The sequence below is a fragment of the Aphanothece hegewaldii CCALA 016 genome (assembly GCF_003007785.1).
Lineage (GTDB): Bacteria > Cyanobacteriota > Cyanobacteriia > Cyanobacteriales > Microcystaceae > Chroococcus > Chroococcus hegewaldii.
This window is the reverse complement of sequence record NZ_PXOH01000036.1, coordinates 1-44,139: the sequence shown is the minus strand read 5'-3', so window position 1 is coordinate 44,139 and position 44,139 is coordinate 1. Positions and strand designations below refer to the sequence as shown.

The following is a 44,139-nucleotide window of genomic DNA, read 5'->3' as shown; positions in this document are numbered from 1 at the left end:
AACTTTAGTGGAAGCTGTGGAAAACATTCTCAAATATTTTGGAGAAAAATATACAATTAATTTTACATAGCTACTTATCCAGCAAGGTGTCGCAGTAGCTATCATGATTAAATTACCCAAGGATGAAACAAAATGAAACAAATTCACCAGTTTACTGCAATCATTGAGCGCGAAGATAATAGTTATGTAGCTTTGTGTCCAGAACTAGATATTGCGAGTCAGGGAAATTCTGTTGAGGAAGCAAAAAATAATCTTATTGAAGCTTTACAATTATTTTTTGTAGTTGCCGAACCTTCAGAAATACAAAGCCGTTTACATGAGGTTACTTAATGGCTAAAATTTATCATGCTCATCTGTGGGGTTCACGAGAAGATAAATATCAATATCTTTTAGAGAATGATATTACTACTGTTGAGTGGACAGAGTTAAATCCCCAATCTCCATTTTATTTATTTATTCCTCAAAATACGGATTATAAAGCAGAGTATGAACAAGGCTGGAAAATCACGGATATTATGCCAGTTAATTCAACGGGAGTAAAAACCCATAGAGATCATTTTGTCTTTGATTTTGATTTATCAGAACTTCGTCAACGTATAGCAAAGTTTAGAGATATAAATATTACAGATCAAGAAATCAGTGAAATATATAATATTCAAGATACAAGAGATTGGAAGTTAGCTCAAAGACGACGTTCTCTTAAAACAAATTTAGATTGGAAAAAATATTTTACACAGTGTCTTTATCGTCCATTTGACTGTAGATTTTACTATCATCATGAAGATGTAGTCGAACTTCCAAGACATGAAATCATGAGACAAATGATGATGGGAAATAACCTTGCTATTGGTGTAGGAAGACAAGGTAATGCTGTAGAAGATATTCTGTGGAGTTTAATTTCTGTTTCACATTTCCCTGTAGATACTAATTTATTTAGACGTGGAGGAATTAATATATTTCCTCTCTATCTTTATCCCGATACCAAAAATAAACAGGGGAGTTTATTTGTTGAAAAAACTCCTAATATTTCATCAGATTTTATAAGTACAATTAAAGAAAAACTTGGCTATATTCCTACACCTGAAGCAATTTTTTACTACATTTACGCTATTTTCCATAGTCCCACCTATCGACAACGCTACGCCGAATTTCTTAAAATCGATTTTCCTCGTGTTCCTCTTACCAATAATGAGCAACTATTTAAAAGTTTAAGTGAAAAAGGTAAGGAATTAGTAGAATTGCACTTGATGAAATCAAAAAAACTTAATAAACTAATTACAAAAGTTGTAAGTAATGGCGATAATACTGTTACAGAAGTTACTTATAAGCCAACTGAACAGCGTGTTTATATTAATAAAAACTGTTATTTTGAAGGAATTGAGCCTAATGTCTGGGAATTTAAAATAGGTGGCTATCAAGTTTTAGATAAATGGCTTAAAGACCGCAAAAAAGCCAAAAGAACCTTATCATTTGATGATGTTTTACACTATCAGAAAATTGTAGTAGCCCTCAAAGAAACTAGACAACTGATGAGCGAAATTGATCGATTGATTCCCAGTTTTCCAATAGAGTAAAATATTTTAAGGAGAAGATGAGATGAAAATAAATATTAAATCTCAATTATAAACTTTTACACAAACTTTTGAAGTTACTAAAACATATGAATACAATAAATGTGAAAAATATTAAATTGTCGATGGAACAAATTCAAACATTTTGCGATCGCTGGAACATTACAGAATTTGCGTTGTTTGGTTCCGTGTTACGCGATGACTTTCATGCTGATAGTGACATTGATGTATTAGTTACATTTACCCCAGAGTCTGATCATACTTTGTTTGATTTGGTACATATGGAAAATGAGCTTAAAAATCTCTTTGGGAGAGATGTAGATTTAATTAGTCGTCGAGGAATTGAAAGAAGCTTAAATTACTTACGTCGCAATGAAATTTTATCTTCTGCTCAGGTGATTTATGCAGCGTGATGTACAGTTAAGGTATTCTTTAAAAATAAGATAAAAAGATTAAGCAATCATAATTTTCAAAAGTTGAAGTTGTCTAGGATACCGCAAATTCTGTAATTTTACGACGTTGAATTGATTTAAAACCTAAAACAATTCGATTTTTAGGTATTCCCATTGCTACAAGTTCATCAGCAACACCTTCTTCAGTCCCATCTTGTTGTATCCACACTTTACCGTCTATAATATCAATATGAATTAAAGTTCCATAAATACGATTGTTATTTTGCCAACCTATTTCAACTAAAAGATAATGATCACCTTTTCGATCAAAGATTAATTCAATCTGTATTTGCTCTTCTTGTCCTAAATAGTTTGCGTATTCCTGCAACAGCTTTTCAATAATGTTACGATCGTTATTCAAGGTATCCATCTAATAATTGCCTCCTCTAATGGATCAAAAGTTACAAGACGAATAATTCCATCTTCAATTAAAATTTGTCCTGCTTCTTCTTCAAATACTAACCTACTTACTTCCTCAGTGACTGCAAGGTATAAAGTTCGCTCAGGCTCATATCGAGTTAAAATACGGTGATAAAGAACAAATTGTCCTAATGCTTCTTCTAAATCTTTTATATCGGATGCTCGTCTAAAGCTTTTAATTTCTACTGCTATTTTCTCTATTCCACGTTCGGCTGCAATTAACCGTTCTGCACCAAGGTCGATAAATAAGTTTTTCCCTCTAATTAAGCGAATATGAAAAGGATCATGTGTAATTGTCCATCCACTATTTATCATTGCTTTTTTTACTACTTCATGATAAAAATCTTTTGCAGGCATGAGCTTATATTTTATAATTTTTCCTTAATGGATTGTAATTTTTCATCGATGCGTTGTTCGGCAGCTAATCGTTCCAAGGCATAATCATTCATGTCTACAAAACTCATCTTTGCTGTTAATGTGGGATGAACGGCTTTAATTTGTTGATACATTTCTTGGGCAATGATTCGATAAGATGGATGTCCTTGTCGTGAACTTCTTAACTCGGCAAGATGATAGACTTCCCTTAAATTTAGTTTAATGCGCCAACGAATTTTATAAGCAAAGGGAACAAGATATTGTGCAGCATCAAAAAAATCTTTACTAATTAATTCGGTTGTCTCTGCGGCATAATCTAAGGCATCACGATACTGTTGAGCTAATTTTGCTTCTTCTAATTCTATCGGAACATCATAACCATGAATAACGGTATAGCGTTGACGTTCTTGTGTCATCACTCGATGGCGATGTAAATCACGATAAGCACCTAAATCAGCCAATATATCAAAAGTATAATAGGTTTCTTCAAAAGCACGCCCAGGTCGATGAAATCTTGTTGCTCTTTCACCTATATAAGTATTAATAATTTCGATTCGTTCTGAGGTTGATAAATGGGTGGCGTATTCTAAAACTTGTTTAAAAGTAAGGTTTGTATGTGGATATAAAATAGCGGCAATAACTTTAGTTTCTGCGTCCTTATCATATTCTACTAACTGTACATTTGGTGGTGATTTAGGTTCAGTATTTTCTAAGTGCTTTTGTGTGAGTTGTTGAGTTTGTGCTAAATTATTAGACAAGTAACGTATATACTGCGCCCCTCTGTCACTTTTTGCGCGTTTGACGAAAGAAGGAATAATTTTATCGAGTTCTTGTTGCATTAATGAGCCTAATGCTTTAACTTCATGATGAGGAAAAGCGGCAAGTTTAACCAATAAATACTCAAATGCTCTACCATTGCCGAATAATCCAACATTAGTCAGAGTTGCCATCGGTAGCAACCCTCGTAATAAATCTAATGCTTTGGCTCTTGTCGCATTATTATACGCTCGTTCTGTGATATCTGCATCCTTCGGTGTACAAGATTTCAGCCACGTTAGAAGCGGTTCGATTAAAGTTGTATAAGTATCGAATAAATAATCCAGTGTTTTTTCATAATTGTCCGCGTATTTAGAAGATAGGATAGACGGTTCGCGGTAATAGCGATAATATCCGTTGATTTTGCGGTTAAATGGAACATAGCGCGTCGATTTTTCCAGTGGAGATATCCCCAAGCGACTATCTTCTAATGCTTTAGCGGCGATATTACTAATACCTTCACAAGCTAAATGCGCCCCACCCAACTCCGCAACTGAGTCATCACCATAACCGATTAAAACGCGATCGTAAAATGCTTCTGCACTTCTTATCGCTACAATTTGATTAGCATTATCCTGACTCCCGACCAGATCGCTAAAATTGGCTTCAGGTGCTTTAATAAATTCATCGAGTAAAATACGGCGTAAACTTTTATCACTGCGACTATAACGAGAAAATAAAGCCCCTTTAACAACTTCTGGTAAATTCCGCAAACCGAATACAGATTGATCTAAGTTTGTCACAAAAGGCTGTAATAATGTGCCTTCCGTTTCGCTAAAAGGTTCCTCCAAAAAATTAACCATCTCCTTTCACCTCTACATAACTAACCCCAGTTGAACCAAAACCCCCGCTACCTCGAATTGATGGGGAAAGTTCATCAACTTCTTGAAATTGTCCTAAAATAACGGGTGCAATCACTAATTGCGCTATTTTTTGCCCTTGAACGATGTGGAACGGTTCGGAACCCAAATTAATTAAAATCACCTTGATCTCGCCTCTATAGCCCGCGTCGATGGTTCCAGGTGTATTTAAAACAGTGATACCATGCTTGAGAGCTAATCCACTTCTGGGACGCACCTGTAATTCATATCCCATCGGTATTTCTGCCGATAATCCTGTAGCGATCGCAAAACGTTCCAAAGGTTGTAAGGTATAGTCAATAATCGAAACTAAATCCGCCCCAGAGTCGCCAGGATGTTCATATCGGGGGATTTTTGCGTTATCGTTCAGTCGCTTGATTTTGACTACGACTTGGCTATTCAAAGTCATTTATAATTTGTTTAACGAATGAAAATATTCCAAAGCCTCTTATCATATCATCATACAAGCGATGGTTCAAATCTTTTAAAGGTGTAGCTATGACAACTATTAATCAACCTTTTGCTGAAAACCGAGTCATTTTAACTAAAATTAGTTGGGAGACTTTCAATAAAATCCTAATAGACACAGGTGAAGATCGAGCAAGTCGGTTAGCTTATTATGAGGGAACTGTCGAATTTATGTCGCCTTTAGCAGAACATGAACATAATAATCGTTTTCTTGATGTACTAATTGGTGCTATTGCTGAAGAACTAAACTTAAATATTAAAAGGTTAGGTTCAATGACGCTCAAAAATTCTCGTATGAGACAAGGGGCTGAACCAGATTCCTGTTACTATATAGAAAATGAACCAAGGGTCAGAAATAAAAAAAAGATAGATCTAGATATTGACCCTGCTCCCGATTTAGTTTTAGAAATTGATATTACCAGTGGTTCAATGGATAAATTGCCGATTTATGCAGCCTTAGAAGTTACTGAAGTCTGGCGATATAATGGCACAAAATTAGAAGTCTATATCTTAGATGGGCCGATTTTACACTACAATCTATCCGAGAATAGTAAAATTTTTCCTTGGTTAGATATTTCCAAAATTCCCGACTTTGTTCAACAGAGTTTAATCGATGGAGAAACAGCAACTCTAAAAGCGTTTCGGAGTTGGGTACGTCAACAAAATATAAGCTAAACAATAATTAATGAGTAACTTAGAGTCATTAATAATGCTATATAAGCACTTTTAAAAAATTTAATAAACTATAAATAAAATATTTTTGACATGAATTTTGACTATATTCAACAAAGTCGAGAAATTTATGAGCAAGCTACATCAGACTATGAACGTTATTATTTTGACGAAAATACAGGAGGATTTATCTTAATTCATCAAGAACATAATAAATCCACATCTAATGTACAGATTGCTACAGTGTTAGCTAGACTGGGTAATCGAGTTAAATTATTAAGTGAACAAGCTACAACAAGTGTCAAGACTCCTGATGCTGAGATTAATCACGAGATTTATGAGTTTAAGGAACTAACAGAAGAATCACGCAGTTTGAGTAATAGAGTGCAGGAGGGAATCGGACAAGCTAAAAAACAAGGAGCAACAGCAGTAATATATTATATTAATCGTAGTACCTACGACATTTGGCAAATTAACCGAGGCATTAGACAAGCTTTTTTTTGGGATAAAAATCAACAAATCCAAAAAATCTCGTTGTTGTTACCGACAGGTGAACTGAAAACAATTTTTAGGGAGGATTGGGAAAATGGAGAATATTTTTGAGACTTTTAAGGAAAGGATTGAAAAAGGACAATCTAACAATATGCCTAGAGATGCTAAATTAATTCTTTTAGGACAAATTCTCTATGCAGTAACTCGAAATGAATTAACTAATCAAGAAGCCTGGAAGTTAGAAACAATGCTAGGCAACCCAGAAGAATGGGAAGAAGGTTTATCTTATGCAATTTTTGGAGAATCAATTAAGGTTAATTAGAATTGTAATTGAACACATTAAAGTTAATGAATAATTTAGAAGAACAACGACCCTCTTGGGATGAATATTTTTTAATGATAGCCAAATTAGCCGCTACACGATCGACTTGTTTAGCGTTTCCAGTGGGTGCAGTTATTGTTAAAGATAAACAAGTATTAGCAACGGGTTATAATGGGACACCATCAGGATCAATTCATTGTACAACCCAAGGTTTTTGTTATTCAGATTTGGTGAGTTGTGATGCTTCTAGTAGTTTACCATCACGTGCGATTCATGCCGAAGCAAATGCGATCGCACAAGCGGCTAAACATGGTATATCTACACATGGAGCGTGTATTTATGTTACCCTAGAACCGTGTTTATCGTGTCTAAAACTGATTATTTCTGCGGGAATTAAAGAAGTTTATTACGAAACGGTTTTTAATAGTGGGAATAAACAGTTAGTTAGAGATGCTTTTGTTGCTGATGGGTTAGTGACTCTTAAACAAATTCAGCTAAGAGAGGAAATAGCCAAACAAGCTAGTTCATTTTTACTCAATCCTACTTCAATTGCACGAACTGTTTTAGAATCATCTTCTACCTAAAAAATTGACGATTAAAGGGCTAATTTCTTTGTTCCAATGTTCTTGGGGATAGTGTTTCGCTTCTTCTAGGGTGACTAACTCAAGATTTTTGTTTTCTTTAAGTTTATTAACATCAGTGGAACTTAACCAAGGGTCAGCCATTCCCCAAATAACGAGAGTGGGTTTTTCCCAAGTGACTAAACCTTTTTCGATTTCGCTCATCGATTCTGCTAATTTTAAATTACGGATGGTAGAGACTAATGCTCGTCCAACTGCGGAACTTTTGAGATAAGGTTGACGATACATTGCTAAATCATTATCAGAAATAATAAAACCGCTACCCTTTTCTAAGGTACGATCGACTAATATGGGATCTTGTGTCAGCATTTCCCCCGCTAAAGGTAAACCCCATTGTTGCATCATCCAAGGTAGCTTTACTGTATTGGAAAGAGGGGTATTGAGAATTACTAGGCGATCAATTGTATTAGGAAAACGTAAGGCATATTGTAAACCGACTGAACCTAAATATCCTTGTACTACTAAAGATATTTTTTCTAATTCTAAGGTTTGAAGTAAGTCAGAGAACGCTTTTAGATAAGCTTCTGGTGTATAAGCAAACTCGCGCTGACTAGGTTTGTCGGATGAACCAGAACCGAGCCAATCAGGGGCGATCGCTTTTAGATTATAATCATCTAAAATCAGTAATAATTGTCGCCAAGTATAGCTATGAGACGGTAAACCGTGTAAAAGTAAGACTGGTGATACATCGCTGGTTTGTTGGGGTGTTACTTCACGGTAAAACCATTTTAGAGAATTAACATCGATCGTTTTTTCAGAGATAGACACTTTTTTTATACAGGGTTAATAATTAATTAACCATTTTCTCATCATCAAGTCGTATTGGATTAATTATTTGTAGGGGTTTGGAAACCAAACCCAAATTTCTAAACCCAAATTTTCAAACCTAAGCAAAATATCTTATTAATTTGTGATATTTTATAATATTATTAAAAAAATCGTTGGTTAAGGGTTTGGCAACAAAACTCCTACAGTTTATCTTTAAAGTTAACTTAACTGACTTTTGACCAGTTCTTGTATTTTTTTCCCGTCTGCTTTACCTTTAAGTTGTTTCATCGCAACACCCATTACTTTACCTAAATCTTTGGCTGAAGTTGCACCAACGGATACAATGATGTCATCGATAATTTCTGTTAATTCTTCATCTGTTAATTGTTTGGGTAAATAGGTTTCAATAATAGCAAGTTCTTGAGCTTCTTTTTCTGCCAGATCCTCGCGTCCTGCTTTGGTATACTGTTCGATAGAATCTCTGCGTTGTTTTGCTTGTTGAGTTAAAACCTCTATTTCTTGTTCAGGTGTTAAGCTATCTTGTCCACTGGGACGTAAAGAAACTTCTTTTTCAATAATGAATTTTTTAATGCCTCTAACTGTCTCTAAACGGATTTTATCTTGAGCTTTCATAGCATTTTTAATATCTTCTCCTATACGATCTTTTAAACTTATAGAAGATGGGGTTGTGGTTTCTACTGCTTTAATAGGTTCATCTTCTTTTTGTTTATTTTCTTCAACTTCAGCAACAGGAGAGATAATAATTTTTTCCTCTTCTTCCTCATCCTTGTCTATTATTTCTGCGACTTCTACTGTGATGGTATGAGTCGGGTTAATTTCGTCCTCTTCTTCTACTTCATCAGATAAAGATAAATCTTCTTTTAAAATAATATGTTGAATGATGCCGTGATCTAAAGCAATTTTGCCTCGTTCGTTAGAAAGTTTTACAATAAGTTGTCCGATTTTTTCGCCTTGTGCTTGAACTTGTTCAAAACTACTAAAGTGTGATTTAGCTATTTCTTTCAGTAAATAATTTAGTTCTTTATTGCCTTTTTTGGTATTAGGCTCAATTCCGTTTTCTAAAATAATTTTTTTGATGCTCTTTTTGAGTATTTTTAATAAACTCTTTTTATTCAATTCTTTTTGTTCAAGTAAAGACATGGTTTTAACTCCTTATATATTTAGAAAAATCTGATAAAATAGTAATCAACTTTCTTTAAGTATAATAGAAATGTCAAAAAAAGATAAATTAATTTGGCTTTAATTATATTGTTAATATTGTCAATTAAATTATTTATGTAATATATAAAACACAATCTCGTCCGTTTTGTTTTGCTTGATACAAAGCCTCGTCAGCAAGTCGAAAAAGTTGCTCATAAGTCGTTCCGTGATAAGGAAAACTAGCAAGTCCGATAGAAACGCTAATTGAGGCTAATTCTTTTCCTTCGATATGAACTTTTAGCTGTTTAATACCCTGCCGTATTTCTTCAGCCCGCGTTTTAGTATTTTCAAGTGATGAATTGGGCATAATAATCACTAATTCTTCACCACCGTAGCGACAAGGAATATCAGAGTTGCGGACATTTTCTTGTAAAAAATTACCGATAGCCCGAAGAATTGCATCTCCTGCATCATGTCCCCAAGTATCATTAAAAGATTTAAAATAATCAATATCCATCATTAAGACGCTTAAAGATTGCTTATTACGGATAGCTTGATGTAATTCTCTCGTAATGGTTGCTTCAAGATAGCGACGGTTATAAAGTCCAGTTAATGAATCACGAAAACTTTGTTGTTGTAATGTTTCTCGCAATTTCAAATTAGCTAAAGAAATTGCAATTTGTTTAGAAACGGTTTCAGCTAACCGTCTTTTAGCAGGAGTTAAATCATCAGGAAATTCAAAATTTAAGTAAAGTAAACCTAGGGTTTCACCTTGTGCCATCATTGGTAAACATAGAGTGGCTTCAGGAATTGGATCTTGATGAATATGTTTACAATATAAATTAGGTGAGGTTTTTTCGCCAGTATGAATCGAACCTCGTCGCAAAGCCCAACATTCATAGGGATGAAAAACCATTTGACTCGAAATTGAATTGCCCCAAATAGCGACAGCTTCGACTAAATTCCGAGATTCTTTCATGACAAATACAGCCCCAGAACTTTTAATAAATAAAGGTCTTAATAAGTCTGCTAATGCTGTTTCAGCTTCAGATACCGTCAAACAAGCTTGGAGAAAATCTGTCATTTCTCCTAAACGTATCATTTCTTGAGTTCGTCTTTCTAATTCTTTTAATCGTTCCGAAAATTGGTCATTAATTTCTTGTAATTTAAGTTCGGCTTTTTTTCGTTCTGTAATATCAGAAGCAATGCCTAAAATTTGTTGTATCTTTCCATCAGTTCCTTTTTCAAAAAATGTATCACGAGCGTTAAACCAATGCCAATTACCATGACTATCTTTTATTTGATATTCAATTTCCAAATAGTTTCCCTGACTAAGAGATGAACAACGCACCAAATGTTGTTTAACTGCTTCTCTATCTGCGGGATGTATATAGTCTTCTATAGGATTTGTATCTGGGTTTTGAATTTCATCGGGAGTGTAACCTAAGATGTCGCTTACAAAACGATTACAATAAATGGTTTGTTGTTCTTTGAGGTCGAAAATATAAAGTATATTAGGAGTAAACTGGGCAATTTGTTCGCTAAGTTGTTTGCTTTTCATTAAAGCTAATTCTGCTTGATGTCGTTCAGCAATTTCTATCTGTAACATAATATTTGCTTCTTCTAAATCGGCCGTCCGTTCTTTTACTCGTTGTTCTAGTTCTGCGTTTAAATTGCGGACTTCTTGTTCAATAAATTGACGTTCTTGTATTTGATTAGCCAATTCTTGGTTAAGATTTTCTAGCTGTGTGGATGAGGGTAAGACGAGCGCTTGGGGAATTAGAGGATATAATTCTACAGCAGTATAAACAGAAACAAGGGCAGTAAAAGCCTTTGTTACACCCGATAACCAATAGGCAGGATACCATAATGTCCAGACTTCTAAAACATGAGTTGTTCCACAAGAAAGAATAAAAACACTAAATAGAATAAATATGGCTTTAAACGGAACATCTTGTCTTTTCTGGACAAAGTAAACTAGCATGATGGGAATTGAATAGTATGCAGCCGCAATCATCATATCAGAGACGACATGTAGCCAAATTAGCGGGGTTTGCCATAAATAACAATGTCCATGAGGTATATAATTATTCGGCGATATTATATTTGTGATCCATTCCCACATAAAATCCTATCCTCTGTAGAGATAAAATTCTTAAAGAATTCTGTGTTGCATTATTTATCAATCTGAATTCAGCATCAAACCGACAATGACTAAAACAATTCTTTTTCTTAGTAATGGCCATGGAGAAGATTTAAACGCTAGTCTCATTTTACAAGCCCTTCTTAAGAATTATCCGAAAATTGCGTTTATTTCAGCTATGCCTTTAGTCGGTGATGGAACAGCCTACCACCGTCTTAATATACCCATTATTGGTCCTACACAAACTCTACCCTCTGGTGGAATGATTTATACACAGTTAAGTAATTTAGTCAAAGATTTATGGTCGGGTTTAATTAAGTTAACTTGGCGGCAAATTAAAGCTGTTTTAAAATACAGTCAGAATTGTGATTTAATCATTGCTGTTGGTGATATTTTTCCGATTACCCTTGCTTATCTAACACGCCGTCCTTTTGTCGCTTTTATTGTCTCTACTTCTAGCTATTACGAAGGGCGTTTACATCTTCCTTTCCTGACATGGTGGTGTCTCAAGTCGTCTCAGTGTCAGCAAATTTTTACACGAGATGCTTTTACAGCAAAAGATTTACAGCAACAGGGTTTTAAACAAGCAATTTTTTTAGGTTATCCCGTGATGGATGTTTTGCATCGTACAGAAACGGATTTAGGATTAGAGAAAAATTATCAGCCGATGATTGCGCTTTTACCTGGAAGTCGTTTACCTGAAGCTTTGTCTAATTTAGGTTTATTACTTAATATTTGTGAAGAAATTGCTTTAATTCGTCCGATGCAATTTCGTGTTGCTTTAGTTCCGAGTATTACTGAAGATGATTTAATGATCCTCGCACAGAACATAGGCTGGCGATATCTTGAACAAGGAAAATTAATTAAACGAACCCAAAAAGATGATGTGATTCTTGTACGGTATTTTTTTAATGCTTTTGCTAATATTTTATACGAATGCGATTTAGTTTTAGGAATGGCAGGTACAGCCGTTGAACAAGCGGTGGGTTTGGGTAAACCTGTGGTACAAATACCTGGTTATGGACCACAATTTACTTATCGTTTTGCTGAAGCACAAATGCGATTATTAGGTGTATCGGTGACTACAATTGGCAAAAATCCTAATGAGGCTAATCTTTTTCGTCATGCAGCACAAGAAGTAATCAAAATTCTTCATGATCCTGATTATCTACACAGTTGTGTCGGAAATGGCAAGGAAAGAATGGGCGAGAAAGGGGGATCTGATGCGATCGCAAAACAGATTATATATCTTCTGTGAACTACCGTCGTTTTAATCTTTTTAAAGAACGTCGCCAACCGATCATACCTCCGGCAATACTTCCTAATATTATTCCAATTAACCAACCTAAGAAAATATAAACAAGAGATGCTGATACATTAGCCGTTTGTTGGGTTGCGCTAAGACTATCGCCAGGTTCTAAACGAATTTCAACGGGTAAAATAATCCTATAATAGGCGTACCAATTTCCAATAATCACACCAGCGATCGCAGCAATACACCCGCCAAAAATAGAATATAAAGCGACTTTTGAGCCACCTTTTTCGTTGTGAAAGCGCATTTGCCAAAAAACGCTGTATATTATGGCGATAATGCCCGAAAGACTTACAGTAAAGAGAAACAAGAAAATATAAACCGCCGCATCTTCCATGCAAATTTACCAAAACCAAATATACTGTAGTTCAATCTGTATTTTTGAATCTATATTAACCTGCGCGTGAAAACTCGTTCTAGTTATTGGGAACTCATTCCCTATATTCGCCCACAGACTCAACGAATTAGTCTAGCACTCGTCTGTACAATTATCTTTACCATTTTTTGGCCGATTTTAGCTTGGTTAGTCGGACGAATGGCTAAATATATTGGCGCTGGTGATGTGAGGGCTATTGCGTCTCTTGCTGGACTTGCTGCGATTATCTTTTTAGTTCGTGGAGTCGCTCAGTTTGGACAAGATTCGATGATGTCCTATGCTGCTCTCAAGATAACATTAAATCTTCGTAATGCAATTTATGCTCATGTCCAAAGGCTAAGTATTGATTATTTTGAACTGACTAAAACAGGGGATCTCGCTTATCGTCTGACGGAAGAAGTAGACAGAGTGGGGGAAGTCGTCAGAAAGTTTTTTCATGATTTTATTCCTTCTACTTTACAGCTTATTGTAGTCATGGGGTATATGTTTTTTATCAACTGGCAACTTACCATCGGTGCTTTAATTATCGCGCCTTTAATGGGTGTAATTATTGGAGGTTTTGGGGAAAAATTATTAGAGATTTCTCGTCGAAGTCAAAAAAGAATTTCTAATTTATCTGCTTTACTCATTGAAGTTTTTAGCGGCATTCGTTTAGTACAAGCTTTTGCGGCTGAAGATTATCACGCTCAACGTTTTTCGGAAGAATCTGAATCTAACCGACGCGCTAAATATCAAGCTGAAAAGTTTAAGGCTTTACAATTTGTGATTGTTGGTTTTCTGGAGGCGATGAGTATTGTTTTACTGTTCTTGTTAGCGGGTTGGCAAATCTCAGAAGGAAATCTGACAGGAATTAATTTCTTAAGTTATATTGCTGCTGTGGCGATGTTACTTGATCCGATTGCTCATTTAACTAATGATTATAGTATTTTTAAAGAAGGTCAAGCCTCAAGCGATCGTCTTTTTGAATTACTCGCTATTCAACCTAAAATTACTGAAAAAGAAGATGCGATCACTTTACCATCACTGACAGGTAAAGTAGAATATCGTCATGTTAGCTTTGCTTATACTGAAGAGCGACCCGTTCTAAAAAATATCGATTTTATTGCTTATCCAGGAGAAATGATCGCTTTAGTCGGGGCTTCTGGTGCCGGAAAAACAACGCTAGTTAACCTTCTCCCTCGCTTTTATGATCCAATTCGTGGTGATATTTTGGTTGATGGTGTCAATATTAAAGATGTCAGCTTAAAGAGTTTAAGAAAGCAAATTTCAATGGTTTTACAAGATAATGTTATTTTTTCTGGAACGATTTTAGATAATATTGTTTTTGGCAAAACAGAGCTTGATTTATCCGATATTGAACTCGCGGCTAAAATAGCAAATGCTCATCAATTTATTAGTGAGTTACCACAAGGATATTACAGTTATTTAGGGGAAAGAGGTGTTAATTTATCGGGTGGACAAAAACAAAGAATTGCGATCGCTAGAGCCATTTTAGCAAATCCGAGAATTTTAATATTAGATGAAGCAACTTCCGCCTTAGATTCAGAATCAGAAGCTTTAGTACAAGAAGCTTTAGAACGAATTATGAAAGAGCGAACGGTTTTTGTAATTGCCCATAGATTAGCAACTGTACGACGCGCTGATCGTATTTTAGTTCTTGAGAGTGGTCAAATTATTGAATCAGGAACTCATGAAGAATTATTATCCCATAATGGTAAATATGCTCAGTTTCATACAAGACAATTTCAAGATTGAAAAAGAAAAATGTGTCATGATGAATAATATAAAAACGCCTTCAATAAAGCGTCTTTAACCAATACACATAATCAGAATTTTGAATGTCAATTTCTAATCCTTTAAAACTTCTGATCAGTAACGATGATGGGATTTTTGCACTAGGTATCCGAACCTTAGCCAATACCTTAGCAGAAGCAGGACACCAAATTACGATCGTTTGTCCGAACCGGGAACGATCCGCTACTGGTCATGGTTTAACTTTACACCAACCGATCCGCGCTGAAATGATCAATGATATTTTTCATCCCAATGTTGTCGCGTGGTCTTGTTCAGGAACGCCAGCCGATTGTGTTAAATTTGCTTTAAGTGCGAAATCTGTCTTAAACTATCGTCCTGATTTTGTTTTATCCGGAATTAATCACGGCTCGAATTTAGGCACAGATATTCTATATTCTGGCACCGTTTCCGCAGCGATGGAAGGGCTGTTCTATGGCATTCCCAGTTTAGCAATTAGTCTCGCAAGTTATACCGATCGACAGTTTCAAACGGCGGCTGATTTTGTCACAACTTTCTTGACAAAATTAACAACTTACCCATTTACCGAAGCCACTTTACTTAATATTAATGTTCCAGCCGTTAGTTCAGAAAAACTAGCTGGTATAAAGATAACACGGCAAGGATTACGCCGTTATCATGAAACCTTTGAAAAACGCTTTGACCCTCATGGTAAATGCTATTACTGGTTAGTAGGTGAAATTATTGAAGATATAGAACAACCTGATCATATTCATTTACCTTCCCATGTTCTCACCGATGTTCAAGCCATTCAAGAAAACTATATTAGTATTACCCCTTTACAATATAATCTGACTGATGTTCAAAGTTTTGAATATCTTGCTCAAGCTGGATGGTTTCACTCCTGAAAGCCACATTATGATAATCTGATTCAATCACAGATAAGTTAGAATTCTATGTCCTCATCTCAATTCAACAATGAACTAGACGATGTTGAAAAAGTTACTCTCAAGGATGAAGCTGGGCGATCGCTAGAATGCTATATCGAAAACTCCTTAGAAACGGATGATCTCCAGTATCTTCTTCTGATGCCTGTCGATATCCCCGTTGTTGTCTTGGCGTGGGATGATGAAGAAAGCGAGGAAGAAGATATATCAGATGCTTTTTTAATTGAAGATAACGAAGAAATAGAAAAGATTTTTGCTGACGCTAAAGCTGTTTTAGCTGAACAAAACCTAATTTTAAAATACACTGCTTATACTCTAACCGTAGGTGGAGAACTACCGCCACTCGATGAAGATAATATCCTCACTTTAGAAATTGACTTAGAAGGTCAACCAACTTCCGAACCTGAAGAGTTACAATATCTAGCAAGTTTCTATTTTGAAGAACAAAAGTACTCTATTTATACCCCTTTAGATCCCCTTCTCTTTTTAGCGAAGTGTGATGTTAATGGGAATGTCGAACTCGTTTCGCCAGAAGATCAGCGAATGCAGACCATTCTAGAGGAATTATTATTTGATGAAATGGAGGAAAATTAAAGCCAGGGCTTCACCCTAGCCCAATAACCTCACCCTAGCCCTCTCCTACAAGGAGAGGGAACTAAAAGGAAAACTTTTATATATTGGAGGGGGGACTTTAGGGGTTTTATTTTTATTCGGGTAAAGTTAGAATTTCCACTCCATCTTCAGTAACAGCGAGTGTATGTTCAAATTGTGCCGAAAGTTTCCCATCTTTGGTGATAGCTGTCCATTTATCTTCTAATATGACTGCTTCCCATGTTCCCTCATTAATCATCGGTTCAATGGTAAAAACCATTCCAGGGCGTAAACGTTTTCCTTTTCCTCTAGTACCATAATGGGGAATTTGCGGGGCAGTATGGAAAATATTACTAATACCATGTCCGACAAAATCTCGAACCACTGAAAAGCCTTGTGCTTCGGCATATTCTTGGATTGCTGCGCCGATATCACCAATCTTACCATTGGGACTAACCGCCTCAATCCCTCGTCTAAGACATTCTTCAGTCACTTCTACTAACTTTTTTGCAGTGGGTGAAGGCGTACCGACAAAAAAGGTTCTTGAAGTATCACCATAATAACCATCTAAAATCGGTGTCACATCAATATTAATAATATCCCCATCTTTTAAAATTTGTTTTTCATTAGGGATACCGTGACAAATCACTTCATTAACGCTGGTACAAATCGACTTGGGAAAGCCATGATATCCTAGAGGTGCGCTTTTTGCACCATGTTTTTGTGTCCAGCGTTCTGCTTCATCATTCAATTCTAGGGTACTTACACCAGGTTTAACCATTGGAGCAAGATGATCTAACAATTGCGCGGCAAGTATTCCAGCACGACGCATCTTTTCAATTTCTCGTTTTGAGAGTAAGGTAATCGTATCGCTTCCCATTCGTCCTTTATTTTTGAGCCATCAACTCAAGTTTATCGTTTTTAGATTGTTTAATCCTTCTCGATCCTAGCAGTGTCTGTATGGGTTGGACAATTGATCAATCAGATTTAATATTATCTTCGACGATTGAATCATAAGGACTTTTTAAAGCTTTATAATTTTTTCATAGCTGGTAATTCAATTCGATGAATCCGAATTTGAGTTAAACGGGGACCTTGGGCGGCAACTATTGTAAATTCTAAATTATCATAGTGATATACTTCCCCTTGCTGTGGGATTTTTTGCCATTGATAGAGGAGAAATCCGCCTAAAGTTTGATATTCATCAGTAACGGGTAAATTGAGATCTAAGACTTCATTAACATCCTCTAAATTCATTTTAGCTTGCACTAAAAAAGTATTTTCATCTAACATCTGAAATTCAATGGTTTCTGAGCCTGTAGCGTCTGATTCGTCGCCCAATATTTCAGAAATTAAGTCTTGTAAAGTGACTAAGCCGGATGTTCCTCCATATTCATCAACAATCATCACCATTTTGACGTTAGATCGCTGCATGATCGATAATAATTCAATTAATGGGGTTGATTCGGGATAAAAATTAATCGGTTTGCTCCAAGGTTGTAATAAGGTATTAGCATTAATACTATTTTGGGCTAAAGGAATTGCTAAATCTTTAAAATCAATCATCCCTTTTATATCATCTAAAGAGTCTCCTTTGACGGGATAACGTGAATAGCCACTTCTGGAGACTTCTTCAAGTAATGTCTTAAATGTAGCATATTTAGAAATAGCCACTACTTGCGTTCTTGGGATCATGATTTCTTCGGCTGTTACTTCTTTAAATTTAAAGACGTTATTAATAATTTCTCGTTGATCGTCTTCTAAACCCATTGATACTTCTTTGGTACTAATCATTAATTGTAATTCTTGTAAGGTAAGGCGATCGTGCCATCGAGTATCTGATGAACGTATTCCAAATAAACTGAGTAAAAAACCTGTGGATTGATTTAAAATCCAAATGAAGGGGTTAAAAATTTGAGAGATTACGCCAATAGGAACTGCTAAGAGTTTGGCTAGTTTTTCGGCATAAATTAAAGCCAGTGATTTCGGACAAAGTTCGCCTAAAACAATTTGTAAATAGGCAATAAAAATAAAGGCAAGGGGAACCGATAAAATATGAGAATAAATCTCGGCTGAGCTTAAGGTTAGGGGCAGATATAAAATACCATTTTTAATTAATGTTGCCATTGTACTTTCACCAATCCAACCTAGAGCTAAACTGGAAAAAGTAATGCCGATTTGTGTCGTCGTTAAAAGACGATCTAAACTTCTTTGTAATGATTGAACGGTTTGTGCTAAAGTGTCCCCGCTTTTGACCAGTTGAATAATTCGAGAACGACGTACGGAAACAATTGAAAATTCAGCCGTCACAAAAAAAGCATTAAGTAAAATTAAAAATAAAACTAAGGATAATCGTAATATAAGATCTTCAGATGTCATTTAAACAAAGAGAAAGATTCTCTTGAATTCGGATAATTTTGAAATAACTATTGGGTTGCTGTTACCTCTTGGTTTTGGCTAATGGGGATATTTGGCAAAGCAAGATTGACTTTTTGCTCTGGATAATCACTAAGTTTTAAAGAAATTAATTGACTTTTTTCAATTAAAGAAATAGGTATTTCAACTGTTCCTTGAAAAGTTTGTCCATTAGCAGGAATTTCACTAGGTAAACCTTCTGTAATTGCACTTAAAATTTGCCCTTGGCTATCTTGAATTTCTAAAAAGCTATAGAGAAACTGAACGGCTTTTTCTCCTTCATTTTTCAGGCTAATATTGAGTAAAAGAGACTCGCCTTGATAGGTCGCTTTTGTAATTTCTAGAGTCATGTTCTGCTCTTTGACCCTTAGAGGAAAATTAATCAGTACATCAGTACGTTTCTGGGGAGGGGCTTCAATTTCTTTAGCCGAGGGTGATGGCTTCGGTTCAACTGTCTTAGGGGGTTCTTTTTTGTCTCTGGGCTTCGTTTTTTGATTTTGAATATAAATATCTACTTTTTTGAGGATATCTTTTTCATTAATCGGTTTAAAGGGTTTAGGACGGGCGGTAATTTGCTGGCTGGTTGAGAATTTATTGGTAGGATTAACATCGGGTGGGCTAACTCCTTTGAGTGCTTCAGTTCCCATTCTATAGGCTAACACAGCACTTCCTACAGAGGCTCCTAAAATAGCCATTAAGATACCAAGAGTCAGTAAATAAGTTTTAAGTTTCATTACGTGCGATCGCGTTCATGTTTAAAATAGTCAAAGCTTAATTAAACAGGATATAATACACTGAGAATAATCACCAGGGTTGGCCGAGCGGTTGAGGCAGCGAACTCATAATTCGCGCAAGGCAGGTTCAACTCCTGCACCCTGGATCATGAGAGTCGAACCAAAAAAATTCCTTAGCGACCTAAATAAGAAGGATCTTCTTGAATTGAACTATCATAAGGATTAGGTAAATCCTTTGTTTTAATTGTGGGCTTTCTCATTTCTTCATGAAGAAAAAAGTAAAACAATGTTTCAACTAATTTAGCATCTTTAGCAATTTGGTTATCGAGAAACGAGCCTGGAAAAGTCCGCGCCCCAAAAATATTATTAGCTTGTCCAGAAATATTCGTGATTTCATAAAATCTGCCCGTATTGTGATAAAACGCCCGATTAAATAACAGAGAAAGATTGTTATTGTTTAAGCCACCATCTAAATTAGTTACAGAAAAGTTACCTGTACTTGACTGTGTTTCCTTTTGTGCCACTTCATACCTTACTTCTTCGGCTTGAACCCCAGGGGCTAAAATAAGAGAGGTTGCTAAAAGACTGGGAAAGCCAAAACCCAGACATTTTTTAATGGACATGATTCGCTCCATATGTTTAAAGATGTTAAGAAAGTTAAAACAATTTCATCAAAAAAGGCAGGGTTTCTCCGTAAATTCAACTAAAAACCTGACAAAAATGATGTTTAAAACATTTAACCAGCTTGACCCAATTGTAGCCGAAAAATCCATTAAACAAGAGTAATCCGCAATGATATTTTTATTAGATCGAAAATCAAATTTTATGTCTAATTTTTCCGTAGCAAGTGCATCTGGATCAGACCTCCGTCAGTTTCTTCTCGATTTATTAATACAGTTAGCCTACCGGGAAGGGGATTTTGTTCTATCTTCTGGGCAAAGCAGTGCCTATTATATCAATGGTAAAGAAGTGACTCTCAATGCTGAAGGTGCTTTAGCTATTGGCCGTCTTATTTTGCCACTGTTGCCCCCACAAACTCAAGCCGTCGCCGGATTAACATTAGGCGCTGATCCCATCGTTTCGGCGGTTAGTGTGGTTTCAGCTTATGAAGCACGTCCCATCCCAGCCTTAATTATTCGTAAAGAAGCAAAAGGTCACGGAACCAAAGCTTATATCGAAGGGCCCACCCTTCCTGCTGGTGCCAAGGTAGTCGTTCTAGAAGACGTTGTAACCACTGGAAAATCAGCCCTACAAGCTGTTGAACGCTTACAAGATGCTGGGTATGTCGTCGAAGAAATCATCGCCCTAGTAGACCGAGAACAAGGGGGAGGCGAACTTTATCAATCTAAAGGACTTCAGTTTCAGGCGTTATTTTCGATTCTTGAACTGCAAGAACGCTATAAAACAGTAAACAGTCATCAGTAATCATTTTTGAAAGGATAACTGAAGGCTGATAATCGTTAGGATAAAAATGAACGGTTGAACGCTTACTCTTAACTGTTAACTATTCACTCTTAAAGACAAATATGCGATTTTTACGAACATTGTTCGGTTTGGCGATGGGTGTAACCCTAATGATGTCGAGTTGGGGTTTATTTTCGTCTTTTGCTTATGCTCGTTCAGAATTGACGGTTGCACAAGGGACTAACCCTTACTTAGAAAAAGCGATCGAACGAGTGACCGAATTTACCCTCGATAATGGGCTAAAGTTTATTGTGATGGAAAATCGTGAAGCCCCTGTTGTTTCCTTTTTCACCTATGCTAATGTGGGTGGTGTAGATGAACCCGATGGTAAAACAGGTGTCGCTCACTTTCTAGAACATTTAGCCTTTAAAGGCACAAAAGACATTGGCACAACAGATTATCAGGCAGAAAAAGCGATTTTAGACCGTCAAGATGAGATTTATGCTCAATTACAAGCCGCTAAAAAAGCTGGAAAAGTCGCAGAAGTCAAACAATTAAGCCAAGAATTTGATAAAATAACAGCACAAACTAACCAATTTGTCAAGCAAAATGAATTCGGTCAAATTGTCGAACGTTCGGGCGGAGTTGGCTTAAATGCGGCAACTTCGGCGGATGCAACGGTATATTTTTATAGCTTTCCCTCGAATAAACTAGAATTGTGGATGTCTCTCGAATCAGAACGGTTTTTAGAACCAGTTTTCCGAGAATTCTATAAAGAAAAAGAGGTAATTCTTGAAGAACGTCGCCTGAGAACCGATAATAATCCTGTTGGGCAGATGATCGAAGCCTTCATCGATAAAGCCTTTACCGAACATCCCTACAAACGTCCTGTGATTGGTTATGACGAAGATATTCGTAATCTATCTAGAGAGGATGTCACACAGTTTTTTAGGGAGTATTACCCACCAAATAATCTAACGATTGCGATCGTTGGTGATGTCGATCCAGCTAAAGTAAAAGAATTAGCTAAGATCTATTTTGGTCGTTATACAGCAAAACCCAAACCCAAAGAAAATATTACCGTTGAACCTAAACAAACGCAACCGAGAGAAGTTGATTTAACCCTACCCTCTCAACCTTGGTACTTTGTCGGGTATCATCGTCCCCAATTAAATCACCCCGATAATGCGATTTATGAAGTCATGACAACGATAATGAGTAATGGTCGTACTTCACGTCTGTATCGTTCTCTAGTGGAAGAAAAACAAATCGCTTTAGTTGCACAAGGATTTAATGGCTTTCCAGGCGATAAATATCCTAATCTAATTGTGTTTTATGCTATGACTTCACCGAATGGAACTCTAGAAGAAGTATCACAAGCTTTAAATCAAGAAATCGAACGTCTTAAAACCGAACCCGTCTCCGAACAAGAATTACAACGGGCTAAAAACCAACTGCGGGCGCAACTGTTGCGGACACTTAATTCTAATTCAGGAATGGCGCAAGCTTTAGCAGAATACGACGTTAAAACAGGTTCTTGGCGCAACTTATTTACCCAAATCGATGAAATTTCGGCGGTTACGGCTGAAGATATCCAACGAGTCGCCAATCAAACCTTTAGTAACGAAAATCGCACCATCGGACGCATTAAACCCGCACAGTAAAAGGATCACATCTATGCAAAAATCGTTTAAACGTTTTCAGTGGTTAGGTATATTTGTATTAGTTATGGTCATGGTTTTGACCCTGCGTTTACCAGCTATTGCCCAAACTCCCAGACATTACACTGATTTAACGTATCCTACTTTACCTGAAATCAAGATCCCAAAATACGATCGCTACCAACTCAAAAACGGCATGGTAGTCTATTTAATGGAAGATCATCAACTTCCTTTAATTAGTGGTAATGCGCTAATTCGCACAGGTTCACGCTTAGAAGCAAGTGAAAAAGTCGGTTTAGCAGAACTAACCGGAACCGTAATGCGAACCGGAGGAACCCAGTATCATTCAGCAAAAGAAGTGAATGAACTCATCGACCAAAATGCGGCAATTATTGAGACAGGTATCGGTACAACGTCAGGTACTGCCAGTTTTAACGCCCTCAAAGAAGATATAGAAACGGTTTTCCCACTATTCGCCGAAATTGTGCGCTATCCTGTTTTTGATGCCCAACAAGTCACTCTAGCAAAAACCCAACAAAAAGGCGAAATAGCTAGACGAAATGATGACCCTGGTGATATTGCAAGTCGGGAGTTTGAAAAGCTAATCTATGGAGAAAATAGCCCTTATGCACGCACTATAGAATTTACGACTTTAGATAATATTTCTCGTGAGGATCTTGTAGGATTTTATAAAACCTATGTGCGTCCCGATGAGATTATTTTAGGGGTTGTTGGGGATTTTGAGCCTCAACAAATTTTAGCCCTCATTGAAAAAACTTTTGGTGATTGGACTCCTCCTGCAACTCCCGCTAAAGTCGAGATTCCTACAGCATCACAAAAATACAAAAGCGGTGTTTTCTTGGTTAATCAACCTCAACTGACCCAAAGTAACATTCTTTTGGGACATTTGGGCGGAAAATTTAGTAATCCTGATTATCCATCTCTTAGCGTCATGAATGAGGTATTAAACGGATTTGGTGGACGTTTATTTAATCAATTGCGATCGCGTCAAGGGTTAGCTTATTCAGTATATGGTTATTGGGGTGCAAATTATGATTTTCCCGGAACATTTCTCGCAGGTGGTCAAACTCGTTCCGAAACAACAGTTACCTTTGTTCAATCATTGCTCAAAGAACTAGAACGAATTCGCACCCAACCGATTACTAAAGAAGAATTAGAATTAGCCAAAGATTCGATTCTTAATTCGTTTGTCTTTAAATTTGCCAATTCTGGACAAGTTTTATCACGTTTGATGAATTATGAATATTATGGTTATCCTGCTGATTTTATCTTTAAATATCAACGAGGTGTACAAGAGACAACCATTGCAGATATCCAACGAGTCGCCCAAAAATATCTACAACCTGAGCAAATTGTGACCCTAGTCGTCGGCAATAATCAAACGATTCAACCCCCATTATCTCAACTGGGAAGCGAGGTTAAAGTCGTCGATGTCACCATTCCTCAACCTAAGAGTTAATCATTTGTGTAGGGGTTTGGTTTCCAAACCCTTCTAAAAACAAAAATCATCCAAAACGACCGCTAATATAATCTTTTGTTTGCTGATTTTCTGGCTGACTAAACATATCCTGTGTTCGACCAAATTCTACTAATTCACCCAAATACATAAACGCGGTATAGTCAGAAATTCTCGCCGCTTGCTGCATACTATGGGTAACAATTAGAATCGATACTTGTTCTTTAATAATACCGATTAACTTTTCAATACTATTAGTCGCAATGGGGTCTAGTGCGGAGGTCGGTTCATCAAATAAAATAATTTCAGGGTCACTAACTAACGCCCTCGCAATACATAAACGTTGCTGTTGTCCCCCCGATAAATCATAAGCAGAGGTATTCAAACGATCTTTCACTTCTTCCCATAATGCGGCACCTCTGAGGGATTTTTCCACCTTTTCATCAATAATATTTCGTCGCATTTCTCCCCGAACTCGTAAGCCATAAGCGACATTTTCATAAATCGACTTTGGAAACGGATTCGGTTTCTGGAAAACCATACTAATTCGCATTCTAACTTCAATCGGGTCAACCTGACGACCTAAAATATTAATTTCATCGACCGCAATTTGTCCCTCATAACGATTTCCGGGGTAAAGGTCGTGCATCCGATTAAAACATCTTAAAAGCGTCGTTTTGCCGCATCCTGAAGGGCCAATTAAAGCGGTTACTCTTTTATCCGCCACCAGCATATTAACCTTTTTCAGAGCGTGAAATGAACCATAATAAAAGTCTAAATTTCTGACTTCTGCTTTCGGTGGTGTATCTAAAAACTCTTGGGCGATATACGCCATATTTTCTACCATTTGATCCCCTTGCGAAAACGATAACGTAAAAAGATAGCAATACCATTCATCGCTAATGTCATGAATAATAAAACCGTTCCAGCAGCAGCCGCATTTACCTCGAATTCAGGTTCGGGACGAGATACCCAATTAAACATCTGAATAGGCATTAATGTAAATGGCGCTTTTAACCATTCAAAAGAAATAAACGGAAATTCGCTTTTAATTGGTGAATCGGGCAAAAAAGCAATAAAAGTCAATGCCCCAATTGTAATAACTGGCGCAGTTTCGCCAATGGCACGAGATAAACCGATAATAATTCCTGTGAGAATGCTACCAAAAGAATAGGGTAAAATGTGATCCCAAATCATCTGCCATTTACTCGCCCCCATTGCATAAGCTGCCTCCCGTAAACTATTGGGAATCGCCCGCAGTGCCTCACGAGTGGTTACAATCACAACAGGTAAAATCAGTAAAGCCAGCGTTAAACCCGCCGCTAAGATACTTTCTCCTAGCTGGAACTGATAGACAAAAACGCCTAAAGCTAATAAACCATAGATAATCGAAGGAACACCCGCTAAATTAGTGACATTAATTTCAATTAAAGCCGAAAGCCAATTTTTACGGGCATATTCTTCTAAATAGACACCCGAAGCAATACCCAGAGGAACAGCAAAAAAAGCAGTAACTAACATGACGAGTGAGGTTCCCACCCAAGCGGAGAGAATACCAGCATTTTCGGCGCGACGACTGGGAAAAGAGGTAAAAAATTCTGGTGTAATGCGTGACCATCCATTAATTGCCAATTGTAGAATTAAGGCTAATAAAATTAAGACTGACACCAAAATGATGATTAACCCAACAACCGCAAAAAGATTATTAACCAATTTTCGCTGATTAATTTCCCCTCGTAGTATTTGTAAATTTTCTGCAACCATTTTTTAATAAATTTCCCGATACTTTTTGGCGAGAAAATAACCAATAATGTTTAAAACTAAAGTCATTAATACCAGAGTAATTCCTGCGGCAAATATAGACTGATATTCCAAGGAACCATGAGGTAAATCACCTAAACTGACTTGGACAATATAAGCTGTAATTGTCGCTGCTTGGTCAAGGGGATTCCATGTTAAATTAGGTTGTAATCCTGCTGCGATCGCTACAATCATTGTCTCACCAACAGCACGAGAAATTCCTAAAATATACGCCGCACTAATTCCCGAAATAGCCGACGGGAAAACCACTTTTAACGCCGTTTGTAAACGAGTCGCCCCCATCGCATACGACCCCTCTTTAATTGATTGTGGCACAGCCCGCATCGCATCTTCACTAATCGAACTAATCAAAGGAATAATCATTAAACCCATGACTAAACCCGCACTGAGCATATTAAATCCCGATAACTCAGGAAAAATCATTTGTAAGATTGGGGTAACTGAGAGTAAGGCAAAATAACCATAAACAACGGTGGGAATAGCTGCTAATAATTCAAGACAAGGTTTAGCAATTTCTCGCACTTTAGCGGGCGCGAATTCACTTAGATAAATGGCAACAATTGTTCCGAGTGGAATCGCCACAAACATAGCCACCATCGATGTTACTAAAGTTCCCGATAATAAGGGTAAAATACCATAGTGAGGGTCAGCAAAGAGCGGACTCCATTGAGTATCGGTCAGAAATAGTTTAATAGGTACTTTTTGGAAAAAGCTAATGGATTCACCTAGCAAAACTTCTAAGATTCCAAAGGTTGTAAATACTGAGGTTAAAGCCGCTAGAAGCAGAATTATCTCAATAATTTTTTCTTGTAAGTTACGTTTTTTTCTGTGTTTATTTGTCCAAGTTTGCATCGGCAATTTTTGTGAATTGGATTAAACAGTATCGGTTTTAATGGAGGGTTTGGCGACCAAACCCCTACAATACATTACCTATCTATTTGTTGAAGATTGGTATCAATAAAACAATTAATCTTTGGCTTCCATGCGGACGATATCTTGTACAGTTACACCAACGATATCTTTACCAACGAAAACGCTACCTGTTTTATTTTTTTTGAAGTTATCTAAAACATCTTTATAGGTAGCAGCAGGTAAAGGTATATACTTTACTTCAGAAACCAATCTAGGAGCATTATTTAGATAATATTCGACAAACTGTTTAACTTCAGGACGTTGAGCCGATTTGGAATTAACATAAATAAAAATGGGGCGAGATAAAGGGTTATACTTCCCATTTTCGACAGTAGATTTAGACGGCATAACTGGGCCTTTACCCCCATCAATTGCAATGGCTTTTAGTTTATTTTTATTTGCTTCATAATAAGCATAACCAAAATAGCCAAGAGCATTTTTATCACGGCTGACCCCTTGAACTAAAACGTTATCATCTTCACTGGGAGTAAAGTCAGTGCGACTTTTTTTCGCTTCACCGACAATTGCTTCGGTAAAATAATCAAATGTACCTGAGTCCGCACCAGGTCCATAAAGTTTAACAGGTGCATTAGGAAACTTAGAGTTAACTTGATTCCATTTCGTAATTTTACCGGTTGCGGCGGGTTCCCAAAGTTTTTTCAGTTCAGCAACCGTCATACTATTAACGGCGGTGTTTTGTTTGTTTGTAACAACTGTTAACGCATCAAAAGCAACGGGAAGTTCAATAAACTTAACACCAGCAGCAGCACACTTTTGACGTTCAGAATCTTTAATGGGACGAGATGCGTTAGAAATATCGGTTTCACCTGCACAGAATTTTTTGAAACCGCCACCTGTTCCAGAAACACCGACAGTAACTTGAGTATTACGATTTTTCGCTTGAAAATCTTCGGCCGCCGCTTCGGTAATGGGATAAACGGTACTTGAACCATCAACTTTAATGGTGGTACGACTTTGGGAATAAACCGAAGGTACTGTTACAGCCACCGCAGCTATAGTCGCTAGTCCGCCAATTGTCCAACGATTGAGTTTAAATTGAAAATTACTGATCATATGTTCCTTTATTGTTGTTAGTTGAAATCTTATGAAAGAAAAATCACAATGACTTACACAAAATCATTATATAGAGTTAATAACTAACTTAAGTTAAATCTAATTTAAAGACTTTATAAAGTTAAAAATAGGTTAATTTTATATTAATAAAAATAGCCATAATCTTAATGTTTATCAAATAAATAAAAAAGGCGGGAATGACCCACCTCATCAATTTTTTTTTCTTGCGTAGATTAACCGAAACGACCCGCGACATAATCTCTAGTTGCTTCTTGGGCGGGGTCTTGAAAAATTTTCTCGGTTCGGTCATATTCAACTAAATAACCTACTTTGCCGCCTTTAGGAGTTGGTTCAGCATTATAGAAAGCTGTGTAATCAGAAACTCGTGACGCTTGCTGCATATTGTGTGTCACAATGACGATCGTATATTGTTTTTTCAGATCGTGCATTAACTCTTCAATTTTTAAAGTAGAAATGGGGTCAAGTGCTGCACAAGGCTCATCCATTAATAATACTTCGGGTTGAATCGAAATGGCACGAGCAATACACAAGCGTTGTTGTTGCCCACCTGATAATGCTTGACCATTTTGTTGTAGTTTGTCTTTAACATCGTCCCAAATGACGGCTCTTTTTAAAGACGATTCGACTAATTCATCCATATTACCTTTATAGCCATTCAAACGAGCGCCAAAAGCAATATTTTCATAAATCGATTTCGGAAAAGGGTTCGGTTTTTGAAAAACCATGCCAATTCGACTCCGCAAACCTACGGGGTCAAGTCCCGTCGCATAAATATCTTTACCTCGATAGGTTACTTTTCCTTCAATTCTGGCACTTTTAATTAAATCGTTCATACGGTTAAAACAGCGTAAAACCGTACTTTTTCCACAGCCAGAAGGTCCAATAAAAGCGACGACTTGCTTTTCTGGTATATCTAAAGAAACATCTCGAACGGCTAAATTAGATCCATAATAAACATGAAGATTTTTCGTTCTTAAAACGGCTTGAGTTTCGATATCAGTTGCTAACATAAAATTTCATAAAATCAATAAACAAAAACAAAAATAACGCCCTAACTTAACCAAATTTACCGCTTACATAATCTTTGGTTGCCTGTTCATTTGGAGAACCAAAAATAACTTCAGTTCGGTCATATTCTACTAAATATCCAATTTTGCCACCTTTAGGCGTAGGTTCTGCATTAAAGAAAGCCGTATAGTCAGCAACTCTTGTCGCTTGCTGCATATTATGAGTCACGATAATAATCGTATATTTTTCTTTTAATTCATGAATCAATTCTTCTACTTTTAAAGTCGAAATGGGGTCTAACGCGGAACAAGGTTCATCCATCAAAATAACTTCGGGTTGTGCGGCAATAGTACGAGCAATACAAAGGCGTTGTTGTTGTCCACCAGAAAGAGAAAAACCGCTTTCTTGAAGTTTATCTTTTACTTCATCCCAAAGAGCCGCTCGACGCAAAGAAGTTTCGACAATTTCATCGAAATTTCTCGTATCTTTTTGGATTCTGGGTCCATATACGATGTTATCATAAATCGATTTTGGGAAAGGATTCGGACGTTGAAAGACCATTCCAATTTCATCTCTAACCTTGACAGGATCGACATCTTTTGCATAGAGGTCTTGTCCTAAATACTCAATTTTTCCCGTGAGATGAAAGCCTTGGATGAGGTCGTTAAGTCGATTAAAACATCGTAGAATTGTACTTTTACCGCAACCAGACGGGCCAATAAGGGCAGTTACCTTATTTTTCGGTATTTCCATTGATACGCCCGTTACAGCGCGATATGTCCCATAGTAAATATCAACGTTGTATGTTTTTAAAACCGTTTGAATTCGGTTTGCTGTAGTTGGCATCTCTCTCATTGTAAATTGTCTCCTCTAGACATTATATTTTTTGGGTTTGCGATCGACTTTACCTCTGCCGCGTAGCCAAACGAGCCGCTATACTAGCGATTAATACCAACAACACCAAAATCAGTGAACCCGCCCAAGCAAGTTCTTGTTGAGGTTGAAATGGTACGGTTGCAAAGTTGAAAACCAAAACCGATAAAGTTGCGATCGGTTCAAATATCCCTCTAGGCCAGAAGTTAGAAAATAATGCCGTAAAGATTAAAGAGGCCGTTTCTCCTGCTGCACGAGCCACAGCAAGGGTGACACCTGTTATAATTGCGGGAATTGCTGCGGGTAAGACAACTTTTAGCACTGTCTGATAATTATACGCTCCAATGCCCAAAGCCGCCCAACGAATATCTTGGGGAACAATTTGTAAGGCTTCATCCGTCGTTCTAATAATTGTTGGCAACATTAACACAGCTAAACCAATTGCCGCCGCGATCGCACTAAAGCCAAAAATTCCCCGGTTGCCGATCAAAGGTGCAACAAAAAGACCAAAAGCAAAGATACCAGCAATAATCGACGGTACACCGCTTAATACGTTCGTGGCAAATCTAACCCATTGGGCTGTTTTACCACCGCCGCTAAATTCTGATAGGTAAACTGCTGCTAAAACACCAATAGGAACAGCGATCGCCGTTGCTATCGATACAACTATAATCGTTCCTAAAATCGCATTCGCAAAACCACCGCCTTCTAATCCTGGTGGTGGAGGAAGTTCGGTAAATAGGTCAAGACCGAGACGGCTACCACCTTTATAAATAACATAACCGATCAATAAAAATAGAGGGATCGTCGTAATGGTTAGACATACTGCTGATAGCCCTGTCATGATTAACCCAAACAGAGAACGAGGGCTAGAAGTTTCTCTTTTTAAATTCAAATTTGGGTTAGTAACTTCCTCAAAATCTAAAGTAGACATACAATTAATGATCTAAAATGACCCCAAAACTTGTTTTAGTTGTATTTCGCTTTAATCTTATTTACGATCACTTCAGCCAGGATATTGACTAGCAAAGTCAGGAGCATTAGCACTAAACCAGCATACATGAGGGCTGCTACTTGTATCCCCGATGCTTCAGCAAACTGATTCGCCAACAAAGAGGCGATCGTATTAGCTGGTTGTGTAATATTAGGACTGATCCTGTTTGAGTTGCCGATAAGCATCGTTACTGCCATTGTCTCACCCATTGCACGTCCGAGGGCTAACATAATTCCCCCAACAATCCCAGAAATTGCCGCAGGAATCAGTACACGGAAAATGGTTTCCCAACGAGTCGCCCCTAAACCTAATGACGCTTGACGTAAATCTGGCGGTAAGGCAAACAGAGAATCACGAGAAATCGAAATAATAATCGGTAAAATCATGATGGCTAGTACAACACTAGCGACAAGCATACTCGGTCCTCTGACTACGGGAAAAAAAGGAATAATCCGATGTAATGACGACAAAAAAGGAATCATTACAAAAATACCCCATAAACCGTAGACAACACTTGGAATAGCGGCTAAGAGTTGCACTAAAAAAACCAGAACAGTACGAATTTTTAGAGGGATAAAATCTTCACTTAAAAAGATTGCAGAACCAATTCCCAAAGGAACTGCAAGTAATAAAGCCAAGAAAGAGTTAACTAGAGTTCCGTAGATCACCGGTAACGCCCCAAATGATTCACGCCCTTTAACAGGGTTCCAATCAGTGCCAAACAGAAAACCAGGTCCAAATTGACTAATCGCGGGTAAAGCTCTAATGGTAATGACTAATGCGATCGCTAATAAAATCAAGCCAATTCCGATGGCAAAAATTTGTGTTAATGTAACAAACCCTCGATCAAAAGTTTTCTCTACATCTGAACGGGGAGCAAAATCGGAGTTTTGAGAAATTGGTGGTGAAGCCATACACTATGTTGTCATCAACGATAAACAGCAAACAAAAATACTACTTTAATTACATTTAGGGTTAGGGGAGCAGATATCGGCTTTTGAGACATACTTTATTAAGTTTCTCTTAAATTACCGTTTCTCCTCTTCACCCTTCCCGTTTCACCCAATAGATGAATCTACTCTACCTTAATCGTATAGTCAGGACTGATTTGATCGGCTACTGCTGCTACTTTTTTGACGACTTCTGGTGGTAAAGGAACATATCCTAAAGCCGCACTTTGTTTTTGACCTGTGGTTAGACCATATTCAATCATCGCTTCTATCCCAATAGCCTTGTCTTTATCGGGGTAGCTTTTGTGCATCAACATCCAAGAATAAGTCACAATTGGATAAGATGTCTCTCCTGGAGGATCGCTGAAAAATAATCGCATATCTTCGGGTAAGGGTTCTGAGGCTAAGGTAGCTGACGCTGCGGCCTCATCGGGTAATGTAAATTTACCTTCTTTGTTTTCTAATGCTGCCATCGCTAAACCATTGTTTTTAGCAAAGCCGTATTCAATATAACCGATCGTCCCTTCATTTTGTTTAATGGTTGCGGTTACCCCTTCATTGCCTCTCCCACCTAAAAATTTACCTTTGCTAGTTGGCCATTGAACGGTTTTACCTTGACCGATGCTCTTTTTCCATTCAGGACTAATAGCACTTAGGTGCATTGTAAAGATTCCCGTCGTACCACTACCATCAGCGCGATGTACTACAGTAATTGGTGTATCAGGTAATTTCAAATCGGGGTTAGCGGCGGCAATTTGGGGATCATTCCATTTAGTAATTTCACCTTTAAAAATTCCGATAAAGGCATCTCTCGATAATTTTAATCCTTCGACACCTGGTAAATTGTAAGCTACGGCAATACTACCCGCCGTCATGGGTAATAATAGAACACCATCTTTGACATTAGCCATTTCTTTATCGGTCATTGCTACGTCACTTGCGCCAAAATCGATCGTACCCTGGGTGAACTGTTCAACTCCTGCACCGCTACCAACAGATTGATAGTTAATTTGGAGTTGGGGAACTTCTCGATTTAACTGTACAAGCCAGTTTTGATACAATGGAGCGGGGAAAGATGCTCCCGCACCCGTTACGGCTACGTTGCCAGAAAGAGGAACTTGTCTTGCTCCTTCTGTGGTTCCAGATGTGCTATTTGTCGATGTATTAGTGCCACCACCGCCACAAGCGGCTAGACTTGCAGTTAGTGCAAGTAGGGTTAGAGAACTCGCTAATTGAGAAATTTTTCTCATAATATTATCGTTTTGATTAGACATACTAGGACTGACGAAATTAGTAAACCTAGAAAATCTTAAGATATAAACTACACTTTGTTAGTAAAGAATAGATTAAGGAACTCTTTTTCTTTAAATAAATTATTAAATCACTTTTGACAATTTTTTTAGAAAACTTAGCCCCAAATCCTTGCCCATACTGATTTATAGCCCTTTTAAATATATCGATTAATCATTGTAGCTGGCTCTTTAACTCTCGGTGATTCGTTCGGGTGACTTAATTAATCTTTAATTTTTTCTATTTTTGTATCTTTTTTGAAGAGATTTTATAACAATTTAATCTGTTTTTAATCTTTTATAGTTAAGCTTTTTTTTATTAAATACTTAATTAATTTTTGAAAAATATTAGGAGAACAGAAAATGAAAAATATATCTCTAAAGCTATCTTTTACTCTAAAAACAGTAATGGCAACGGCCTTTATTCTACAATCATGCGCTTCAATTAACCCAAATAATATTAAACCTATTAAAATAGATGGCTCTAGTACAGTTTATCCCATTACTCAAAAAGTTCTAGAACATTATAAAGCTGATCCTTCTAACAAAACCTTGAGCAATATTACAATTGATGATAACTTTTCGGGAACAGGAGGCGGCTTTAAAAAGTTTTGTAACGGCGAAACGGATATTAATGCTGCTTCTCGTCCTATTTTAAAAGATGAAATGGATGCCTGTAATGCAAAAGAAGTTCGTTACATTGAGTTACCCATTGCTTTTGATGCTTTAACTGTTACTGTCAATGCTCAAAATACTTGGGCGAATGATATTACTGTAGCTGAATTAAAAAAACTCTGGGAACCTTCAGCACAAGGTAAAATCAATAAATGGAATCAAATTCGCTCCACATGGCCCGATAAACCGATTACGCTTCATGGTGCTGATCAAAATTCTGGAACCTTTGACTATTTTACTCAAGCCATTGTCGGTCAATCTGGGGTGAGTCGTAAAGATTATAATTATAGTGAAGATGACCAAGCGTTAGTTAATGCGGTTAAACAAGATGCAAATGCTCTCGGTTATTTCGGTTATAGCTATTATGATCAAAATAAAGATCAATTAAAAGCATTAGCGATCGATAATGGTAATGGTGCGGTTACTCCATCTTCAGAAGCCGTCGAAAATGAACAATATCAACCCTTAGCACGTCCCTTGTTCATTTATGTTAATGCGAAAGCCGCGCAAAATAATCCTGCATTAGAAGCATTTGTCGAATATTATTTAGACCATGCACCGAAAGCTGTTACCGAAGTTGGTTATATTCCTCTACCAGAAGAAGCTTATCATCTTGCACAAGTTCAATTTCAACGGTTTGAAGTCGGAACCGTTTTCGATGGTAAGGCTCAATATAATTTAACCATAGCTGAATTATTACGCAAGCAAGCCCAATTTGAAACCGCAAATAAATAATTAGATTTCATTTCTAAATTGTAGGGGTTTGGAAACCAAGCCTTTTTTTAATCCCTGTTTTCTAGATAAATTTGATGAAATCAGTGCATATTTACTAACTATTAGTGGCCATGATGCTAGTCACGTTTTTAATGTTATTGATGTTTATCTTAATGGTTTGACGAAGAAAATGGGATTTTTGTAAGGGGAAAGGAAACCAAACCCCTACAGGTTAAATCTAATCATGGTATGGGTTTAGTCGCGTTTATTTTTTTATCAAAATAGTTAAATTGTGCATCATTGCCCAAGCAGTTTCAAAAGTTGAGCGATCGATAATTCGTTCTCCTTGAAGTGGATCGTATACCGAAACTTGGTTCGACTCTACTCCTACGACAATGATAGCGTGTCCTCCTCTAATTCCATCAATCGGCAACAGATTAACAAAAACAATTGGAAAAAAACCTAAGTCAACTAAACTGATTAATTCCTGTAAATTCAGCGTTAATTTAGCTGATTTTGTAAATCCCAATTGGCGAACTGCATCAACTGCTTTTAGTGCTTCTGTTCCCAAAGGTGTACAATCACATAGATTACGAAGTTCAGCTTCACTCAACGTAAACCCTTGCTCAGAAAGTACCATTCTCAAACAAGCGGGTACACAAGAAAAAGGTGTTTCCTGTCTATAAAAATGCAGCTTGGATGTCATCGTGATAAGATTCGTAGAGTTTAAGCCCTACTTGTTTCATGTCTTCTATAGGCGTGTGAAATACGATAACATTCGAGCTAGTGCTGATCTTTATTTCTCCAACTTGTCCAATAGACCCAATAACTGGATAAGCTAGGATAACTGGAATCTGCCAAACCTCCCCAGTCTTATTGAGTATAGCTTGGTCAGCACTGAAGCGATCGCCTAGATGATTGCTGAGAAAGTTATTAGCAGTTGCCTGCGCTTGTTGCGCCGTATCCAGTGGAACAGTTTTCATCGCTGATCTTCTTTATCTAACCTTAATTCAAAAAAATGAAACGGAATGAATACATCTCTACATTTAATTAAAAAAATACGATAACCTAGATAAATTACAGAATTTATTAATAAAATTAGATGTCATCATCTGCATATCTGTTGGTTTATCACGGAAGTCGAGATCCTCGCCCTGAGCAAGCGGTTAGAACCTTAACGAATTTATTCCGTCAGCGAATTACAATAAATGAAAGTTTAGTCAATGTCCATCATTCCATCAATAATGTTACTGCCTTACTGACTAAGCCTCAATATCCTCTTATTGATATTGCCTCTCTCGAATTATCTGCTATTCCTCTACATCAAAATATCATCAAATTTGCTAAAGTAGCGAGTACACTAGGTTTCACTAAATTACAGATTATTCCCTTGTTTCTTTTACCCGGTGTTCATGTTAGAGAAGATATTCCCAGAGAAATCACATTAGCCAAGTCAGAAATTATAGAAACAATTCAACTTGAATTAAAATCTTATTTAGGCGCATCTCTAGAACTTATTCCCTTACTTCGTCAAGAATTGGAAAAAGACAGCGCAGATTCTAGTATCTTATTATCTCATGGTAGCCGTTATCTAGGTAGCAATCAAGCCGTTGAAGCTATAGCTTATCAACTAAATGCTATTCCTGCTTATTGGTCGGTTGCACCTAGTTTAGAAACACAGCTACAAGTTTTAATTGAACAAGGGGCTAAAAAAATCGCCATTTTACCCTATTTTCTCTTTACCGGTGGGATTACAGAAGCGATCGCACAACAAGTCCAACAATTACAACAGACTTACTCACAGATCCAACTATACTTGAGAGAACCGATCGGACCTACAGAAGCTTTAGCCCAAATTATACTAAATTTATTATAAGTACATTAATACTTAAAAAATAATAGAGGTTTGGACTCCCTATCCTGTTTGTGTAAGGATTTGGTAACCAAATCCCTACATCATTATATTACCCACAAACCTTTAATATGGAGCAACCCCGACAAAATTAGCCGCCGGCGTAATCATTGGTTGTACTGTATAGGATTCTATATTAATCGTACTACTTTTAAGAGGGCGTATTGTATTACGAAGAGAAAAAGAATCTAATAAGGTTGTAGCTAATTTTTCGGCTTGTTGTCGGCTTTCTTGAACAGCCGTTGTTTCCCACAGACAGCCTTTTTGTAAGGGACCAAGTGTATATAGTGTAGTAGATTTAGCACCAGTTCGGCTGACTAATGACCCATTGTCTGCTACTTCTAAACCTAATTCGAGTGCGTCAGGTTGAGCAACACCTGTACTAATAATATTTTTGAGTAAAGGATATTGCCATTGACTGGTTAATCGTTCGGAACCTGTGCAATTAATTACCGTCTGAACTTTAATCGTATGAGTATGTTCACTTCCTCTCGGACGAACTGTTACTGTAACACCATCCATATCTTCTTGATAAGCGATGATTTCTCCAGCATATAGACTTAACTGTTGTGAGGTTCTTAATTTAGTAATAATATCGGAAACTCCAGACGCAATACGATGACGATGATTATCCCAATAAGCGCGAAGATGGCGGATAAAACGGCGTTTTTCTACAAGAGTAAGAGATTTCCAAATGTCTTGGGTATGAGGACGTAAAGCATCCATCACCGATCGCCAATCATAGCCTAATTTTTCCGCTTTTTTTACTTCTTGACGAATATGTTTAAATAAACCATTCAAGTTTTGTTCAGTTTTCAAGCAAAAGGGATAAGCTGGTGTTTGTTGATGCGCTTGAGGAACTAACCCTCTTTTGGAAATCATGTATATTTTCCCTTGATGTCCTTTGTAGTGTAAATTAACGACTAAATCAAGGGCAGTTAATCCAGAACCAATTAATAAAATAGCGTCGTCAGGCTGTACAATATTTTCTAAAGATGTAGACCATGCCCAACGTTGATAACGTCTGCTTTGATAGAATGATGGATCGGCAATAGGTGGATTACTTGGTGGTAGATTACCTAATGCTAAAACTACACGATCCGCCGTAATTTGTCTTCCATTCCCACAAGTAATAACAACTTGATCATCTACGGGTTGTAATTCCGTCGCTTCATAGTGTATATGCTCTATTTGAACATCTTTTCTCGCTTTTTCGTGGGCTTCTTGTAAGATGGATTGAAGATACTCGCCGTAATAATGACGTGAGACAAAAGAATTCGCTGTAAAGGCTTTTTCAGAATAGCGATTTTGTAACCAATTGATGAAATGTTCTGACTCTTGAGGAAAAGCACTCATTTTTCCTGCTGGAACATTGAGGACATGATGTTCTACAGCAGTACTGTAGGCCAAGCCTTGACCGATATTAGCACGTTTTTCTATAAGTTTAATCTGGAGTGGGCAATTAGCTAAACGCAATAAATGTGTTGCGACCATTGTTCCACTAAAACCACCGCCAATAATTGCAATTGTTAAAGGTTTAACCATTGAGCCTATCTCCTTTTGTTTTCTAAATGTATTTTAATACATTTCAAATAAAAAGGCAAGATAATTTTAAATCAATCATACTGGGGACAGAAGCGTAGGGGTAGGGTCTCCAAACCCTCTTTTGAATTGAATGATGGATAATGAAAGAGTTCATCAAAAATCGATCGCAATGCAGTCAGTAGACTATACAACTTTAATCGCTTCTTGCGCGGAACTAAGATCCCAGTGGCTACCCGCCCGAATTGAACAAGTGTATCAATGCGATCGCTATACCATCGCCTTAGCATTACGAACCCTAAAAAAAAGAGGATGGTTAACAATATCTTGGCATCCTCAAGCAGCGAGAATTAATATGGGTGATGCGCCCCCAAAAATCCCCGATACCTTTACTTTTAGCGATCAACTGCGTCATCAACTCAATGGATATGCCCTCACCGCGATAGAAGCGATCGCACCTTGGGAAAGAGTCATAGATTTTACGATCGCCAAACGCCCTGATGATCCGGCAATCTGGCATATATATATAGAGATCATGGGAAAATATAGTAACGTGATCCTAACTGATGCGAGTAACCAAATTATTACAGTAGCTCATCAAGTGACAGCCTCACAATCGAGCATCCGTACTGTGGAAACGGGGCAACCTTACGAACTTCCCCCACCTTTATTCGGAACTAACCCCAGTTTAGAGGAATCTTTGAACAGTTGGTTTGAACGAGTTAGCCTCATTCCGGATCAGATCGAACGACAGTTAATTAAAACCTATCGCGGTGTAAGTCCAGTTATTGCCCGTTTTCTCCTAAAAAATGTCCATATTGACACAAAAATAACCACTGATCAATTAACCGAAACCAACTGGGAAAATTTGTTTAATGAATGGCAAAACTGGTTAAAAGTCTTGAAAACAGAAACCTTTCAACCAGGATGGACAAATACAGGATATACGGTTTTAGGTGGAGAAGATATTAAACCTGTTTCCGACGTACAAACTCTCCTCAACCGTTACTATACTGATTATCTCAATCAAGAAACCTTTAAACAGCTACGTCATCAACTGAGTCAAAAGATTAATGCTATTTTAGGAAAACTCAGACAAAAAGCAAATATTTTTACAGAACGCTTAAAACAGTCGGAAAACGCTGATCAATACCGTCAACAAGCCGATCTTCTCATGGCGTATGTCTATCAATGGGAAGCGGGAATGAGTTCTATTACTTTACCCGATTTTGTCACAGAAGAACCCGTAAAAATTTCCCTTAACCCCGAAAAAAACGGCGTACAGAATGCCCAAAGCTTGTATAAACAACACCAAAAGCTAAAACGTGCCTTACAAGCTGTTCAACCCTTATTAGATGAAGTATTAGCCGAAATTCAATATTTAGAACAAGTATCCGCCAGTTTATCTGGGTTAGAACAATATCAAACACCCGATGACTTACAGACGCTAGAAGAAATTCGAGATGAACTGATCGAACAAAATTACTTTGAATCACAATCTCGCCCACGTCAATCGACTGATCAATCAAAGCCCTATCGTTATATTACGTCATCAGGGTATGAAATATGGATCGGTCGTAATAACCGCCAAAATGACATACTAACGTTTCGGACTGCGGGGGATTATGATTTATGGTTTCATACCCAAGAAATCGCCGGAAGTCATGTTTTATTACGCTTACAGCCAGGTTTTGTTCCCGATGAGAGTGATTTACAACTCGCGGCAGACTGGGCGGCTTATTTTAGTCAAGCCCGTCAAAGTACACAAGTTCCTGTAGTATACACAAAACCGAAATATGTCTATAAGCCTAAAGGTGGAAAGCCAGGAATGGTTATCTACAAGCAAGAACAGGTTTTATGGGGTTCTCCAGAGCGTGTTACAAGATACCTCAAAAATTTAGTTTAGGAAAAATTCTTTACTTTTTTTTACAAAAGTGTGTGTCTTCTGTTACAATTTTATTAAGAAATTAAAAGAGCTAACGGTTTGGGAACGTAAAGCTTGGAATTTCCTTTTATGACAACACAATATCGGAAAAACCAGTGATTGCTTATATCATCTCATCAGATAAGCGATCGCTGGTAATTTATTTTCAGCAAAAATCGCTCCTGTTTATGAGCGACAATAATTAAAGATAGACGAAACAAATTCAAGGAGTAAGGGTTAGTGATCAGAATTCTGAAACTAGCGCAGATGACAGCAGCAGATCTCACCACGCTTAAAAAAAGGGCTGAGTTAGATATCGATAATGCCCTCAAGATTGCTAAAACGGTGATTGATGAGATACAACTTGAGGGAGACAAAGGCGTAATTTCCTATGCCAGAAAATTTGACTATGAAGGCGCGACCGTAGAAAATATAAGAGTTACAGCCGAAGAAATAGAACAAGCAGAACATTTAATCGAACCTGAAGTTAAAACCGCACTCGAACAAGCTTTTAGAAATATTTATGAAGTGCATCGCCGACAAATGCCCGAAGAAATTCAACTTGGCGAAATATCACCAGGAGTCTTCGCAGGTGAAAAAATTACACCTCTTCCCAGTGTTGGTTTATATGTTCCCAGAGGACGTGGCGCATTTCCCTCAATGATGTTAATGTTAGCCATCCCTGCCAAAGTCGCTGGTGTTAAAAGAATTGTCGTCTGTACCCCTCCCGATAAACAGGGCAACGTCGAACCCGCTTCCCTCGTGGCTGCAAAAATGGCAGGTGTAGACGAAATTTATAAACTTGGGGGCGTACAAGCGATCGCAGCAATGGCCATCGGAACTCCAACCGTCGCAAGGGTTGACAAAATTACCGGACCGTGTAGTGTTTATGGAGCCGCCGCCAAACGAATTCTTTACGGTACTGTTGATGTGGGCTTACCTGCGGGGCCAAGTGAATCAATTGTACTAGCCGATGAATACACAGATCCTCGACTTGCAGCCATAGACTTATTAATTGAAGCCGAACACGGTTCAGACTCAGCCGCCTTACTGGTGACGCATAGTGAAGCAGTAGCCCAAAAAGCGAGTCAGTATGCGAGTGAATATATCCAACAATTACCCGACTGGCGACGTGAATTTTGTGAACAGGGACTTGCTGCATATGGTGGGATTATTCTGACTTCTAGTTTAGAAGAATCGATCGCTTTTATTAATGATTACGCCCCAGAACACTTAGAAGTATTGGTTAAAGATCCTTTTGCGGTTGTGGGAAAAATTAAAAATGCAGGAGAAATCTTACTCGGTGCGTATACCCCTTCTTCTGCTGCTACTTATGCTATTGGAGTTAATGCAGTATTACCGACGGGCGGGTTTGCGCGTTCATATTCAGCAGTATCCGTCTATGATTTCCTCAAGCGTTCTACTCTCGCCTATCTAACGTCTGAAGGCTTTGAAAAATTGAAAACCACAACTACAACTCTAGCGAATTATGAAGGCTTTCCCGCACATGGTTTAGCCATCACCGAACGCGAAAAACTATTGTAAATTTTTATTACAAATACTATGCAAATAACCGATAAACTGCTTCATATTCCTACTGGACGGATCGCCACCGTTAGCCGTACCACCAAAGAAACCGATGTCCAAGTTAGTTTAAACCTAGACGGACAAGGAAACTGTCATGCAAATACAGGGGTTCCTTTTCTCGATCATATGCTACATCAAATCGCCTCACATGGCTTAATTGACCTAGAAGTTAAAGCCACTGGTGATATTGAAATAGACGATCATCACACCAATGAAGATGTAGGGATTACACTAGGACAAGCCCTGTTTCAAGCATTAGGCGATCGTAAAGGAATCATTAGATTTGGTCATTTCGTCGCACCTTTAGACGAAGCCTTAATTCAAGTCGCCTTAGATTTTTCTGGAAGACCGCATTTAAGTTATGGTTTAACTATTCCCACCCAACGAGTCGGCACCTATGATACTCAACTTGTGCGGGAATTTTTTGTGGCGATCGTCAATCATAGCCAAATGACCTTACATATCCGTCAATTAGATGGCATTAATTCCCATCATATCATCGAAGCCACCTTTAAAGCCTTTGCGCGTGCAATGCGAATGGCACTCGAAATCGATCCCCGTCGTGCTGATGCAATCCCCAGTTCTAAAGGAGTGTTATAAGAAAATACAGTGAGAGTAGGGGTTTGGTCACCAAACCCTTATAACATCTCACTTGTGATTAATATTAAAACACGATTGGAGAATCTATCATGAAACAAAAGGAATTAAATGAACAAGAACTTAAAGAAATTTTAGAATTAGCCAAAGAAGCTGAAAAAAAAGCTAAAAAAATGTGTGAAATTATTACGATTCACAGTGCTAAATATCAGCGTTGGCACGAAGATGCAAACAAAAAAGTTGTACAATAGTTTGGCTTACTCCGATGATAGTAAACAACATTGAGCGAGAAATATTTGACTCATTGTAGATGTAATAACATAGTAAGGGTAGTAATTTTATCTAAAACCATGACTACACCAACTACACAGGCTCAGAAAACTTTATATGAAAAAGATTTTTATCTTTGGCTACAAACTACAGCCGAGTTACTCAAAAATCAGCGACTTGACCAAATTGACTGGGAAAATTTAATAGAAGAAATCGAAAGTATGGGAAGAAGTGAGAGAAAGGAAATAAAAAGCCGTTTGATTATCCTCCTTGAACATCTTCTCAAACTGAGTTACTGGGAAAGTGAAAAAGAATATAATTCTCGCGGTTGGCGTAATACAATTATTGAACAAAGAAGACAGATCGAACTTACTTTAGAAGATAGTCCTAGTCTCAAAACTGTATTATCTGAGAGTTTCTTAGACTGTTATCAAAAAGCGAGAATGGATACTATCCAAAAAACCCAACTTTCCTCAAATTTGTTGCCATCTGAGCCACCTTTTACGCTAACAGAAGTCCTAAACCCTCAATACTTCCCCCAATCACTCCAAATGTAGCTAACCACACCTCACACCGAAAGACATTGGGTAGAATGTAAAAGACGTTCTTTAAACTGAACTAATGAATCTCTACACAAGTATTCTGCATACCTTGGGATCTGGGGCGACTGCCTTCATTATGGCCCGAAATCTATGTGATCCTCAAACTCGTCCTAATACTCTAGCTAGTTTACAACTCGCTGAATCTGGTGCCGTTCCTTTTTTAGAAACTCTACAACAACGCGCTATTCAAGAGGGTGATCAATGGTTAGCCGAAAAACTAGCCCGACACGCATCCGATGAACGCAGACACGGGCAGATTTTTGCTCAAGCTTTAAAACGCATGGGAAAAGAAGTCATCGATCCTAAACAACTCGCCCAACAAAACTCCCAAGAAAGAAGAAGCCCTTTTTTTGATGCTTTTTTCGATGGTTACACCAGAGAAGAACTCAAAGCAGATAACATTGATTGGGCTGTTTTTATGGGCAGTACATATATATTAGAATTAGATGCCTGTAATGATTTTTTCCGTATGGCGAGAGTTTTAGGCGAAAAAGACGCAGCCCTCAAAAAAGGAATTTTTAGTGTTGCTCAAGATGAAAAAGGTCACGCCGCTTATCTCTATGAAGCGATGCAGCGTCGTTTATCGACCCCACAGGTGGAAACCCTCATCGACGAATGGCGTACCCGTAAAATTAATGCAGTGATGGCGATGGTGAAAAATTATATAGAAAAAGGAACCTCACAACGATCGCTTGTTACTGAAGGTACACCTAATCAAGCTGAAATGGAATTAGCTTCAGTTGCTTAACCAAAAAATAATTAGTCTGAAAGAGGGTTTGGAGACCAAACCCCTACAGATTTAATTCTGTAAAAAATATTTTTCTACTCTGCAAGACATTAGACAATTAGTATTATAGACAACACAAAACTTTAGACTAACAACTGTAAACAATCATGAAGTTTGCCTCAAGAGTGACTAACGTTGTGCCTTCTCTGACCCTTGCTGTTGATGCAAAAGCCAAAGCAATGAAAAAGGAAGGAATCGATATTTGTAGCTTTAGCGCGGGGGAACCCGACTTCGATACTCCCACTCACATTAAAGAAGCTGCAAAAAAAGCCCTCGATGAAGGTAAAACGAAATATGGGCCAGCTTCAGGAGAACCCGCTCTCAAAGAAGCCTTAGCGAAAAAACTTTTTGAAGAAGATAATCTAAATTTTAAACCAGAAAACATTATTGTTACCAATGGCGGTAAGCATTCTCTTTTTAATCTAATGCTTGCTCTCATTGAAGTTGATGATGAGGTGATTATTCCGGCTCCTTATTGGGTAAGTTATCCTGAAATGGTCACTTTGGCTCATGGTAAGTCGGTTATTGTACCTACAACTGTCGAACAAAATTATAAAATTACGCCAGAACAATTGCGCCAAGCGATTACCCCAAAAACTAGAATATTTGTTTTAAATTCGCCCTCTAACCCGACAGGGATGGTTTATACCCCCGAAGAACTCCAAGAATTAGCCAAAATTATCCCTCTTCTGTCACTTGAGGATAGAAAATTAATTAACCTGTCAAAAAATGGAAAGGAGACCGTCCTGAGAAACAA

Annotated in this window: 47 protein-coding genes and 1 tRNA gene; 24 read left to right on the top strand and 24 right to left on the bottom strand. The window is 37.6% G+C overall.

The genetic code is table 11. The features are described from left to right. Positions 1–132 precede the first annotated feature (132 nt). The 3 genes from C7H19_RS21395 (at position 133) to C7H19_RS21385 (ending at position 1,984) form a co-directional block, all read left to right on the top strand. Positions 133–330 (top strand): type II toxin-antitoxin system HicB family antitoxin, encoded by a 198-nt coding sequence (locus tag C7H19_RS21395; RefSeq protein WP_106458947.1) that lies wholly within the window; start codon positions 133–135, stop codon positions 328–330. Then, positions 330–1,574 carry a type ISP restriction/modification enzyme gene (locus C7H19_RS21390; protein ID WP_106458946.1) on the top strand — a complete coding sequence of 415 codons (1,245 nt, stop codon included), beginning with the start codon at positions 330–332 and terminating at the stop codon, positions 1,572–1,574. The genes C7H19_RS21395 and C7H19_RS21390 overlap by 1 nt, the downstream gene beginning before the upstream one ends. Positions 1,575–1,696: 122 nt before the next feature. Next, positions 1,697–1,984, top strand: a complete 288-nt coding sequence (locus C7H19_RS21385) for a nucleotidyltransferase family protein (protein WP_106458945.1) — start codon at positions 1,697–1,699, stop codon at positions 1,982–1,984. A 73-nt stretch (positions 1,985–2,057) separates the two neighbouring features. Here C7H19_RS21385 and C7H19_RS21380 read toward each other — a convergent pair whose 3' ends face one another. Genes C7H19_RS21380 through dut form a run of 4 tightly spaced genes read right to left on the bottom strand, consistent with a single transcriptional unit; the run spans position 2,058 to position 4,903 of the window. Next, positions 2,058–2,393: a XisI protein gene (locus C7H19_RS21380; protein WP_106458944.1), complete on the bottom strand. Its 336-nt coding sequence runs from the start codon at positions 2,391–2,393 to the stop codon at positions 2,058–2,060. Then, on the bottom strand, positions 2,381–2,800 hold the full coding sequence (locus C7H19_RS21375; RefSeq protein WP_106458943.1) for a XisH family protein: 420 nt from the start codon (positions 2,798–2,800) through the stop codon (positions 2,381–2,383). The genes C7H19_RS21380 and C7H19_RS21375 overlap by 13 nt, the downstream gene beginning before the upstream one ends. Before the next feature lie 11 nt (positions 2,801–2,811). Continuing rightward, the gene (locus C7H19_RS21370) at positions 2,812–4,437 is read right to left on the bottom strand and encodes an FAD-dependent thymidylate synthase (protein WP_106458942.1); all 1,626 of its coding nucleotides are present in this window, start codon (positions 4,435–4,437) and stop codon (positions 2,812–2,814) included. Further along, positions 4,430–4,903, bottom strand: coding sequence for a dUTP diphosphatase (dut, locus tag C7H19_RS21365; RefSeq protein ID WP_106458941.1), 474 nt, complete (start codon positions 4,901–4,903; stop codon positions 4,430–4,432). Before dut ends, C7H19_RS21370 begins: the two co-directional genes overlap by 8 nt. A gap of 89 nt (positions 4,904–4,992) precedes the next feature. Between dut and C7H19_RS21360 the strand changes: the two genes are divergently transcribed. The 4 genes from C7H19_RS21360 (at position 4,993) to C7H19_RS21345 (ending at position 7,032) form a co-directional block, all read left to right on the top strand. Continuing rightward, complete coding sequence (locus tag C7H19_RS21360; protein ID WP_106458940.1) at positions 4,993–5,637, top strand: Uma2 family endonuclease; 645 nt, start codon at positions 4,993–4,995, stop codon at positions 5,635–5,637. A gap of 90 nt (positions 5,638–5,727) precedes the next feature. After that, positions 5,728–6,237 carry a CdiA C-terminal domain-containing protein gene (locus C7H19_RS21355; protein ID WP_106458939.1) on the top strand — a complete coding sequence of 170 codons (510 nt, stop codon included), beginning with the start codon at positions 5,728–5,730 and terminating at the stop codon, positions 6,235–6,237. After that, complete coding sequence (locus tag C7H19_RS21350) at positions 6,221–6,448, top strand: hypothetical protein (RefSeq protein ID WP_106458938.1); 228 nt, start codon at positions 6,221–6,223, stop codon at positions 6,446–6,448. The genes C7H19_RS21355 and C7H19_RS21350 overlap by 17 nt, the downstream gene beginning before the upstream one ends. Positions 6,449–6,474: 26 nt before the next feature. Then, positions 6,475–7,032, top strand: coding sequence for a deoxycytidylate deaminase (locus C7H19_RS21345; RefSeq protein ID WP_106458937.1), 558 nt, complete (start codon positions 6,475–6,477; stop codon positions 7,030–7,032). Here the strand turns inward: C7H19_RS21345 and C7H19_RS21340 are convergent. From C7H19_RS21340 to C7H19_RS21330, 3 genes are all read right to left on the bottom strand, one after another. Then, on the bottom strand, positions 7,018–7,857 hold the full coding sequence (locus C7H19_RS21340) for an alpha/beta fold hydrolase (RefSeq protein WP_181280701.1): 840 nt from the start codon (positions 7,855–7,857) through the stop codon (positions 7,018–7,020). The genes C7H19_RS21345 and C7H19_RS21340 overlap by 15 nt on opposite strands. 219 nt (positions 7,858–8,076) lie before the next feature. After that, positions 8,077–9,018, bottom strand: a complete 942-nt coding sequence (locus C7H19_RS26550; protein ID WP_219907709.1) for a GatB/YqeY domain-containing protein — start codon at positions 9,016–9,018, stop codon at positions 8,077–8,079. Positions 9,019–9,151: 133 nt separating this feature from the next. Further along, positions 9,152–11,143: a GGDEF domain-containing protein gene (locus C7H19_RS21330; protein WP_106458936.1), complete on the bottom strand. Its 1,992-nt coding sequence runs from the start codon at positions 11,141–11,143 to the stop codon at positions 9,152–9,154. Positions 11,144–11,228: 85 nt separating this feature from the next. On the opposite strand from C7H19_RS21330, the gene C7H19_RS21325 reads away from it, so the two are divergent. Next, a complete protein-coding gene (locus C7H19_RS21325) occupies positions 11,229–12,419 on the top strand; it encodes a lipid-A-disaccharide synthase-related protein (RefSeq protein ID WP_106458935.1) in 1,191 nt (396 codons plus the stop codon). Position 12,420: 1 nt separating this feature from the next. Here C7H19_RS21325 and C7H19_RS21320 read toward each other — a convergent pair whose 3' ends face one another. Then, positions 12,421–12,810: a hypothetical protein gene (locus tag C7H19_RS21320; RefSeq protein ID WP_106458934.1), complete on the bottom strand. Its 390-nt coding sequence runs from the start codon at positions 12,808–12,810 to the stop codon at positions 12,421–12,423. Between the two features lie 66 nt (positions 12,811–12,876). Here C7H19_RS21320 and C7H19_RS21315 point away from each other — a divergent pair, with 66 nt between their 5' ends. The 3 genes from C7H19_RS21315 to C7H19_RS21305 all read left to right on the top strand — a co-directional run bounded on the left by C7H19_RS21315 (position 12,877) and on the right by C7H19_RS21305 (position 16,142). Continuing rightward, entirely contained in the window at positions 12,877–14,604 is a 1,728-nt protein-coding gene (locus C7H19_RS21315) for an ABC transporter ATP-binding protein (RefSeq protein WP_106458933.1), read from the top strand. An 89-nt stretch (positions 14,605–14,693) separates the two neighbouring features. Beyond that, positions 14,694–15,509 (top strand): 5'/3'-nucleotidase SurE, encoded by an 816-nt coding sequence (gene surE, locus C7H19_RS21310; protein ID WP_181280702.1) that lies wholly within the window; start codon positions 14,694–14,696, stop codon positions 15,507–15,509. A gap of 48 nt (positions 15,510–15,557) precedes the next feature. Continuing rightward, positions 15,558–16,142, top strand: a complete 585-nt coding sequence (locus C7H19_RS21305) for a DUF3727 domain-containing protein (protein WP_106458931.1) — start codon at positions 15,558–15,560, stop codon at positions 16,140–16,142. Between the two features lie 112 nt (positions 16,143–16,254). On the opposite strand, the gene map is transcribed toward C7H19_RS21305, so the two are convergent. From map to C7H19_RS21290, 3 genes are all read right to left on the bottom strand, one after another. After that, positions 16,255–17,019: a type I methionyl aminopeptidase gene (map, locus tag C7H19_RS21300; protein WP_106458930.1), complete on the bottom strand. Its 765-nt coding sequence runs from the start codon at positions 17,017–17,019 to the stop codon at positions 16,255–16,257. Positions 17,020–17,171: 152 nt separating this feature from the next. Beyond that, positions 17,172–18,518, bottom strand: a complete 1,347-nt coding sequence (locus C7H19_RS21295) for a hemolysin family protein (protein WP_106458929.1) — start codon at positions 18,516–18,518, stop codon at positions 17,172–17,174. A gap of 47 nt (positions 18,519–18,565) precedes the next feature. After that, entirely contained in the window at positions 18,566–19,288 is a 723-nt protein-coding gene (locus C7H19_RS21290; RefSeq protein ID WP_106458928.1) for a hypothetical protein, read from the bottom strand. A gap of 73 nt (positions 19,289–19,361) precedes the next feature. Between C7H19_RS21290 and C7H19_RS21285 the strand changes: the two genes are divergently transcribed. Beyond that, positions 19,362–19,434 (top strand) — tRNA-Ile (locus C7H19_RS21285). A gap of 27 nt (positions 19,435–19,461) precedes the next feature. Here C7H19_RS21285 and C7H19_RS21280 read toward each other — a convergent pair. After that, a complete protein-coding gene (locus C7H19_RS21280; protein ID WP_106458927.1) occupies positions 19,462–19,911 on the bottom strand; it encodes a hypothetical protein in 450 nt (149 codons plus the stop codon). A gap of 202 nt (positions 19,912–20,113) precedes the next feature. Between C7H19_RS21280 and pyrE the strand changes: the two genes are divergently transcribed. From pyrE to C7H19_RS21265, 3 genes are all read left to right on the top strand, one after another. Next, the gene (gene pyrE / locus C7H19_RS21275) at positions 20,114–20,713 is read left to right on the top strand and encodes an orotate phosphoribosyltransferase (protein ID WP_106458952.1); all 600 of its coding nucleotides are present in this window, start codon (positions 20,114–20,116) and stop codon (positions 20,711–20,713) included. A gap of 101 nt (positions 20,714–20,814) precedes the next feature. Beyond that, entirely contained in the window at positions 20,815–22,356 is a 1,542-nt protein-coding gene (locus C7H19_RS21270) for a M16 family metallopeptidase (protein ID WP_106458926.1), read from the top strand. Between the two features lie 13 nt (positions 22,357–22,369). After that, on the top strand, positions 22,370–23,833 hold the full coding sequence (locus C7H19_RS21265; protein WP_106458925.1) for a M16 family metallopeptidase: 1,464 nt from the start codon (positions 22,370–22,372) through the stop codon (positions 23,831–23,833). 46 nt (positions 23,834–23,879) lie between these two features. Here C7H19_RS21265 and pstB (C7H19_RS21260) read toward each other — a convergent pair whose 3' ends face one another. The 9 genes from pstB (C7H19_RS21260) to pstS all read right to left on the bottom strand — a co-directional run bounded on the left by pstB (C7H19_RS21260) (position 23,880) and on the right by pstS (position 32,757). Then, entirely contained in the window at positions 23,880–24,677 is a 798-nt protein-coding gene (gene pstB, locus C7H19_RS21260; RefSeq protein WP_146136571.1) for a phosphate ABC transporter ATP-binding protein PstB, read from the bottom strand. Then, positions 24,671–25,594, bottom strand: a complete 924-nt coding sequence (pstA, locus tag C7H19_RS21255) for a phosphate ABC transporter permease PstA (RefSeq protein ID WP_106458924.1) — start codon at positions 25,592–25,594, stop codon at positions 24,671–24,673. The genes pstB (C7H19_RS21260) and pstA (C7H19_RS21255) overlap by 7 nt, the downstream gene beginning before the upstream one ends. Positions 25,595–25,597: 3 nt before the next feature. Continuing rightward, positions 25,598–26,503, bottom strand: a complete 906-nt coding sequence (gene pstC, locus C7H19_RS21250) for a phosphate ABC transporter permease subunit PstC (RefSeq protein WP_106458923.1) — start codon at positions 26,501–26,503, stop codon at positions 25,598–25,600. A 114-nt stretch (positions 26,504–26,617) separates the two neighbouring features. After that, on the bottom strand, positions 26,618–27,637 hold the full coding sequence (locus tag C7H19_RS21245; protein ID WP_106458922.1) for a PstS family phosphate ABC transporter substrate-binding protein: 1,020 nt from the start codon (positions 27,635–27,637) through the stop codon (positions 26,618–26,620). A gap of 233 nt (positions 27,638–27,870) precedes the next feature. Next, positions 27,871–28,668: a phosphate ABC transporter ATP-binding protein PstB gene (gene pstB / locus C7H19_RS21240; protein WP_106458921.1), complete on the bottom strand. Its 798-nt coding sequence runs from the start codon at positions 28,666–28,668 to the stop codon at positions 27,871–27,873. A gap of 46 nt (positions 28,669–28,714) precedes the next feature. Then, complete coding sequence (gene pstB / locus C7H19_RS21235; RefSeq protein ID WP_106458950.1) at positions 28,715–29,512, bottom strand: phosphate ABC transporter ATP-binding protein PstB; 798 nt, start codon at positions 29,510–29,512, stop codon at positions 28,715–28,717. Between the two features lie 58 nt (positions 29,513–29,570). Then, positions 29,571–30,473, bottom strand: a complete 903-nt coding sequence (pstA, locus tag C7H19_RS21230; protein WP_106458920.1) for a phosphate ABC transporter permease PstA — start codon at positions 30,471–30,473, stop codon at positions 29,571–29,573. Positions 30,474–30,508: 35 nt separating this feature from the next. Then, positions 30,509–31,447: a phosphate ABC transporter permease subunit PstC gene (pstC, locus tag C7H19_RS21225; protein WP_106458919.1), complete on the bottom strand. Its 939-nt coding sequence runs from the start codon at positions 31,445–31,447 to the stop codon at positions 30,509–30,511. A gap of 161 nt (positions 31,448–31,608) precedes the next feature. Beyond that, positions 31,609–32,757: a phosphate ABC transporter substrate-binding protein PstS gene (gene pstS, locus C7H19_RS21220; RefSeq protein ID WP_245927699.1), complete on the bottom strand. Its 1,149-nt coding sequence runs from the start codon at positions 32,755–32,757 to the stop codon at positions 31,609–31,611. Between the two features lie 378 nt (positions 32,758–33,135). On the opposite strand from pstS, the gene C7H19_RS21215 reads away from it, so the two are divergent. Further along, positions 33,136–34,182, top strand: coding sequence for a PstS family phosphate ABC transporter substrate-binding protein (locus C7H19_RS21215; protein WP_106458918.1), 1,047 nt, complete (start codon positions 33,136–33,138; stop codon positions 34,180–34,182). Between the two features lie 244 nt (positions 34,183–34,426). Here the strand turns inward: C7H19_RS21215 and C7H19_RS21210 are convergent, their stop codons facing one another. After that, complete coding sequence (locus C7H19_RS21210; RefSeq protein ID WP_106458917.1) at positions 34,427–34,867, bottom strand: cysteine peptidase family C39 domain-containing protein; 441 nt, start codon at positions 34,865–34,867, stop codon at positions 34,427–34,429. Continuing rightward, entirely contained in the window at positions 34,842–35,144 is a 303-nt protein-coding gene (locus tag C7H19_RS21205) for a hypothetical protein (protein WP_106458916.1), read from the bottom strand. Before C7H19_RS21205 ends, C7H19_RS21210 begins: the two co-directional genes overlap by 26 nt. Positions 35,145–35,263: 119 nt before the next feature. On the opposite strand from C7H19_RS21205, the gene C7H19_RS21200 reads away from it, so the two are divergent. Beyond that, positions 35,264–36,037 (top strand): sirohydrochlorin chelatase, encoded by a 774-nt coding sequence (locus C7H19_RS21200; protein ID WP_106458915.1) that lies wholly within the window; start codon positions 35,264–35,266, stop codon positions 36,035–36,037. Positions 36,038–36,139: 102 nt separating this feature from the next. Here C7H19_RS21200 and C7H19_RS21195 read toward each other — a convergent pair whose 3' ends face one another. Beyond that, on the bottom strand, positions 36,140–37,618 hold the full coding sequence (locus C7H19_RS21195; protein ID WP_106458914.1) for an FAD/NAD(P)-binding protein: 1,479 nt from the start codon (positions 37,616–37,618) through the stop codon (positions 36,140–36,142). Between the two features lie 169 nt (positions 37,619–37,787). Here C7H19_RS21195 and C7H19_RS21190 point away from each other — a divergent pair, with 169 nt between their 5' ends. The 7 genes from C7H19_RS21190 to C7H19_RS21165 form a co-directional block, all read left to right on the top strand. Further along, the gene (locus C7H19_RS21190; protein WP_106458948.1) at positions 37,788–39,521 is read left to right on the top strand and encodes an Rqc2 family fibronectin-binding protein; all 1,734 of its coding nucleotides are present in this window, start codon (positions 37,788–37,790) and stop codon (positions 39,519–39,521) included. Positions 39,522–39,779: 258 nt separating this feature from the next. Then, positions 39,780–41,084 (top strand): histidinol dehydrogenase, encoded by a 1,305-nt coding sequence (gene hisD / locus C7H19_RS21185; protein WP_106458913.1) that lies wholly within the window; start codon positions 39,780–39,782, stop codon positions 41,082–41,084. Positions 41,085–41,090: 6 nt separating this feature from the next. Continuing rightward, entirely contained in the window at positions 41,091–41,726 is a 636-nt protein-coding gene (gene hisB, locus C7H19_RS21180) for an imidazoleglycerol-phosphate dehydratase HisB (RefSeq protein ID WP_425428921.1), read from the top strand. Between the two features lie 89 nt (positions 41,727–41,815). After that, positions 41,816–41,974, top strand: a complete 159-nt coding sequence (locus C7H19_RS25950) for a hypothetical protein (protein WP_181280700.1) — start codon at positions 41,816–41,818, stop codon at positions 41,972–41,974. A 99-nt stretch (positions 41,975–42,073) separates the two neighbouring features. Next, the gene (locus C7H19_RS21175) at positions 42,074–42,550 is read left to right on the top strand and encodes a DUF29 domain-containing protein (protein WP_106458911.1); all 477 of its coding nucleotides are present in this window, start codon (positions 42,074–42,076) and stop codon (positions 42,548–42,550) included. 64 nt (positions 42,551–42,614) lie between these two features. Then, positions 42,615–43,343 carry a ferritin-like domain-containing protein gene (locus tag C7H19_RS21170; protein WP_106458910.1) on the top strand — a complete coding sequence of 243 codons (729 nt, stop codon included), beginning with the start codon at positions 42,615–42,617 and terminating at the stop codon, positions 43,341–43,343. A 146-nt stretch (positions 43,344–43,489) separates the two neighbouring features. Beyond that, positions 43,490–44,139: aminotransferase class I/II-fold pyridoxal phosphate-dependent enzyme (locus C7H19_RS21165; RefSeq protein WP_146136570.1), on the top strand; the 650-nt coding region annotated here is incomplete at its 3' end.

Coding starts and splice junctions, on each gene's coding strand:
- C7H19_RS21395 (WP_106458947.1), top strand. CDS start 133: ATGAAACAAATTCACCAGTTTACTGCAATCATTGAGCGCGAAGATAAT.
- C7H19_RS21390 (WP_106458946.1), top strand. CDS start 330: ATGGCTAAAATTTATCATGCTCATCTGTGGGGTTCACGAGAAGATAAA.
- C7H19_RS21385 (WP_106458945.1), top strand. CDS start 1,697: ATGGAACAAATTCAAACATTTTGCGATCGCTGGAACATTACAGAATTT.
- C7H19_RS21380 (WP_106458944.1), bottom strand. CDS start 2,393: ATGGATACCTTGAATAACGATCGTAACATTATTGAAAAGCTGTTGCAG.
- C7H19_RS21375 (WP_106458943.1), bottom strand. CDS start 2,800: ATGCCTGCAAAAGATTTTTATCATGAAGTAGTAAAAAAAGCAATGATA.
- C7H19_RS21370 (WP_106458942.1), bottom strand. CDS start 4,437: ATGGTTAATTTTTTGGAGGAACCTTTTAGCGAAACGGAAGGCACATTA.
- dut (WP_106458941.1), bottom strand. CDS start 4,903: ATGACTTTGAATAGCCAAGTCGTAGTCAAAATCAAGCGACTGAACGAT.
- C7H19_RS21360 (WP_106458940.1), top strand. CDS start 4,993: ATGACAACTATTAATCAACCTTTTGCTGAAAACCGAGTCATTTTAACT.
- C7H19_RS21355 (WP_106458939.1), top strand. CDS start 5,728: ATGAATTTTGACTATATTCAACAAAGTCGAGAAATTTATGAGCAAGCT.
- C7H19_RS21350 (WP_106458938.1), top strand. CDS start 6,221: ATGGAGAATATTTTTGAGACTTTTAAGGAAAGGATTGAAAAAGGACAA.
- C7H19_RS21345 (WP_106458937.1), top strand. CDS start 6,475: ATGAATAATTTAGAAGAACAACGACCCTCTTGGGATGAATATTTTTTA.
- C7H19_RS26550 (WP_219907709.1), bottom strand. CDS start 9,018: ATGTCTTTACTTGAACAAAAAGAATTGAATAAAAAGAGTTTATTAAAA.
- C7H19_RS21330 (WP_106458936.1), bottom strand. CDS start 11,143: ATGTGGGAATGGATCACAAATATAATATCGCCGAATAATTATATACCT.
- C7H19_RS21325 (WP_106458935.1), top strand. CDS start 11,229: ATGACTAAAACAATTCTTTTTCTTAGTAATGGCCATGGAGAAGATTTA.
- C7H19_RS21320 (WP_106458934.1), bottom strand. CDS start 12,810: ATGGAAGATGCGGCGGTTTATATTTTCTTGTTTCTCTTTACTGTAAGT.
- C7H19_RS21305 (WP_106458931.1), top strand. CDS start 15,558: ATGTCCTCATCTCAATTCAACAATGAACTAGACGATGTTGAAAAAGTT.
- map (WP_106458930.1), bottom strand. CDS start 17,019: ATGGGAAGCGATACGATTACCTTACTCTCAAAACGAGAAATTGAAAAG.
- C7H19_RS21295 (WP_106458929.1), bottom strand. CDS start 18,518: ATGACATCTGAAGATCTTATATTACGATTATCCTTAGTTTTATTTTTA.
- C7H19_RS21290 (WP_106458928.1), bottom strand. CDS start 19,288: ATGAAACTTAAAACTTATTTACTGACTCTTGGTATCTTAATGGCTATT.
- C7H19_RS21280 (WP_106458927.1), bottom strand. CDS start 19,911: ATGTCCATTAAAAAATGTCTGGGTTTTGGCTTTCCCAGTCTTTTAGCA.
- pyrE (WP_106458952.1), top strand. CDS start 20,114: ATGTCTAATTTTTCCGTAGCAAGTGCATCTGGATCAGACCTCCGTCAG.
- C7H19_RS21270 (WP_106458926.1), top strand. CDS start 20,815: ATGCGATTTTTACGAACATTGTTCGGTTTGGCGATGGGTGTAACCCTA.
- C7H19_RS21265 (WP_106458925.1), top strand. CDS start 22,370: ATGCAAAAATCGTTTAAACGTTTTCAGTGGTTAGGTATATTTGTATTA.
- pstB (WP_146136571.1), bottom strand. CDS start 24,677: ATGGTAGAAAATATGGCGTATATCGCCCAAGAGTTTTTAGATACACCA.
- pstA (WP_106458924.1), bottom strand. CDS start 25,594: ATGGTTGCAGAAAATTTACAAATACTACGAGGGGAAATTAATCAGCGA.
- pstC (WP_106458923.1), bottom strand. CDS start 26,503: ATGCAAACTTGGACAAATAAACACAGAAAAAAACGTAACTTACAAGAA.
- C7H19_RS21245 (WP_106458922.1), bottom strand. CDS start 27,637: ATGATCAGTAATTTTCAATTTAAACTCAATCGTTGGACAATTGGCGGA.
- pstB (WP_106458921.1), bottom strand. CDS start 28,668: ATGTTAGCAACTGATATCGAAACTCAAGCCGTTTTAAGAACGAAAAAT.
- pstB (WP_106458950.1), bottom strand. CDS start 29,512: ATGCCAACTACAGCAAACCGAATTCAAACGGTTTTAAAAACATACAAC.
- pstA (WP_106458920.1), bottom strand. CDS start 30,473: ATGTCTACTTTAGATTTTGAGGAAGTTACTAACCCAAATTTGAATTTA.
- pstC (WP_106458919.1), bottom strand. CDS start 31,447: ATGGCTTCACCACCAATTTCTCAAAACTCCGATTTTGCTCCCCGTTCA.
- pstS (WP_245927699.1), bottom strand. CDS start 32,757: ATGTCTAATCAAAACGATAATATTATGAGAAAAATTTCTCAATTAGCG.
- C7H19_RS21215 (WP_106458918.1), top strand. CDS start 33,136: ATGAAAAATATATCTCTAAAGCTATCTTTTACTCTAAAAACAGTAATG.
- C7H19_RS21210 (WP_106458917.1), bottom strand. CDS start 34,867: ATGACATCCAAGCTGCATTTTTATAGACAGGAAACACCTTTTTCTTGT.
- C7H19_RS21205 (WP_106458916.1), bottom strand. CDS start 35,144: ATGAAAACTGTTCCACTGGATACGGCGCAACAAGCGCAGGCAACTGCT.
- C7H19_RS21200 (WP_106458915.1), top strand. CDS start 35,264: ATGTCATCATCTGCATATCTGTTGGTTTATCACGGAAGTCGAGATCCT.
- C7H19_RS21195 (WP_106458914.1), bottom strand. CDS start 37,618: ATGGTTAAACCTTTAACAATTGCAATTATTGGCGGTGGTTTTAGTGGA.
- C7H19_RS21190 (WP_106458948.1), top strand. CDS start 37,788: ATGCAGTCAGTAGACTATACAACTTTAATCGCTTCTTGCGCGGAACTA.
- C7H19_RS25950 (WP_181280700.1), top strand. CDS start 41,816: ATGAAACAAAAGGAATTAAATGAACAAGAACTTAAAGAAATTTTAGAA.
- C7H19_RS21175 (WP_106458911.1), top strand. CDS start 42,074: ATGACTACACCAACTACACAGGCTCAGAAAACTTTATATGAAAAAGAT.
- C7H19_RS21170 (WP_106458910.1), top strand. CDS start 42,615: ATGAATCTCTACACAAGTATTCTGCATACCTTGGGATCTGGGGCGACT.